Raw genomic sequence first — 56,492 nt, forward strand, 5'->3', positions numbered from 1 at the left:
GCATGACCAGATTGTCGTTCACGGTCATGCGGGTGAGGACGAGCAATCCGAACACGACGATCCAGGCCCCGATCGCCGGAAGGTAGAACATCCAGTGCGCATTGGTCGAATACAGCACCTTCTCGCCGGGTTGCAGGATTTCGTCGATGTAACGCGCCATTCCAAGCCTCTAACCTGACCCTGTAACCTGACCCTGTCACCACAAGGAACCGTCTTGCCCCCAGCCGCGGCGCTATGTATACGCGCGTTTCGGCTGGCGCGCCTCCGGTTTCGCGCTCAGCCGGTCAACTTATCCTCCTGATGGGAATGAGCGCGTCGTCATGGGTCGCCTCGTGCTGAAATTCGGCGGCACCTCCGTCGCCAACATCGACCGCATCCGCAACGTCGCGCGCCACGTCAAGCGCGAGGTCGATGCCGGTCATGAGGTCGCCGTTGTCGTCTCGGCGATGTCGGGCAAGACCAACGAACTGGTCGCCTGGTGCACCGAGGCGTCGCCGATGCACGATGCGCGCGAATACGACGCCGTCGTGGCCTCGGGCGAGCAGGTCACGTCCGGCCTGCTGGCGATCGTGCTGCAGGGCATGGGCATCCAGGCCCGCTCGTGGCAGGGCTGGCAGATCCCGATCAAGACCAGCGACGCCCATGCCTCGGCGCGAATCGTCGATATCGACGGCTCCGAGCTGATCCAGCGCTTTCGCGACCGCAAGGAGGTCGCGGTCATCGCCGGCTTCCAGGGCATCAACGCCGAAACCGGGCGAATCACCACGCTCGGCCGCGGCGGCTCGGACACCTCGGCGGTGGCGATCGCGGCCGCCATCAAGGCCGACCGCTGCGACATCTATACCGACGTCGACGGCGTCTATACCACCGATCCCCGGGTGGTGCCGAAGGCCAAGCGGCTCGACAAGATCGCCTTCGAGGACATGCTGGAGCTGGCGTCCCAGGGCGCCAAGGTGCTCCAGGTCCGCTCGGTGGAACTGGGCATGGTCCACAACATGCCGATCTTTGTCCGCTCCTCATTCGACAAGCCCGAGGATATCGACCCGCACGCCAACCAGCCGCCGGGGACGCTGATCTGCAGCGAGGAACAAATCATGGAAAATCACGTCGTGACCGGCATCGCCTTCTCCAAGGACGAGGCCCAGATCTCGGTGCGCCAGATCGAGGACAAGCCGGGTGTTGCCGCCTCGATCTTCGGACCACTGGCGGATGCCAACATCAACGTCGACATGATCGTCCAGAACGTCTCCGAAGACGGCAAGACCACCGATCTCACCTTCACGGTGCCGGCCACCGATTACAATCGCGCGCGCGAGACCATCACGGCGGCCAAGGACAAGATCGGCTATCAGCGCCTGGATACCGCGACCGACGTTGCCAAGGTCTCGGTGATCGGCTCGGGCATGCGCAGCCATGCCGGCGTCGCCGCCAAGGGATTTGCCGCGCTCGCCGCCCGCAACATCAACATCCGTGCGATCACGACCTCCGAGATCAAGTTCTCGGTGCTGATCGACGCCGCCTACACCGAGCTCGCCGTCCGCACGCTGCATACGCTCTACGGACTGGACCAGGCCTAGAAAATCCTCCTCCGCGACCACACCTGTCCCGTTATGTGACAGCGGGACGGGCCGAAGATCGTTCGAAAGCCGTTGACGCCGCCCGCGGTGGCAGGCGTTTTGCTTGGCAAAACAAGCCCTAATTCGCTATACGCCATCGCAGGATGGCAGCCGCAAACTGTGCTCCAGTGATGGTTGTTCTGGTTCGGGCCGGCACTCTGAGCGTGCGATAGTGCCGAATCGAGAAAGCTGTTCGATGCCGCGAGTTTAGCGCCAGATCCGGCCGCGTGCCGGGCTGGCCCCAGGAAGGGGGATTGTGCCACATGCGAAGCGCGTCGGGAGGCCCCCGCGTCCTGCTCAGACGGCTTCGCGAGACCATGGCGGAGCAGGTCTCGGCACAGGAGCGGCTCGACAAGATCGTGGTGCTGATCGCGGCCAACATGGTCGCTGAGGTCTGCTCGGTCTATGTGCTGCGCGTCGACAACACGCTCGAGCTCTACGCTACCGAAGGTCTGAACCGCGACGCCGTGCACATGACCGTGCTGAGCGCGCATGAGGGCCTTGTCGGCCTCGTCGCCAGCGAGGCCACGCCGCTCAACCTGAACGACGCGCAGAGCCATCCCGCCTTCTCGTATCGTCCGGAGACCGGCGAGGAGATCTACCACTCCTTCCTCGGCGTGCCGATCCTGCGCGCCGGCAACACGCTCGGCGTGCTGGTGGTGCAGAACCGCGCCAAGCGCACCTATGTCGAGGAAGAGGTCGAGGCGCTGCAGACCACCGCGATGGTGCTCGCCGAGATGATCGCCTCCGGCGAGCTCGCAGCGCTCGCCCAGCCCGGCGCCGAGCCGGCGGCGCGGCACTCGATCCACAAGACCGGTACGGTGCTGTCCGATGGCATCGCGCTCGGCCATGTCGTGCTGCACGAGCCGCGCGTCGTCATCAACAACTACATCGCCGAGGACCTGCCCAAGGAGATCAAGCGGCTCGACGCCGCGCTGCTCAAGCTGCGCGCCGACCTCGACCGCATGCTGGAGCGCGGTGACGTCGCCGACGGCGGCGAGCACCGCGAGGTGCTCGAAGCCTATCGCATGTTCGCCAACGATCAGGGCTGGTCGCACAAGCTGCACGAGGCGGTGGCGACCGGCCTCACGGCCGAAGCCGCCGTCGAGCGCGTGCAGTCCGACACCCGCGCCCGCATGCTGCGCTCGACCGATCCGTATCTGCGCGAGCGCCTGCACGATCTCGAGGATCTCGGCTACCGGCTGCTGCGCCAGCTGGTGGGCCAGGACCACGCGCCGCGTCGTGAGCATCTGCCCGACAATGCCATCCTGATTGCGCGCGCGATGGGTCCGGCGGCGCTGCTCGACTACGACCGCAAGCGGCTGCGCGGCCTCGTGCTCGAGGAAGGCACCGCCAACTCGCATGTCGCGATCGTGGCCCGTGCGCTCGGCATTCCCGCCGTCGGCGAGGTGCCGAACGCGCCGGGCATCGCCGATCCCGGCGACGCCATCATCGTCGATGGCACGTCGGGCTCGATCTACGTTCGGCCGTCCTCCGAGATCGAATCCGCCTATGCCGAACGGGTGCGCTTCCGCGCCCGCCGCCAGGCGCAATATGGCGAGCTGCGCAACAAGCCCTGCGTGACCAAGGACGGCCAGCCGGTCGAGCTGATGATCAATGCCGGCCTGGTCATCGACCTGCCGCATATCGAGGACACCGGCAGCGCCGGCATCGGCCTGTTCCGCACCGAGTTGCAGTTCATGGTGTCCGCCAGCCTGCCGCGCTCCAGCGACCAGCTGGCGCTGTATCGCACGGTGCTCGACGCCGCCGGCCACAAGCCGGTCACGTTCCGCACGCTCGACATCGGCGGCGACAAGGCGCTGCCCTACATGGAGACCGTGATCGAGGAGAATCCGGCGCTCGGCTGGCGCGCGATCCGCCTCGGCCTCGACCGTCCGGGCCTGCTGCGCGGCCAGATCCGGGCGCTGCTGCGCGCCGGCGGCGGCCGCTCGCTGCGCATCATGTTCCCGATGATCTCGGAAGTCGCCGAGTTCGACACGGCCAAGGCGATCGTCGAGCGCGAGCTGACCTATCTGCGCCAGCACGGCCATACGCTGCCGGAGCGCGTCGACGTCGGCACCATGCTCGAGGTCCCGGCGCTGCTGTATCAGCTCGACGAGCTGCTTTCGAAGGTCGATTTCATCTCGGTCGGCTCGAACGACCTGTTCCAGTTCCTGTTCGCGGTCGATCGCGGCAACGCCAAGGTCTCCGAGCGCTTCGACACGCTGTCGACGCCGATCCTGCGGGCGTTGCAGCAGATCGTGCACAAGGCCAAGGCGGCGAAACGGTCGGTGTCACTGTGCGGCGAGATGGCCTCCAAGCCGATCGGCGCATTGGCGCTGATCGCGCTCGGCTACCGCTCGCTGTCGTTGTCGGCCACCGCGCACGGCCCTGTGAAGGCGATGATCCTCGAACTGGACGCCGGCAAGGCGGCGACGAAGATGGCCGAATGGCTGGCCGCGCCGGCCGGCAGCTTCTCGATGCGGCAGAAGCTGACCGAGTTCGCCGAGAGCGAAGGCCTCGCGCTGTAGCCGGCCTGTCGCGCCGGCCGCCTTCCGTCCGTATCGTTTGCTCCTAGATCAGATTGCAACATGTCGTCGCTTCCCGAAGCCAAACTCGATGTCCTACTCGCGCATCACGCCTCGCTCGAGGCGGAGCTGCTCGGCCAGGTCAATTCCGACCGCTACGTGCAGATCACCCGCGAGCTGGCCGAGCTCAATCCGCTGATCGACGCGGTGAAGGCTTATCGTGCAGGAGTCAAAGAACTCGCCGACACCGAGGCGCTGATCGCCGATCCCGCCACCGATGCCGAGATGCGGGCGATGGCCGAGGCCGAGCGCGACGAGCTGATCGCGCGCCGCGGCGAGCTCGAGCAGAAGATCCGTGTCGCGCTGCTGCCCAAGGACGCGATGGACGACCGCAACGTCGTGCTCGAAATCCGCGCCGGCACCGGCGGCGACGAGGCCTCGTTGTTCGCCGGCGATCTGTTCCGCATGTACGAACGGTTCGCCGCCCTGCAGGGCTGGAAGGTCGAGGTGATCTCGGCGTCCGAAGGCACCGTCGGCGGCTACAAGGAGATCATCGCCGAGGTGCAGGGCCGCGGCGCCTTCGCCAAGCTGAAGTTCGAATCCGGCGTGCACCGGGTGCAGCGCGTGCCGGATACCGAGACGCAGGGCCGCATCCACACCTCGGCGGCGACGGTCGCCGTGCTGCCCGAGGTCGAGGATGTCGACGTCGACATCAAGCAGGACGATTTGCGCATCGAGACCATGCGCGCGCAGGGCGCCGGCGGCCAGCACGTCAACAAGACCGAATCGGCGATCCGCATCACCCACCTTCCGACCGGCATCGTGGTGATGATGCAGGACAGCCGCTCGCAGCATAAGAACCGCGCCTCGGCGATGAACATCCTGCGCTCGCGCATCTACGACGCCGAGCGGCAGAAGGTCGACGCCGCGCGCTCCGCCGACCGCAAGGAGAAGGTCGGCTCCGGCGACCGCTCGGAGCGCATCCGCACCTACAATTTCCCGCAGGGGCGCGTCACCGACCACCGCATCAATCTGACGCTCTACAAGCTGCCGCAGGTGATCGCGGGCGAAGCGCTGGGCGAACTGATCGACGCGCTGACGACGGAGCATCAGGCGGCACAGCTTGCCGCGCAGGGCGCTGCGGCGTGAGCGGCGCCTGCGCGCTGCCAACCGAAGCGCGACCGTGTTGCGGCACATCAGCTGTCGTCCCGGCGAACGCCGGGACCCATCACCACAGGCATTCGTGGCTGGCAAAGGCTGCAACTCCGACCTTCCGCCTCGCAACGGCACGGCGTATGGATCCCCGCGTTCGCGGGGATGACCCGTGGAGAGAGCGCGGGCGATGACCGAGATCATCGCCGGCGCAAACATCGACTCGGCGCGGCGCGCGGTTGCGGCCCGCTTTGCGGCCGCCGGTCTCGATTCGCCGGAGCTCGATGCGCGGCTGCTTCTGGGCCATGCGCTTCAGCTCGACCTCACCGGTCTCGTAATGCATGGCCAACGGCAGCTATCCCACGCGGATGCGCAGCGTCTGGAAGCGCTGGTGCAACGCCGGCTGGTCGGCGAGCCGGTGGCGCGCCTCCTCGGAGCCAAGGAGTTCTGGGGCCTGCCGCTGCAGCTCTCGGCGGATACGCTGGTGCCGCGGCCGGACACCGAGACCGTGGTCGAACTGGCACTCGAGCATCTCGCCGCCGGCGGCGCCCTGACGCGCCCCTTGCGCATCGCCGATCTCGGCACCGGCTCCGGCGCGATCCTGCTGGCATTGCTGTCCGAGCTGCCACGGGCCCATGGCGTCGGCACCGACATCAGCGTCGGCGCGCTGGCCACTGCGCGGGACAATGCGCGCGCGCTCGGATTGGCCGACCGCGCCGGCTTCGTCGCCTGCTCCTATGCAGCAGCCCTGTCCGCTGGCTTCGACCTGATCGTGTCGAACCCGCCCTACATTCCGTCGTCCGAGATCAGCGAGCTCGACGTCGAGGTGCGCAGTCATGATCCGCTGCGCGCACTGGACGGAGGCAAGGACGGGCTCGACGCCTACCGCGCGCTGATCCCGCAGGCAGCGGCCCTGCTTCGGCCGGGCGGCGCTGTCATCGTGGAGGTCGGGCTTGGCCAGAGTGACGGCGTCGCTGCATTGATGGTGAGGGCTGGCCTGGCGGCCGATTCCTCCACGATCCGGGCCGATCTGGCCGGTATTCCCCGAACCGTCATGGGCCTAAAAAAGCTCCGGTAAAGGTCCGGGGATACGGAAAAAGCTCTTGGAATATCCCCCGGGAGCGACTACGTTCCATTCACAGCACCGGTGCAGGCCACGACGAGCGGTATTCACGGAACACCGCCGCGGTCAGATGCCAGAGAGCCACGCCGGGCGATAGGTTCCAGAACGCAGATCTGCTGAGCGCGAGAGCCGGATGGCTGCGCAGCCCGCGACTGCAAAGCGAACGAAAGCCTGACTTTGCACTTGAGGTCTTACGCTAAGCAAACTGGGTGGTCGTGGCGCATGTCGCCTTGGCTGGCTGAATGACGTGGTTCGCCGGTCCCAGGGGCTGGCGGGTGGGGAACGCGTTTTGAACGCGCTTTTGTCGAGAGAATCGGCTGTCGATCACATCGGCATGGATCAAACCGGCATGTCGGAACCGACATGGGTCGGATGGGACCATTTGGACCGCGCGCGAGGCGCCCGAGCCCGGCGAAGGTATTTCAATACGCTCTCGGTATTCCGATAACAATCAGTGCATAACAATCAGTGCTCAGACAATCGGTGCTCCTAACGCAGGGTTGGAATAAAGGCAGGACATGAGAAACGGTCAGAACAACAAGCGGATGCGCAACCGGAACAGCGGTAACAACAATAATAACCGGCGCGGCCAGAATCCGCTGACCAGGGTGTTCGAGTCCAACGGGCCGGACATCAAGATCCGCGGCACAGCCTCTCATGTCGCCGAGAAATATGTCCAGCTTGCCCGCGACGCCCGCTCCTCGGGTGACCCCGTTGCCGCCGAAAATTACTACCAGCATGCCGAGCACTATTTCCGCCTGATTGCCGCCGCGCAGGAGCAATTCCGCCAGAACCAGCCGCAGCAGCCGCGCAACACCGAGGACCTGACCGTCGACGACCTCGATGATGACGGCGAGAGCTTCTCGCATTTCGGCCAGGAGCCCGGCTTCGTTCCGGCCCAGCCGCAGCCTCAGCCCCAGCCCTTCATGCGCGACCGCGAAGGCGGCCAGCGCGAGCGCGGCGACAACCAGCCCTATCAGCGCGAGCAGCAGCCACGCGAGCATCGCGAAGCGCGTGAGCATCGCGAGCCGCGCGAACACCGCGAGCCGCGGGAGCACCGTGAACCGCGGGAGCATCGCGAGCGGGAGCCGCGCGAGCACCGCGAGCGTCCGCAGCCCGTCCAGTACCAGCCGCAGCCGCAACCCCAGCCCGTCATCGCCGACAGCGGCGTCGATCGGCTGCCGTCCTTCATCACCGGTCCGCAGCCGCAGATCGCCAATCCCCCGGCCGCCTTCGAGGGCGCTGCCGAGCGCTATCCGCGCCGCCGCCGGCGTCCGCATGGTCCGCGCACTGAAGCGGCCGCTGCTGCACCGGCGCCGAGCGAGGATCTCAATCCGGGCGAATAGCGATTACGCTCCATCATGACGAAACGGGTGGGCTCAGAGCCCACCCGTTTTTTTGTGCGGGAGGCGCGCAGGAGAACGGCCCGGGATCATCCCTCGCGCGACGGCGGACCGGCCTCGCGGCGACCGGAGCCACTGGATCCGGGGGCCGACGGCGACGGCGCCAGCACCGGTTCGAGCCGCGGGATCAGCCGGATGCGCTCGCGGCGCGCCGGGATCACCCGGTAGACCTGCTTGGTCGCCTCGACGATGTGGACACCGGCGAACGGCAGTGACAGCGCCGCGCCGACGCGCTCCCAGGCCATCGCCGATTTCAGGAACCAGCCGCCAACCGGGGGCATGAACAGCGCCTCGCCCCAGCCGGTCGGCGTGAACCAGGTCTGCCGCAGCAGCTGCGTGATCTGCGAGCGCGAATAAGGCCGGCCATGGCCGAACGGCGTGTTGTCGGTCCGCGTCCAGACGCCGCGCCGGTTCGGGATCACGATGATCATGCGTCCCGCCGGCGCCAGCACCCGCCACATCTCGCGCAGCAGCCCGGCCGGGTCGTCCGACATCTCCAGCGCATGCACGATCAGGATGCGGTCGACCGCCGCATCAGGCAGCGGCAGCGAGAATTCGTCCACCAGCGAGGCCAGCGTCGGCCGTGCCGTCGGCCATTTCAGCACCCCCTGGGCCGCCGGCATGAAGGCGATGCAGCGTTCGGAATCCTCGCGGAACAAGCCGAGATAGGGCGTGGGATAGCCGATGCCCAGCACCCGCTGCCCGGCCGCGCTCGGCCAGCGCGCGCGGATACCGCGGTTGATCAGGAGCCGCGCGACGATCCCGAGGCGACCCGAATAGAAATTTCGCAGATCGATCACGTCCATGACGTCAATGTATCATGCGGGCGCGCGCCGCCGCGCGCCCAATATTGCGTTGCGCCTCCAGCGTTAACGCCATATCTCTGGCCGGCACATCGGAGGCCGCCCGCAACGCCGCGCCCGGGCTCCGCCTCCACGACCTTCTGGCATCGCGAGCGCGACCATCGTGCCTCGCCCGGTCCCGCCGACGGAGACATCATGGCCGCCGACATCCGCGCCTTCACCTGCCTGTCCGACAATTTCGGCTATCTGATCCATGACCCTGCGACCGGTGCGACTGCCTCGATCGACGCCCCCGAGGCCGGACCGATCGTCCGGCAGTTGGACGCCGAAGGCTGGACGCTCACCGACATCCTGATCACGCATCATCATCACGACCACGTCGGCGGCGTCGCCGAGCTCAAGCAGAAATATGGCTGCCGGGTGGTCGCGCCGCACGACAAGACGACGGCGATCGCCAACGTCGATCTGCGAGTCGCCCATGGCGATGTCGTGAAGATCGGCGAATTGCTCGCGCGCGTGCTGGAAACGCCAGGCCATACGCTCGACCACGTCTCCTACGTGTTCGATGCCGACAAGGCGTTGTTTGCGGCCGACACGCTGTTCTCGGTCGGCTGCGGCCGCGTGTTCGAGGGCACCTATTCGATGATGTGGGACTCGCTGCTCAAGCTGCGCGCCCTGCCGGACGATTTCAGGCTGTATTGCGGCCACGAATACACCGCATCGAACGTCAAATTCGCCCTCACCGTCGACGGCGACAACGAGGCACTGAAAGCCCGCGCCGACGAGGTGGGACGGCTCCGTGCCGCCAACCGGCCGACCATCCCGTCGCTGCTCGGCGACGAAAAGAGCACCAACGTGTTCCTGCGCGCCGACGATCCGGCCGTCGCGCTGCGGCTGCGCATGAAGGGCGCGAGCGCCGAGCAGGTGTTCGGCGAGTTGCGCGAGCGCAAGAACAAGTCGTAGGGCTGAGGACGATGGCTCCGCTCTCGGCTGCCGACATCATCGCGCGTCTCGGTCTGCAGCCGCATCCGGAGGGCGGACATTTTCGCGAGACGTTTCGCGATCCGGCCGTCGACGCCTCCGGCCGCGCCGCATCGACGCTGATCTATTTCCTGCTTGCGCGCGGCGAGCGTTCGCATTGGCACAGGGTCGATGCAGTCGAGACCTGGCACTTCTATGCCGGGGCACCGCTGACCTTGCGGATCGCCGCCGAAGGCCAGGCGCCGCAAACGACGACGCTGGGCATCGACCTCGCAGCCGGCCAGCAACCGCAGGCGGTGGTGCCCGCCCATGCCTGGCAGGCCGCCGAGAGCAGCGGCGATTGGACGCTCGTCGGCTGCACGGTGGCGCCGGGCTTCATGTTCGAAGGATTCGAACTCGCGCCGCCCGGCTGGGAGCCGGAGGTCTGAGTCAGGCGCTCGCGCCGACGACCTTCGCGGCCGGCTCGGCGAAGCGCTCGCGCTCCTGGGCGAGGAAGCCGGAAACCGCATCGGCCGGCATCGGCTTGGCGAAGTAGTAGCCCTGGATGTAGTCCGCGCCCAGACGCCGCAGGCTGTCGAGCTGCTCCTTGGTCTCGACACCTTCGACGACGCACGAAATTTCCATGTCGGCGCAGAGGCCGGTCAGCGACTTGATGATCTTGTGGCTGATCGGATTGGCATTGACGTCGCTCACGAAACTGCGGTCGACCTTGAGCTTGTCGAGCGGCAGCCGGTGAACGTGGCTGAGCGACGAGTAGCCGGTGCCGAAATCGTCCAGCGAGATGCCGCAACCGATCGCCTTCAATGCCGCGATCGACTGCTCGGCACGAGCGAAATCGAAGGTGACGGCGGTTTCGGTGATCTCGAACTCGATGCGGCGCGGCGGCACACCGCTGGCATGGATGACGGCCAGCAGCGGAAGAACGCCGTCCGGAGAACAGATGTCGTGTGCGGAGAGATTGAACGACACGCGAATGTCGTCCGGCCAGGTCCGCGCCGCGGCGAGCGCCTTGACCAGGAGACAACGCGTCAGGCTGCGGATGACGCCGATCCGCTCGGCGGCCGGGATGAAGCTCGCGGGCGACACCGTGCCCAGCTTGGGACTGTGCCAGCGCGCCAGGACCTCGAAGCCGGTGGTGCGTGCGTTCGTGGAGTCCATGATCGGCTGAAACGCCAGATCCATCTCGGCGTCGAAATCGGCCGTGCGCAACAGATGCTCGATCACGCTGCGGCTGCGGATCTCCGCCTCGAGCTCGGTCGAGAAGATGATGGCCTGGCCGCGGGCGCGACGCTTGGCGTGGTAGAGCGCATAATCGGCGCATTCGTACAGCGCATCCGCAACCATGGCCGAGCGCGGATACAGCGCAAAGCCGGTCGAGCACGACAGGCCCGTATGAGTCGTGTCGAACTGATAAGGCAGCTTGATGAGGTCGGTGATCTGCCGTCCGAGGTTGAGCAGATCGTCGTCCGTTGGATTGCCGGCGACCACCAGTCCGAACTCGTCGCCGCCGAGCCGGGCGAGATGGACCTGGCCGCCATGGCCGGCACAGGCGTCGCGGATGCGGCGCGCGGCCTCCATCAGCACGCGGTCGCCGACCGTATGCCCATAGGTGTCGTTGATCGGCTTGAAGCCGTCGAGATCGATGATGCCGACGGCAAGCCGCGTGCCGTCCCGCTCGGCCTCGGCGAAGGCTTGCGTGAGCTCCGAGAAGAAGCGACGGCGATTGGGCAGATCGGTCAGCGAATCCAGATTGGCGAGCCGGAAGTTCTCATCCGACAGCGCTTGCGTCGCGGCCTGCTCCGCGAGCAGCGATTTGCGGCTGGCAACCAGCGCAGCGAAATCGCGGTAGTAGATGAACAGCACCGTGACCATGGCGCCGGACACGAGCAGCTGATTGACAGCGATCGCCCGCAGCGCGTGAACGCCCGTGGACATGAAGAAGACGACATAGGGGACGATGACCACGAGGGTCACGATCAGCGCCGCGGAGCGCAGATGCATGAGGCAGAAGATGATGCCGATGACCGTGACCGCCATGTAGAACGCGACCTGCCCCTTGGCGAACGGATCGCCATAGGGAAACAACGCGAACGACCAGACGACGAACAGCGCTCCGATCGGACCGGCAATCCGGTTGGTGACACGGAGGTTGCGCAGCACCTCGGCGTCGCTGCTGGCGGACTCGCCCTGCCGCAGCCACCACAGCATGCGAACGCCGGTAATCGTCGACAGCAGCGCCGGCACCGAAATCGTCAGCCACGCCGGCGCCACCGGCAGGAACGTGTAGGCGAGCGCCAGGCTGTTGGTGATGAGAATGAAATAGAGCAGCGGCACCTGCTTGGAGAACGCCTGGAACTGCGCACGCGTCAGCTCGGGATTATCGGCGGGAACGCGAAACAACTCCGCCGCGCGGGCCATGTAACGTCTCACGTCCGGCATTGCCGCCCCGTTGTCAGCACCATTTCGCAGGGACTATCGCTCAGGACGGGTAAAGGGCGGGTTAGGTGCAGAACGCGTCAAACTGTAATCGACGGTTGTGAGCTACCGGCCGGCGCGCTGGTTTTGCGCACGGTTAAGTGCGCATCAAGGATAACCGTCGGATTGGGCCGCCGAAGTTCGCATGCGAGGCCTGACTCCGCTCACCTCGCCCTTCACCCGAGCGCTCAGCGCTTGCGCAGAAGGAACATGTCCTTGGCCGCGACCAGACCGCCACCGGCGATCAGCAGCGCCGCCACGGCGATCGTCGCGCTCGGCCGCGCGTAGCCGGCAACGATCAGGAACGCCGTCGACAACAGCGGCGTCGCATAGGACGCCGCACCCAGCACCCGAATGTCGCCGCGCTTCATGCCGATGTCCCAGGCATAGAACGCAGCACCGACCGGACCGATGCCGAGACCGACAACAGCGAGCCACTGCATCGGACCGTCAGGCCAGACCGTTCGCTCGACCGCAACATGGACCAGAGCCGCGAGAGCGGACGTCGCCAGGCAGAAGCCGGCGACGGCATCGGTCGGCACCGCCTTCAGACGGCGCGAGAGCACCGAATAGATCGCCCACACGAACGCCGCGACGAAGGCGGCCGCAAGCCCCGGCAACTGGCTCGCAGCGAAGCTCGCACCGTTACCGAGCAACAGCAGCGCGGTGCCGACGAGACCGATCCCGGCACCGATCACGTGATGAACCGCGAGCCGCTCGCCCGGCAGAAAGGCCGAGAACAGCACGATCAGCAGCGGCCAGAGATAGTTCAGCAGCCCGGCCTCGGCCGGTGGCGCGAAGCGCAGCGCCAGAAAATAAAGCGCGTGGTAGCCAAACAGCCCGCCCACGCCCACGACCCACGCCGCCACCGGCTGCCGCAGCACCTGGAGCCCGGCCGCTCGGCGGATCAAACTGGCCAGGCCGACCGCACCGCCGATCGCGAAGGTCATTGCCGCCAGTTGGAAGGCGGGAATCGTGCCGGTCGCGACCGTCAACAAGGCGAGCAGCGACCACATCAGGATCGCGGTCAGACCGATCAGGGTCGCAGTGCGCTGGGACATCAGGCGGCAGGCTCCGTCACGGCCGGCTCATGCCGGCCACCCACGCCTGCGTCCGTGCGGGGAGCGTCCAAGACGTGAATGCCCGCGGCGAGCGCGGGCATCACGTTTTCCTTAGCCGCAGACGGCGGCCGGAGGCAACGCCGCCGGCGCAGATCACACCATGTACTGGCCGCCATTGACCGACAGCGTCGAGCCGGTGATGGCCCCTGCCTCGTCGGCCGCGAGGAACACCACAGCGCGCGCGATCTCCTCGGGCTCGCCGAGGCGCCCCACCGGAATCAGCGGCAGGATGGCTTTCTCGAGCACGTCCTTCGGCACCGCCTGCACCATCTCGGTGTTGATGTAGCCCGGGCAGATCACGTTGACGGTGATGCCGGCCTTGGCCGTCTCCAGCGCGAGCGCCTTGGTGAAGCCGATGTCGCCGGCCTTCGCCGCGGAGTAGTTGACCTGGCCGAACTGGCCCTTCTGGCCGTTGATCGAGGAGATGTTGATGATGCGGCCGAACTTGCGCGCGCGCATGCCCTCGATGACCGGGCGGGTCATGTTGAACAGCGAGCCGAGATTGGTGTTGATCACCGCGCTCCATTGCTCGAGCGTCATCTTGTGGAAGGCGGTGTCACGGGTGATGCCGGCATTGTTGATCAGGACATCGACGGGACCGAGATCGGCTTCGACCTTCTTGATGCCCTCACCGCAGGCCTCGAACGAGCTGACGTCCCATTTGTAGACGGGGATATCGGTCTCGCTCTTGAACTTCTCCGCAGCGGCATCGTTGCCGCCGTAATTCGCCGCGACCTTGTACCCAGCCGCCTTCAGCGCCTTGCTGATCGCCGCCCCGATACCGCGCGTTCCCCCCGTCACCAACGCCACACGTGCCATGTCGAATCCTTCCCTCGATGACTGATCGCACAGGACAACCTCTGGCTGCCACCGTGCCTACCGTTGTTATTGGATCATGAACCTCCGCGCGACCATCACCTTGCCGCACGACCATCCATGCTCGCTCAACTCCATTTTTTTAGTGGTCGATTATGCGACGTGTTTGACGGACATCAAGAACAAAACGCCCGGCGAGATCGCCGGGCGTTGATCTTTAGTTGAGCTGGACGCGATTGCGAAGGCTGAACGGTTCGCAGTCACTGCCGGCTTTTTAGTCGCGTGCGACGCACAGCGCGATGCCCATGCCGCCACCGATGCACAGCGTCGCGAGGCCCTTCTTGGCGTCGCGCTTCTGCATCTCATGCAGCAGTGTCACGAGCACGCGCGCGCCGGATGCGCCGATCGGATGGCCGATCGCGATCGCGCCGCCGTTGACGTTGACCTTGGCCGGATCCCAGCCGAGGTCCTTGTTCACGGCACAGGCCTGCGCGGCGAACGCCTCGTTGGCTTCGATCAGGTCGAGGTCGGCGATGTTCCAACCGGCCTTCTTCAGCGCCGTGCGCGACGCCGGGATCGGGCCGGTGCCCATGACCTTCGGATCGACGCCGGCCTGGCCCCAGGACACGATCCGCGCGAGCGGGGTCTTGCCTTCCTTGGCCGCCTGCTTGGCGGTCATCAGCACCACGGCCGCTGCGCCGTCATTGATGCCCGACGCGTTGCCGGCCGTGACCGTGCCGTCCTTCTCGAAGGCCGCGCGCAGCTTGGCCATGGCCTCGATCGTCGCGCCATGACGCGGATATTCGTCGCTGTCGACCACAGTGTCGCCCTTGCGGCTCTTCACCGTCACGGGCGCGATCTCGTCCTTGAACCTGCCGGCCTTCTGAGCCGCCTCGGCCTTGTTCTGCGATGCAACGGCGAACTCGTCCTGCTGCGCACGCGTGATCTGATATTGCTTCGCAACGTTCTCGGCGGTGTTGCCCATGTGATAGCCATTGAAAGCGTCCCACAGGCCGTCCTTGATCATCGTGTCGACCAGATCGAGCGAGCCCATCTTCACGCCGGCGCGCAGATATTGCGCATGCGCCGCCATGCTCATCGACTCCTGGCCGCCGGCGACCACGATGTCGGAGTCGCCATTGACGAGCGCCTGATAGCCGAGCGCAACGGAGCGCAGGCCGGAGCCGCACAGCTGGTTGATGCCCCAGGCCGGGCTCTCGACTGGAATGCCGGCGGCGATCGAGGCCTGGCGCGCCGGGTTCTGGCCCTGCGCCGCAGTCAGGATCTGGCCCATGATGACCTCCGAGACGCGGCCGGGCTCGACACCGGCGCGCTCCAGCGCGGCCTTGATGGCCACCGCACCCAGCTCATGGGCCGGGACACTGGCGAAGGCACCGTTGAAACTTCCAACCGCGGTGCGGGCGGCGCTGACGATGACGACATCGTCTGACATGAGCATCTCCTGGGGTTCTTGATCTTGGACGTGGAAACGAGGGCTTGAGAGATCGGGCGTATTTGAAATCAAACCGAATTTCTTCGTTCACGGTCGCGCCGGCCGTCCGCAAGCCTCGGATTGGCAGATGCGCAACCTTCGCACTTCATCCTGTTAACGTCGTTGCGACATGTCAATTGGCGGCATCAGCGATTCCTGTTGCAGCGCATTCAAATTGGCACGCTTGGCGGTTTCGTGAGCAGGAATTCTGCTGCGGGATTAACCGTTCCGCACAAAACCGTAGCCGAACTCGCCCGAAAGTGATTACGTTATTGCATTGCGTAGCTCTTCGCCCTGCGGCGACGCCGCCGGGTTCCCTGTTCTCGGTTTGCATGTGTGAGCTCATGGCGAAATCTGACCAACCCACCACGATCAAGAAATACGCGAACCGGCGGCTCTACAATACCGGGACGAGTACCTACGTGACCCTCGAAGATCTGGCCTCGATGGTTAAGAACGGGGAGGATTTCCTGGTCTACGACGCCAAGACCGGCGACGACATCACCCGGTCCGTGCTCGCCCAGATCATCTTCGAGCAGGAGAACAAGGCGGGACAGAACCTGCTGCCCACCACATTCCTGCGCCAGTTGATCCGCTTCTACGGCGACAGCATGCAGATGGTGGTACCAAAATACCTGGAGCAGTCGATCGACACACTGACCAAGGAGCAGGAGAAGTTCCGCAAGCAGATCGCCGACACCTTCAGCGGGACGCCTTTCGCGCCGCTCGAGGAGCAGGTGCGCCGCAACATGGAGCTGTTCCAGCAGACCTTCTCGATGTTCAAGCCGTTCGCGCCTGGTGCGGTCCGCGCCGAGGAGAAGGCCGCCGAGCCCGCTGCTGCCGCCGCCGACGACAACATCGACGAGCTGCGCCGCCAGATGAAGGAAATGCAGGACCGGCTCGACCGCATGTCGGAGCCGAAGAAGGACGAGCAGCAAGGCTGACGCTTGCCGCTTGATCCGCGATTGGAAGCCGGCGGCTGATCAGCTCGCCGCCGGCAATTCTGCCCTGCCGTGCTCGATCCACGGCCGATCGACCGAGGCGAGGCCGATCACCCGGCCCTGGATGTAATCGCAGCCCCAGTCGCGCAGCAGCGCGACCGACGCCTCGTCCTGCACCCATTCCGCGACCGTCTTGATCTGCAGCCGTCGCGCCAGCTCGACCAGCGTCTGGACGAAGGCGCGGTCGTCAGCCGAGCGCACGAGATTCTGCACGAAGGCGCCGTCGATCTTGACGATGTCGACGCCGAGCTTGCGCAGATTGCGGAACGAGGTGTGCCCGGCGCCGAAATCATCGATGGCGATTCGGCTGCCGAGATCCTTCAGCCGCGTCACGAAGCCGCGGAGATCGTCGACGTCCTGGATCTCGACCGTCTCGGTGATCTCGACGATCAGCCGTTCGGCGACCCCAGGATGGGCGCGCATCATGGATTCGATCGAGGCCCACCAGTCCGGATCCATGGTGGTCTCAGGCGAGATGTTGAGGCTCAGGGTGACGTCGGGCGTGCTCGCGAGCTCAGCCACCACCAGCTCCAGAATGCGGTGATCGACCAGACGGATCAATCCGAGCCGTTCGGCGACAGGGACGACGTCCGGCGCCAGCAAGGCCCGGCCGTCATCCTGGCGCATCCGCACCAGGCATTCATAGAAGGCGGGCGCAAGCGTGTTGGCATTCACCACCGGCTCGAACGCCGTAACGATGCGCCGCTCATTGAGCGCCGTCACGATCTCGTCGGTGACGCGGATGTTGACCTTGCGCTGCGCGTCGCGCTCCACGTTCGGCCGCCAGGTCGAGAACGATCCGATGCGGCGGCGCTTGGCGGCGTCGAGCGTCTCATGGGCGCGGTTGACCGCTTCCTCGACCGAGCGGGCGTGACGGGGAACGCTCACTGCGCCGATCGTCGCGGTGACGGCGACCGGACCTGACTTGGTCGGCACCACCTCGTCGCGCACGGTCGCGAGAAAGCGCTCGGCGGCGGTGGTCATGTCGTCCATCGTACAGTTCTTCAGGATCAACCCGAACTTGTTGCCCGAGAACCGCCCGAGCGTGTCGCCACCACGGAGCCGGCCCCGGATGCGCTGCGCGATCTCCAGCACGACGCCGTCGGCGACGTCGAAGCCGAAGGCGTCGTTGATGCGCGCGAGATGATCGATGCCGACCAGCATGAAGGCGCAGGAGAAGCGGAACCGCTGCGCCTCCTCGATCACCTCGGCAAGCGTCGCCAGCAGATGCGTCCGGTTCAGCTCGCCGGTCAGCGGATCGTGCCGTGACAGCTTGAGCAGTTGCTCCTCGCGGGCGTGGCGCTCGTTGTTGATCCGGACGATGCCCTGGGCGCGGGCCGGCCGCCCGTCGGAGCCTGCGAACCAGCAGCCGGTTTCCTCGACCCAGATCAGCGGCGCCCCGGCGTGGGTGCGCACGCCATATTCGATCCGGTACGGCGTGCCGCTGGCGCCGTATAGCGGTGCCGTCTGGAGCATGATCTCAGTGCGGATGCCGCGGTCCGGCTCGATCAGCTTGCTGAACTCGGCCCCATTGCAGAGCTGCGGCAACGGAACATCGGCAAACACCGCCCCGACGTGATCGCTCCAGACGATCACGTCGCTTGCCAGATCCCAGACGAAGGCGGCTTGGCCCAGGGACGCCAGGATCATCGCGGTCTGTGGCAATTCGGATGTCAAGGTCGCCTCGTTTCGGCACAGGCCGGCAGGACCGGCGCTGATTTGGGAACGGCCGACGCGTACCCGCGCGAGCGGCGGCGGCCGACTTCGCGAATCAGACTACGCATCTCTGGTTAACGGAGAGCATGCCGAGGCGACGAGCGCGTGTCCGAGACGCGTCAACCATGTTTGGAACATGCAGCGCCCAGCGACGCTTGGGACGGCATTGCTTTTGCGAGATCGAGGAGCGAAAGGTACCGGCGTCCCAGAACGTGACAATCGCGCCGGCGATGGTTGGACAATGTTAACGATTGATCAGGACGGCGGTCGCCTGGACGGGTTGGAGGAGACCTCCCGCTCGGTGACGCTGCTGCCGAGCGATGCGAGCCATGACCGTCGCGCGCGGATCATTCGCGCAGCCCGCCCCGATGCCGGCTTCGTGACCCATCTGATCGCGACCGCCGAGCAGCTGCCGCAGACCCGCACGCTCAGGCGCGCGGCCGCTGCCGACGTCCACAGTGCCTATGCGGCGAGGCTTCAGCCGGTCACGCGTGCCGGCGGCCGGACCCGAGAAATGATCTAAGCGCGCGCTCCTGCGTCTCAGGGCTTCAGCGTCTCGGGCTTGGGCGGCTCAGAAGCGGTCGGAGCAGCGGCCTCGGCCTCCTTCGGCTCCGCGACCCAGCCGGTCGTCGGCGCGGGAGCCGGCCGAGGGACCGAGCGGTCGAGCAGGACGGATTCGGCGACCGAAGCAGCCGCCGGCACCGCATCGGTCGGCTCTTGAACGACGGGTGCAGCAGCGTCCGCGTGCTGGACCTCCGGCTCCTGAATTTCCGTCTTGGTCGGTTCTTTGACCGCTTCCCGGGCAGGCTCTTCGACAGGCTCAGGTTCTGGATCCGCCACGGGCGCTTCGACGGGAGCCGGCATGGGTGCGGGGGCTGCGACGACGGCGCGGGCGGCGCGCTTGGTGCGCAGCGAGACTCCGCTGAAAAAATCGACCATCGCCAGCAGGGTCAGCAGCAGGAAGGTCGAGTTCCCGAACTTCTGCCACATCGCGAATTCGGCGGCGGCGCCGCCGAAGACCAGCAACGACAGCAGGTGGTCGGTGAGATATTTGCCGTTCGGCTTCGCCGCCTTGATGATCTCAAGCAGCAGCAGCAGCACGCCCAGGGCCAGCAGCATGTCGCCGAGCGAGATCGTCCAGAGCTCGCCGGACGGAAGCTGAAGGCGCAGCAGCGTCTCGCTGAAGGCGACCCCCGGCATCAGGAAGACGATCATGTTGTAGATCGCCAGCGGGATCAGCAGCAGCGGGAAACCGACCATGGACATCGGTTGAAGCCTTGGATGGCGCGGGCGGCGGCCCGGCGCAAAATCAATCGGTGCGAAGAAGATGACAGCGAGACGGGATCACGCGGCACAGATACGCAACGGTCCCGGCGAATCACGTCGCACGGGACCGCTTTCAACCCCATCGATGGCCGAATTCGGGCGGCTTGGAAAGCGGCCCGCGCGGACAATCAGGCGTCTTTCTTCTTCAGGACCTGGCGGCCCTTGTACATGCCGGTCTTCAGGTCCAGGTGGTGCGGACGACGCAGCTCGCCGGAATCCTTGTCCTCGACATAGGTCGGCTTCTTGATCGCGTCAGCCGAGCGGCGCATGCCGCGGCGCGACGGCGAAGTTTTTCTTCTGGGGACGGCCATATCGGTATCCTCTAGGGTATTTTTGCAAGGCATCGTCCGCAAAGGACGGCTGCAGCCATGAAGCTGGCGAGCCCGGATGCCGATCAAGGCCGCGCTTATAGAGGAAGGGGTGCGGCATGGCTAGGGCTCTCCGAGGCATTTTTGGCCAAAATTGCGCCGCTCGGACCTTACCGCCGCTCCCCCCAACAGGTCTGCAGGCCGGAGGACTGCGCCCGCATCATATAGGTTGCGGACAGCCGTCTCACGCCGGGGCCGGGCGTGCGGGCACTGCGCCGGACCGGGTTCGGCAGGATCGAGGCCATCAGCGCCGCCTCGCGCGGGCCGAGCCCCGCGGCCGAGCGGTTGAAGGCGTAATTCGCGCCGGCTTCGGCGCCGAACTGGCCGGACGGGCCGAGCTCGGCGATGTTGAGGTAGATTTCGAGGATGCGCCGCTTGCCGAGGACGAGGTCGATCCACAGCGCCAGCGGCAGTTCCAGCGCCTTGCGGACATAGCTGCGGCCCTGCCACAGGAACAGGTTCTTGGCGACCTGCTGGGTGATGGTCGAGCCGCCGCGGCTGACCTCGCCGTCCTCGGCATCGTCCATGACCTCGCGCAGCGCGCCCCAGTCGATGCCGTGATGGCTGCAGAATTTGGCATCCTCCGCCGCCACCACCGAGCGCGGCAGATACGGCGACATCGCCGAGAGGTCGATCCAGTGCCGCGTCACCGGCTGCCCCGTCACCGACCGCCACAGCATCAGGGTCGAGACCGGGTGGCCCACGGCATAGAACGGCGTCAGCGCGTAGGGCACGAGCAGCACCAGCACGGCGATCACGAGGAGGGTTCTGACGGTACGCAAGGGCAGGCGCCGCTCGGTTGGGACCGCCGTGGGGGCGGCCAGTTGGCCGGGATTATCCGACATCTCGATGTGGTTTCCTGCTTTTTTCCGCCGTTGCGGCCGAAAGCCGCCACCGCCCCGGCAATTGACGAAGTCGCCGCCATCAACGATTGTCCGGCGAATTTCGCCCCCCTGGAGCTCTTCTTAAATGACTGCGACGGCCACCGACTTCACCCAACGCCTGGACAAGACCGCGGAGGAGACCGAAGCGCTGCTCGGGGAGCTCCTGTCCGATGCGCCGATGGCCGACGAGATCATCAGGCCGAAGCGGCTGATCGAATCGATGCGCTATTCCAGCCTGAACGGCGGCAAGCGGCTGCGCCCGTTCCTGGTGGTCGAGAGCGCCGCCGTGTTCGGCGTCCCGCGCCGGGGCGCGCTGATGGCCGGCGCCGCACTCGAATGCATCCACTGCTACTCCCTCATCCATGACGACCTGCCGGCGATGGACAATTCCGATCTGCGCCGCGGCCGCCCCACGCTGCACAAGGCCTATGACGACGCCACCGCGATCCTGGCCGGAGACGCGCTGCTGACCATCGCCTTCGACATCATCACCCGCGACGAGATTCATCCCGATGCCGGCGTCCGCCTCGCTTTGACCCGGGCGCTGGCCCGCTGCGCCGGTGTCGGCGGCATGGCCGGCGGCCAGATCCTCGACCTCGCCGGCGAGGGCCGGTTCGGCGACAGCGGCCCGGTCGACGTCGCCCGCGTTCAGCAGATGAAGACCGGCGCCCTGCTCCGCTTCGGCTGCATCGCCGGCGCCCTGCTCGGTCAGGCCTCGGCGGCCGAGTACCAGGCGCTCGACGATTACGGCCGCGCGCTCGGAGAGGCCTTCCAGATCGCCGACGACCTGCTCGACGTCGAGGGCGATGCGGCGACGCTCGGCAAGCCGGCCGGCGCCGACGCCGAGCTCGGCAAGACCACCTTCGTCACCCAGCTCGGCATCGAGGGCGCCAGGCAGCGCGTCCGCGACCTGCTCGCCCGCGGCGATGCCGCGCTGTCGATCTTCGGCGCCAAGGGCGACGTGCTGCGCGCCGCCGCCCACTTCGTTGCCGAACGCAAGAGCTGAGGCGAGGCGTTGGCCGGAGTCCATCCTGACGATCCGGACCTCGCCCGCTTTGCAAGGCTGCCGGCTGCGCTGCGCGTCATCTATGCGCGGCCGCGGACCTTCATATCGCTGGGGCTCGCGATCGTCGCGTTCTTCCTGCTGCCGCCGGCGCTCCGCCTGATCACGCGGCTGCTGATCGGCTGGGACATCTTCACCGCGATCTACCTCGTGCTGGTCGCGGTGATGATGCTGCGCAGCGAGCATCATCACATCCGCCGCAAGGCGGTCATGCAGGACGACGGCCGCTTCGTGATCCTGATGGTGACGGCGCTGGGCGCCTTCGCCAGCATCGCCGCGATCGTGCTCGAGCTCGGCGCTTCCAAGCGCGATGCTCCGGCGCTGACGCTGGCGCTGCTCACCGTCTCGCTGTCCTGGGCCGCGGTGCATGCGACCTTCGCCCTGCACTACGCCCATGATTATTACCGCGGCGCCAAGCCTGGGGGCCTGCAATTCCCCAGCGGCGACAAAGACGAGCACGCCGACTACTGGGACTTCGTCTACTTCTCCTTCATCATCGGCATGACCGCCCAGGTCTCCGACGTCGGCATCACCGACAAGATCATCCGCCGCACCGCGACCGTCCACGGCATCATCTCGTTCGTCTACAACACCGCGCTGGTCGCCCTGATGGTCAACATCGCCGCCAGCGCGATCTCCTCCTGATCAGTTGCATACCTCGACGCTGGCATTGTTGGCCGGCCCGCCGCCGCCGCGATATTCGAGCCGGCAGCCGGGCCGGACGGTGCGGCACAGATAGGCGTCGCAATAGATCTGCCCGCCCGACTTCGCGGGCCGGGCCGCCTGCGTCTGCGGCCTGGTGTAGCCCGGGGCCGCCCCGATGCCGAGACCGCCACCACCTCCGATCCCCACCCCGACGCCCGTACCGGGAGCCGGCATCGGCAGGCCGGCGTCCGGTGCCGCACGGCCGCGGCGGCGCGACGGCACATCCTCGTCGCCGCTGCTGTCGCGCTTGGCGACCGGCTTCCGGTCGCGCCGCTTCTCGCATTCATTGTCGTCGTTGACGAACGAGCCTTCGGCACAGACGATGCGGGTGCAGTGGTCGCCGTCAGGCTTGGTGCCATGCTGGCAGACCAGTGGGCACACCCGCGCCTGCTTGAGCTTGATCGCCTGGAGCGCATCGGCCGATGCCGCCTGGGTGTCGAGCTTGGTGCCGGCATAGCGGTTGAACTGCGACAGCGAGCGGCGCGAGGCTGAGCCCCAGTCACCATCGGCATCCTCCGTGAGGCAGCCGACCCGGCGCAGCTCGAGCTGCACCGACTTGGTGAGATCGGCGGGCTGCGCGGCCGGGGTGAGCGCGGCCACCTGCGGCCCCTGCTGCGGCGCTGCGGCCGTCGGCGTGCCGGGCGATGTCGCCGCGCGCGGATTGTCGACCGCCGCGAGCTGCTGCTCCCCGCGCTTCTTCTCGGCTTCGGCCGCCTGCTGCTGCGCGATCTGCGTGGCCTTCTCGGCTGCGATCCGCGCCTGCTCCGCGGCCTTGGCCTCGGCCTCCGCCTTGGCGAGCGTCTCCTTGCGCGCGCCCTCGGCGGCGAGCCGCGCCCGCTCGGCCTCGGTCGCGCGGGCTTTCTCGGCGGCGACCACGCGGTTCTCCTCGGCGGTCAGCTTTTCGAGCTGCAGCTTGGCGAGGCTCGCATAGAAGCCGTCGGGGTACTGCGCCAGGAAAGCGTTCAGCGCGCCCTTGTTGCCGACCTGCATCGCGAGCTCGTAATCGCGCCGGATGTCGGCCTGAGGGTTCGGCGGCGGCGTCACCGGCATCTGCGTCACGACGCGCGGCACGCCGGGAACCAGCGGCACGTCCTCGCCGCCGAGCGAGCCGTACACGAACGGTTCCTGGCGGTTGGCGGTCGCCTTCAACACCTCGTCGCGGACGAAGCCGAACGCCTTGCGGACGTCGAGCCCGGGCGTCGCGATGTGCCGCGACAGCGCCAAGGTGAACGGTGAGTTCTTGCCGTCGCCGTCCTGCGCGGTCGAACCGGCCTTGGCGGAATAGGCGATCAGCGTGTTCGGGCTGGTCGGCTCGACCTTGGCGAGGCCGCGGCCGAGGCTGCGGGTCGCCACCGTCCGCTGCATGTTGCGGGTGAACGGGTTGTCACGGCAGGCATCGAGAATGACGAGGCGCAGCTTCTTCGCCGGCTCGACGGCAACCAGAATGCGGTCGAGCGACAGCGTCTCGTCGTAGACATCGGTGTCGCGCTCGAGCCGGGCGTCGATCGGGATCAGATAGTTCGACCCTTCGACCTCCATGCCGTGGCCGGCGTAGTAGACCACCGCGATATCGGCATCGCGGGCGGCATCGGCGAAATCGCGCAGTGCCCGGCGCGTCTCCCGCGCGGTGAGATCGCGCCGGTAATCGACGACATCGAAGCCCGCGCTCTTGAAGGTCGCCGTCATGACCGCGCCGTCATTGACCGGGTTCGTCAGTTGCGGCACGTTCTGATAGGCGGAGTTGCCGATGACGAGCGCCACCCGCTTCTCCGCCATTGCCGGGTGGCCGGCCAGCAGCAGCGCTGCCGCCATGAGAAAACCGCCCAATCGAACTGACCACGACATCGTATCTACCCCATAGCCCTGGGAAACATGCTCGGTCTGCTAGCAGATTGCGGCCGTTCGGCTTGTGACCGGGATCACGCAAGGTTCGGTCCGGGGACATCCCGCCTGGGCCACGATATTTCTGTCGACGGAGCATCATCCGCAGTTCATGGCTTGCCAAGCCCCGTTTTGCATCGAAAATGCGATCCTTGTTTGTCCGCGGTTCCCCAGGGAGTTGGCCATGAGCGCAGACCGTTCCACCGTCGAGGCCGTCGTGCAGGGCTATTTCGACGCGCTCTACGAGGGCGACGCCGACAAGCTCGGCGCCGTGTTCCACCCCACCGCGGACCTGCGCTGGGTCGACAACGGCGAGCTCAAGATCCTCACGGTGCCGGACTGGCTGGCCTGGGTGCGCAAGCGCCCCTCCGCCAAGGGCGAAGGCAAGCCGCGCGAGGACTTCATCGTCACCATCGACCGTTCGGACGACAAGACCGCCTTCATCAAGGTGCGCTGCCAGCTGCCGCCGCGCTATTTCACCGATTACCTGGTGGCGATGAAGCTGAAGGACGGCTGGCAGATCGTGTCGAAGTCCTACCGCTACGACCTCCGGGATTGAGGCCGGCGCAAGGACGCCCGGCTGTTTCAAATGGAAGCCCATTTTCAGACCTTCCTGATCCTGCTGGCCGTGCTGGCGGGAACCGCCCTTCTTGCACGGCGAGCCAACCTGGCGCCGGCGATCCTGCTGATGCTCGCCGGCATCGCGCTGGCCTTCGTGCCGGGCATGCCCGCCTTCGCGCTGCCGCCGGAGTTGGTGCTGCTGGTGGTGTTGCCGCCGCTGATCTATTCGTCGAGCGTCGCGATGAGCTGGCGCGAGTTCAAGCGCAATCTGCGGCCGATCGTGCTGCTCGCGGTCGGCTGCGTGATCTTCACCGCCTCCATGGTGGCGATCGCGACCCACTATCTTCTCGGCCTGCCCTGGAGCCTCGGCTTCCTGCTCGGCGCCATCGTGGCGCCGCCCGACGTCGTGGCGCCGCTCGCCATCGCCCGGCGGCTGCACCTGCCGCGCCGGGTGATGGTCATCCTCGAAGGCGAGGGCCTCGCCAATGACGCGACGGCGCTGATTCTCTATCGCTTCGCCGTGGCCGCCATCACCACCGGCGCGTTCTCGCTTCCGGTCGCGGCCGGCGAGTTCGCCGCGATCGTGGTCGGCGAGATCGCGTTCGGCATCGGCGTCGGCTGGCTGATGCTGCGCGCCCGCCACTACGCCAGGGATCCGCAGGTCGAGATCACGCTGTCGCTGCTGACACCCTATCTCGCCTACTGGATCCCCGAGCATGTCGGCGGCTCCGGCGTGATCGCGACGGTCGCCTGCGGCCTCTATATGAGCTGGAACGGACCGCTCTGGATCTCCTCCGCGACCCGCCTGCAGGGCGTGTTCTTCTGGGACCTCGTCGTCTACCTGATCGAGGGCATGCTGTTCCTCTTGACCGGCTTCCAGATGCGGCTGATCTACGAGAAGTCGAAGGCGTTCCCGCTCGACGAAATCATGATCGCCACCGCGCTCGTGGTCGCGATCGTCGTGATCGCGCGCTTCGCCTGGACCTTTCCGGCGACCATCCTGCCACGCGTGCTGAGCCCCTCGCTGCGCGCCAGGGATCCGCTGCCGCCGTGGCAGCAGACCTTCATCATCGGCTTCACCGGGGTCCGCGGCACGGTCTCGCTCGCCACCGCGCTGGCGCTGCCGCTCACGCTCTCGACCGGTGAAGCCTTTCCCTATCGCGACGAGATCCTGTTCATCGCCTTCGGCGTGATCTTCTTCACCTTGATCGGCCTCGGCCTGACCCTGCCGATCGTCGTGCGCCTGCTCGGCGTCTCCAACACCGGACGCGCCGAGCATGTGCGAGAGCACGAGCAGGAGATTGCGGCACGGCGCGAGGGGCTCGACCGGGCGCTGAAGTCGCTGGAGATGATGACCAGCGACCGCGAGGTGTCCGACGAGGTCATGCGGCTGCTGCGCGCTCGACACGAGGTCCGCGTCAACCAGCTGCCGGCCGCGTTCGACGCCGACGAATACGACGCCTCCGCGCTCGGCATCGAGCTGACCCGCGAGCTGATCGGCGTGGAACGCAAGACCATTCACGTCATGCTCCGCGACGGCCAGATCACCGACGAAACCCGCCGCCGCATCGAGCGCGATTTGGATCTGGAAGAGGCGAGCCTCGCCAACCGGGAATATGGGCACGTTCCGTTGTAGGGCGTGAGTTGTCGCGCATAGCTCTCTCCGTTCGTCATTGCGAGCGCAGCGAAGCAATCCAGGGTGGCGGGCGGGACTCTGGATTGCTTCGCTGCGCTCGCAATGACGTGGACGGAGCGGGGGTACAAATACGGCGACTGAGCTTGTAGACACAGCATCTCATCCTCGCGCCCGCTCTCGCGTCCGAGTGTTGATCCTCATGCCGCCCTCTCCAATCAGAGGGCGCAGGGAAGGCCGGGCCCCGACTGAGGCCCGTGGCCCGCCTGCGAAAAAAATGCAGGCGGCAGGAACCACAGGTTCAGCCGGACAAGACCCGGCCCTCCCTGCGCAATGGTTTTAACGGCTGCTTCGCACTCTCCCCGGGGACCGGGCTTTCTTGCCCCCGTCACCAGCGGATCATCACCGCCAGCTTGGCATCAGCATCGGGATGTCAGGACCATGCGACTTGACCGTCCGCGCCATGACGTTCGTCCGCAAGCACCGAGCTCACTGCGCCACGTCGCGTCCACCGCATCCCGCCTCCACGTTCGTGACGACCGCGAAGCGCCCCTCGTGAGCGAGGCGGGACGGGCGGAAACATCGATCTGATTTGCCCGACGGCACAAGGCCTGACAGCTGCGACATGGTAACGCGACGGGCAAAATTTTAGATTCGTAAGTGCTGGCGGCTTGCCGCGCGAAGAACGGCCGATATGACCGATAGCCGACCACATCCTCCGCTGTCGTCCCGGCCTTGAGCCGGGACCCATAATCACAGGGCAGGGTGATAGCGAAGAAAGCAGCGGCAGCCTGCTCGACAACTGAGGTCGGTGGTATAGGTCTCGGCTCAAGGCTGGGACGACACTGTTGGCGCGGTAAGATCTCGCCAACAAACTTGCTCTTGTCTCACGTGGTCCGATCCGCCGCCCATCGCCGGTTCTCACCGCGCTCAACGTGGCAGCCTCTCTCACCGCTCGATCATCCAGCGCGTCACCGCCTGGTGGTAGTTCATCGGGCCAGGCACGGTCTTGTAGGTCTTCAAGTAGCGGAAACCCGCCTTCTGCAGCGCGCGGTTGGGGGCGGTGTTGTAGGCGTGCGGCTCGCAGAACAACTGCTTGAGCTGCAGCTTCTCGAAATACAGGTCGACGCTGCGGCTGACGCATGCGGCGCCGAGGCCGCGGCCGCGCAGCTCCGGCTCGGTGACGTGCAGATGCATGTGGGCGCGATTGCCGTAGACGATGCGGTCGCAGCTGGAGAAGCCGATCGGCCGGCCGTCGAGCCGCCAGATCACCAGCAGCGCCGCGCGCTCGGCGAGCGGCGTCGCGTAGAGCGTCTTGAACAGGCTGCTCCAGACCGCCCTGGTCGGCATCCGGGTCGGATCGATGCCCATCAGGTCGAGCTGCTCGATGCTCGACGCATAGAAGTAGTCGATGACCAGCGAGGTCTCGGCGAGCTCCATTTCACGGATATCGAGAGTCATCGAGGCGTCCCTTTTTCAGCAGGCCTCAAGGTGCTGATCATGCGGGCAGCAGTGGGGCGTGGCCGGCGGATCGTGCCGGTCACGGCAGCGGCGCGTAGCGGCTGATCCACGGATGAAAATTCCAGACTGAGGCGCGCGGCACAAGCAGCTGACGGTTGCAGGGCTGGCCGCTCTCAAGGTTGCACTTTGAAGAGGAGGTCGCTTTGCCGGCTCTTCCTCGTGCTTTCGGCGCCCTGCGCCACGGCGAACGCGTATGCCGCGACCTGAATGATGCGCACGCTTGCTTCCCCGTCGTCATGGCCGGGCTTGTCCCGGCCATCCACCTCGTTCGGCATCCTGGGAAAGACGTGGATGCCCGGGACAAGCCCGGGCATGACGGAGAAACTAATAAGCAGATGCTCGAGCACCGATATGAAGCACAGCGCAATCATCCCAGAGGGGCAGGAGGCGCCGCCGATTCAGATCCGGGCGCCCCTACTCCGCCGCGGTCACGCTTTCCGCAGCCTTGGCGCCGCTGCCGTAGCGCTGGTCGATGTAGTCGATCACCAGCGCCTTGAAGTCGGCCGCGATGGTGGGCCCGCGCAGGGTGCGAAACTTCTTGCCGTCGACGAAGACGGGCGCGGCCGGGGCCTCGCCGGTGCCGGGCAGCGAGATGCCGATATTGGCGTGCTTGGATTCGCCGGGGCCGTTGACGATGCAACCCATGACGGCGACGTTGAGCGCTTCCACGCCCGGATATTGCGTCTTCCAGGCCGGCATCTCCTCGCGGATGAAGTCCTGGATCGAGCGCGCCAGCTCCTGGAACGTGGTCGATGTGGTGCGGCCGCAGCCCGGGCAGGCCGCGACCAGCGGCACGAAGGTGCGGAAGCCCATGGTCTGCAGCAGCTCCTGCGCGACCTGGACCTCGAGCGTGCGGTCGCCGCCGGGCTCCGGGGTCAGCGAGATGCGGATGGTGTCGCCGATGCCCTGCTGCAGCAGGATGCCGAGCGCGGCCGAGGAGGCGACGATGCCCTTCGAGCCCATGCCGGCCTCGGTGAGCCCGAGATGGATGGCGTAGTCGGAGCGCGCGGCGAGGTCCTGATACACCGCGATCAGGTCCTGCACGGCCGAGACCTTGGCCGAGAGGATGATGCGGTCCTTCGGCATGCCGAGCTCCTGCGCGCGCTCCGCCGAGTGCAGCGCCGACTGCACCATCGCCTCGCGCATCACCGCGCGCGCATCGCGCGGGTTCGCGGAGGCCGCGTTCTCGTCCATCAGCTTGGACAACAGCTCCTGGTCGAGCGACCCCCAATTGGCGCCGATGCGCACCGGCTTGCCGTATTTGTTGGCGAGCTCGATGATGGTCGAGAACTGGGTGTCGCGCTTGTCCTTGAAGCCGACATTGCCGGGATTGATGCGGTATTTCGCCAGCGCCTCGGCGCAGGCGGGATAGTCGGTCAGCAGCTTGTGGCCGATGTAGTGGAAGTCGCCGATCAGGGGCGTGGTGATGCCGCGCTTGTCGAGCTGCTCACGGATGTGCGGGACCGCGGCGGCGGCCTCGTCGCGATCAACGGTGATGCGGACCATCTCCGACCCGGCGCGCGCCAGCGCTGCGACCTGGGCCACCGTCTGCTCGACATCGGCGGTGTCGGTGTTGGTCATGGACTGGACCACGATCGGCGCCCCGCCGCCGACGGCGACGTTGCCGACCATGACTTTGGTGGTCTGATGCCGGGGAGCGGGTCCGGCGACATCGGTCTGGGTCAGTGTCTCGGGCTTGTTCATGGGCGCTCGGATATCAGGTTTTGGTGACATTCAGCAATGGATCAGTCGCGGCCAGGACCACACGGTTCGGGCGGTTTACGAGAAAAAGCCCAACGATCACAAGCACGGCGGCCAGGCCAAAGGCCAGCGTCAGGGCGTCATGCAGGATGAAATAGCTCGCCACCACCCCGAATAAAGGGGTGATGAAGGTAAATGCCGACAATTTGCTGGCCGAGTAGGCCTTGATCAGCGCGAACCAGATCGTGAACGTGGCCCCGACCACCCAGATCGACTGGTAGGCCATCAGGCCGGTCACGAACGGGCTGGGAACCTGATGGAGCCGTTCCCCGGCCAACAGGGCTGCCACCCCCAGGATCGGAATCGACATGGCAACCTGGTAGGACAGGGCCTTCTCCGGGGGGGCGAAGCGGAGCCGGGTGCCTTTTGCGACGACCGTGGTCGCGCCCCACAGCAACCCGCCCCCGACCACCATGAGGTCGCCGAGCAGCACGGTTCGATCGACATTGGCCTGGGGAACGCCGATCGCCAGCGCCACGCCCGCGAAACTGAGCGCCAAGCCCGACCATTGCATGGCGCCGAGCCGCTCGCCCAGGAAGCGGTAGGAGCCAAGCGCGACGAAGAACGGCGCGGTGTACAGGAACACGACCGCGCGAGAGGCGGACGTCAGCAGCAATCCGCCATAGATCAGCACGAACTCGACGCCGAACATCGCGCCGGCGATCAGGCCGGGGACGAGCGTGCCGTCGCGCTCGAACATCCTCACGCCGCGCACCCGGGCGATGAGCAGGAGGACGGGCAGCGCCCCGGCCGAGCGCAAGGTCGCCTGCAGCATCGGCGGAATCTCCGGTAGCGCCAGCTTGACCGCGATCTGGTTGAAGGCCCAGGAGATGCAGAGGACGAGAATGACTGCGATGGCGCCGGGGCCAAGGGGCCGGCTCGCGGCTGACGAGGTGGACGTTGCGGACACGAGGACGTGGACTCCCGAAAGCGTTTCCTTGTTGGACCGCAATTGAACCTGCGGTCAGCGTAGCCGCCAACCACCCGAGACGAGGCTGATGTGGCTGCTGCAACGGCACTGGTCACCTCGCCCCGCTGGCGGGGAGAGGGGCGCACCAGCCTCGCGGCAGGATCATCGCATACGACGGTCGGTCACATGTGTACAGCTATGCGACGTGGGCTCCGGTGGCGGAGCTCACGCCGCCTTCTGGCAATGCGCACAAAGCCCCGTGATCTCGACCACCGACAGTTTCGGCGTGAAGCCCGATGCCGCGGCGGCCAGCTTCAGGCTTTCCGCGATCGGCGCGGCCGGAACCTCGCCCACGGCGCCGCAGCTCTCGCAGATCAGGAATGCCACCAGCGCGGTCTGTTCGTGGTCGTGAGCGCAGGCGAGGAAGGCGTTACGGCTTTCGATGCGGTGCACCAGACCGTTGGCCATCAGGAACTCGAGTGCGCGGTAGACCGTGATCGGCGCCGGCCGCGCGGCCACCTTGGCGAGTTCCTCGATGATCTCGTAGGCGCCGAGCGGCCGGTGGCTCGACAGCAGCGCCTCCAGCACCTGGCGGCGCTGCGGCGTGAACTTCTGGCCACGCTGGGCGCAGATGCGCTCGGCATGGTCCAAGGCATCGGCCGCGCAGCGGCCATGATCGTGGTCCGGCGCCGGGAAGGTGGGTTTTGCGAGGGTCATTGGCGACAATCTAGCATCTCGGGCCGCTCTCGCCAAAGGCCGCGGCCGAGCCATGCATCCTGAGCGGAGCGGGTGCGCTCGGCGGGGCCATGAAATATTCATAAGCTTGCTTATTATATCCAAGGCTCATTACAGCCAAAGCTTAGTTCCCTCCGATCCCGAATCGAGACCGCCATGAGCCGCACCTCCGCGGACGCCAACTTCCTGTTTACGCTCGGCGAGCTGCAGCGCCTGATGCGCGCCTATGCCGACAAGGAGGCCGCGCGCTTCGGCATGACCCGCGCGCAATGGGCCGTGCTGGCCAAGGTCGAGCGCAACGAGGGGATGAAGCAGTCGGAGCTGGCCGAGCAGCTGGAGATGCAGCCGATCACGCTGACACGGCTGATCGACAAGCTCGCCGAAGCCGGGCTGATCGAGCGCCGCGGCGACGACACCGATCGCCGCGTCAACAGGCTCTATCTGAAGAAGGCCGCCCGCCCGCTGCTCGCCAAGCTCGGCGTGCTCAAGGCCGAGCTGACCGACACCGCCCTTCAGGGCATCAGCGCCGGTGATGCCGAGCGGCTGATGACCCATCTCGAAGCCATCAAGGAAAACGTGAGAAACGCCCTGCAGTCGCTGTGCGACGAGCAGCGAAAGGAACAGCGCTATGGCTGAGCCCGCCCTGAAACTCGCCCCTGAACAGAAGGCCAGCCCGGATGCGGCGGCGCCCGAGGCCGCGGCCGCGAAGCCGGCGCGCCCCGGATTCCTGCGCCGCTACCGCCGCACCTTGCTGCTGGTCGTGCTGCCGCTCGTCGCCGCCATCGGCGGCCTCGTGCTGTATCTCAATGGCGGCCGCTACGTGACGACCGACGACGCCTATGTCGGCGCCCAGAAGGTGCTCATCACGCCCGATATCTCCGGCAAGATCGTCAAGGTCGTCGTCAAGGAAGGCCAGCAGGTGCAGAAGGGCGACGAGCTGTTCGAGATCGACCCCGTGCCCTATCGCCTGGCGGTCGACCAGGCCAAGGCGGCGCTGGAGCAGGCGCGGACGAGCTATGAGAATCTCACCGCCAACATCAAGATCTACGGTCAGATGCTCGACCTCGCCCAGCAGGGCATCGAGCTCAAGCAGAAGGACGTCGAGCGCAAGCAGACGCTCGCCAAGAACAATTTCGGCTCGCAGCTCGACCTCGACAACGCCGCGAACGCACTGGTGACGGCGAGCGCGCAGGCGCAGTTCATCAAGCAGCAGCTGTCGAACGCCAGGACGCAACTGCTCGGCAATCCCGAGCTGCCGCTGGAGCAGTTTCCGCCGTACGTCCAGGCCAAGGCCAAGCTCGACGATGCCCAGCGCGACCTCGACCACACCACCTTGCGCGCGCCGATGCCGGGCATCGCCACCCAGGTCGACCAGATCCAGCTCGGCCGCTTCGTCACCGCGGGCACGCCGGTCTTCTCGGTGATCGACATCGCCAATCCCTGGGTCGACGCCAATCCGAAGGAGAGCGACTTCACCTATGTCGCGGTCGGCCAGCCGGTCGAGCTCGACGTCGACGCCTTCCCGAACCACCGCTTCAAGGGCACGGTCGGCTCGCTGTCGCCGGGCACCGGCGCGCAGTTCGCAATCCTGCCGCCGCAGAATGCGACCGGCAATTTCGTCAAGGTCGTGCAGCGCGTGCCCGTCAGAATCCATTTCGACAAGTCCGACAAGTTCGTCGCGAAGCTGAAGGCCGGCATGAGCGTCAACGTCTCGATCGACACCGGGCACGAGCGTTCGCTGGCCGGGCTGTTCGGATCGGCGCACGCGGCGGACAAGGACGAGTAGCGTCATGACCGCGCCGGCAGCCTCATCGGCGGTTCCGGGCCTGCGCCGGAACATGGTGACGATCTGCGCAATGACGGCGACGATCATGCAGGCGCTCGACACCACCATCGCCAACGTCGCGCTGCCCTACATGCAGGGCACCTTGTCGGCGTCGCAGGACCAGATCAACTGGGTGCTGACGTCCTACATCGTCGCCGCCGCGATCATGACCGCGCCGGTGGGATGGATCGCCAACCGCTTCGGCCGCAAGCGCACCTTCATCGTCTGCTCGGCCGGCTTCACCATCGCGTCCGTGATGTGCGGGCTGGCCCAGGACATCACGCAGATGGTGCTGTTCCGCCTGCTGCAGGGCGTGTTCGGTGCCTCGCTGGTGCCGCTGTCGCAGGCGGTGATGCTCGACTCCTACGCGCTGCATGAGCGCGCCAAGGCGATGGCCATCTGGGGCATGGGCGTGATGCTCGGCCCGATCATGGGGCCGTCGCTCGGCGCCTGGCTGACCGAGACCTATTCCTGGCACTGGGTGTTCTTCGTCAACCTGCCGTTCGGCGCCGTGACCGTGCTCGGCCTGATGGCGTTCATGGAGGAAACCAAGCCGAACGCGGAGCTGACCTTCGACTGGTTCGGCTTCGCCGCGCTCGCCATCGGCATCGGCTCGCTGCAGATCGCGCTCGACCGCGGCGAGGATCAGGGCTGGCTGGAGAGCAACGAGATCATCATCGAGTTCATCGTCGCCGGCGTCGGCTTCTATTATTTCCTGGCGCATTCGCTGACGACGAAGCGGCCGTTCATCCAGTTCGCGCTGTTCAAGGACCGCAACTTCGTCGGCGGCTGCGTGTTCATGACGGTGATGGGCTTGGTGCTGTTCTCGACCATGGCGCTGTCCTCGCCCTATCTGCAGAACGTCATCGGCTATCCCATCATCACCGCCGGCGTGCTGCTCGCGACCCGCGGCTGCGGCACCTTCGTCGCGATGATGCTGGTCGGCCGCCTGCTGCGCTACATCGAGGCGCGGACCTTGATCGTGGTCGGGCTGGCGCTGACGGCGCTGTCATTGTTCCAGATGACGGCGTGGACCGACCAGACCGGCGTGCCCGAGATCATCACCATCAGCATCATGCAGGGGTTCGGCTTCGGCCTCGTCTTTGTGCCGCTCTCGACCGTTGCGTTCCTGACGCTGCCGGGCGAGTTGCGCACGGATGGAACCTCGATGCTGACCCTGGTGCGAAATGTCGCAAGCTCGATCGGCATCTCCATCGCGATCGCGCAGCTCACCGAGGGAACGCGGCGCAACCACGCGATCCTGGTCGAGCACATCAATCCGTTCAATCACGCCCTGCAGATGCCCAATGTCGCCGGCCTGTTGAACCTGTCCACCGATGCCGGGCGCGCAATGGCCGACGCGATGGTCATGGTGCAGGCGCAGATCCTGGCCTTCTCGCACGACTACCAGCTGGTCATGACGTTCATCCTGGTGTCGATCCCGCTCGCGGTCATGATCGGCTCGACGCGCAGCGCGCTGCGCGCCCAGTCTGCCCCGGCCGACCACGCCGTGATGGAGTGACGCTTCCCCGTGACGGAAAATTCGCGTGCTGTTGAGACGCAGCGGGACCGGGATAGCAAAAAGGTGACCACGACGTGATGGATTTGTAACTTCAATCCGGCGCGTTTCCGGCTATCTTCTGTTCACCCCACTCGGTTCTCTGCGTATGAGTTGCGCGCAGAGACTGCACCTCATGAGCGCCCCACTCGTGATGTGCCGGGCGGGGGCGGTGGCTCCTCCAGCGCCGCCCCCAGCCCCGGGGCTTCCCTTTTCATGTGTCTTGCTTACGGCTTCTGCAGTGGCTCGATCTTCGGCCCGGCAGCGGTATTCGTCTCCGTGGCCGGCACGATCACACCCGCCAGCGCCTGCACCGGATCGTCGCCCGGCTTGAATCCGGACTGCACCAGGATCTCATCGATCAAGGGCTTCAGCGCATGCACGCGCAGCAGCTCGCCGGCGAGGCCCTCGCCGAAGCCGACATTGCCGCCGGCCGCGCCATTGCCGTTGCCGCCGAAGGCGCCACCGGTGTGCAGGATGCGGACGTCCTTCAGGTTGGCGATCGGCTTGACCATCTCGCCGAGCGCGGCGGGCATGGTCGCGATGCGCTGCTTGGCGAGCTCGAAATCGATCACGTTGCTGCCGAGCTTGTTCTGGGCTTCGTTCTTCATCAGGATCACGGCGGCTTCCGCCTCGCCGATCTGGCGCACGCCGACAGCCTTGATCTTGTTGGCCTCGGCCTCCGCTTCGGCCAGGGTCTTGGCGGCCTCGCCGCGATCGACCGCCGCGCGCTTCTCGGCTTCCGCAGCGACAGTGATCCCGGTCGAGCGCTGCTCGGCCTCCTTCCGCGCCGCCATGACCGCGGTCTGACGCTCGCGATCGGCGATCTCGATGGCGCGCGCCGTCGTGACCTTTTCCTCCGCGGAGACCGCGAGCGCCTCGGCCGCCTTGGCGACCGCGCGCGCCTCCGAGGTTTCCTTGCTCTTGGTCGCGATCTGGATGTCGTTGTCCTGGGTGGCGATCTGGATCTCGCGGTCGGCGTCGGTCTTGCGGCGGTTGATCGCGAGATTGCTTTCGATCGCCGCGGTCTCGCGCACCTTCAAGGCCTCGGCTTCGCGCTGGGCGATCTTCTGCTGCGCCTCGATGCGGGCATTCTCCTCGGTCTGCCACGCGGTCTGGGTGGCGCTCGCAACCTCGGCGCGGGTGCTCGCGGTCTTGTTGGCGATGTCGCGCTCCTGGCTGAGCTCGGCCTCCTTCTTGGTGCGCTCGATCGTCAGGGTGAGCTGGCGCGCCTCGAGGTCCTTCTGCGCAATCGCGACCTCGTTGTCGCGCACGATCGCGTTGCGGTCGCGGCGGCGGGTCTCGGTGACCGTTTTCAAGAGAGTGAGGCCTTCGGCGTCGAAGAAGTTCTCGGCGTTGAAGAACGAGATGTCGGTCTGGTCGAGCTTGGTCAGCGACACCGATTCCAGCTCCAGGCCGTTGGACTGCACGTCGGCCTCGACCGCGGCCTGGACGTGCTTGACGAAATCCGAGCGCTTCTCCTGCAGGTCCAACAGCTCCATCGTCGCCGCGACCGAGCGCAGTCCGTCGACGAACTTGGCCTCGACCTGGTCGCGCAGCAATTCGGCATTGTTGGTGACGGCGCCGAGCGTCTGCGCGGCCAGCGCGATCGAATCGACGTCGGGTTTCACGCGCACGTAGAATTCGGCGTCGATGTCCACGCGCATGCGGTCCTTGGTGATCAGCGAATCCTTCTTCGAGCGCTCGACGCGCAGCCGCAGCGTCTTCAGATTCACGCGCGCGATGGAGTGGAAGATCGGCAGCACCACGGCGCCGCCGTCGAGCACCACCTTCTTGCCGCCGAGGCCGGTGCGCACGAACGCCTCGTCGCGGGTGGAACGATGGTAGAGAACGGCAAAGACAGTGCCGAGAACGACCAGCAGCACAACGCCGATCGACGCAGGCAGAACCAGATCAAACATGGGATTTACTTTCGGGTTGAGGAAAGTGTCTTGGGCTAAAGTGTCTTGGAGCTCGTGAGCTCGTCGGCTGCGGCGATCGCGATGAAGCGACCGTCCTTGCGGTCGACGAGGAGAACCGACGCGCCCACCGGCAAGGCCGGTGAGTCCGGCGCGGCCGAGGCCGTCACCATGTGCCAATTGCCGTGGACGTCCTTGACGCGGACGCGGCCGGGCAGCCCGCCGTCGAGCGGGCCGACCGCGACCTTACCGGTGCGGCCGACGAGATCGGACAGGCCGACCGCATAGCTCTCATCCTGCGGGACCAGCCGCGCCGCATAGCGCGTCGAGCTGCGCAGCAGCGGCACGGTGACGACGGCGGCGAGCATGCCCGCGGCCGTTGGCGGCAGCGCCACCGCTACCAGCCGCGCGGCATCCTGGATGAGAAAACCCGTGATCGAGAAGATGCCGAGCGCGAGCAGGATGCAGATCATCAGCGGCACACCGCCGACATTGATCCAGGACAGCACGTGACCGACGCTGGTGCTGTCGCCGTCGTGACCGAGATCGACGGTCTGGCCGAGCAGCTCGCTGATCGACAGGCCGATCAGCATCGAGCCGATCTCGACGCCGCCGACCAGCACGATCATCACGGCGGCGATCGCGAACGGCCGCACCTCGGGTTGCATGAAATGGTCGACGATGGTCATGGGACGACGCGCCCCTGCCCGTTCAATTCTGCGATTTCAGCCGTGCCAGCCGCTCGGCAATGTCCTTGTCGCGCTTCAGCTTCGACAATTCGTCGATGTCGGGCGACGCCGCGATGCCTTCCGCCACGCCGGTCGCGCGGGCGATGACGCGGGAGGCGCGCGCGGCCCTGGCGAGGCCGGTATCGCCCGACTTGCGCGATGTGGCCTTCGGCTGCTCGGCGAGCGCCTCGCTGCGCTCGAGCTCGACGAGACGCGCCTGCGCGTCCTGCAGGCTCGACAGGATCGCACGCAGCGTCGTGAGCACCGCATCGACGCGCTCGGCATTCTCGTCGATCGCCTTCGACAGCACCTCGAACTGGGCTTCGAGATCCATCTGCCGGGCGATGCCGGCGCGGGCGAGATCGTCGCGGTGCTCGGCGATGGCGACGCGGATCTGCTCAGCCAGCACGGTCGTCTCGCGCTCGATCTCGGCGCGACGGGCGTTGAGCCGATATTCCTCGGCGCGCGCATGCGACAGGCTCTCGCGCGATTCGCGCTCGGCCTGCTCGATCTCGCGGATCGCCTGGCTGACCAGCGCGACCCGATTCTTGTCCTCGGCCTTTTCGATCGCTCCATAAGCGATGCCGGCGATGAGGCGCCCGGCGCGTGACAGGAGCGTGTCGGGAGCCGGCGCGTGTTCGGCGAGCATGACGTGGTCCTTTCCTGGGCTGATGGTCGGATGTGAGCTGGCGGTGACGCCGAAACGGACTTCGACGTCGCCATTATCGGTGCGGACGAGTTGCGCCGGCGTCGCGTGCGTCCAGCCCGCGGCATAGCCGGTGACCTCGAACGGGATGGTGAAGCGGCCGAGGGCGGTGCCGAGCGACAGCGTGCCGGCGTCCCGAACATTCACCAGGCGGTCGTCGAGCGGCAGTCGCGGGGTCGATGCGGCGCGATAGGCGGCGCGGTCGCGCAGGCCGAGCGTGACCAGGCGCGAGGGCAGCCGGGTGGCCTTGCGGACCGGCCCATAGGCATGGCCGTGCAGCGCGACCAGATTGGCGCCGATGCCTTTGGCGGCAGCGATCTCGTCGAGCATGTCCATCATCCGGGCATAATCGGCGAAGGTCGCCTCGATCGCCGCCCGCGCCTCGGAGTTGGGGACGAGACGGTAGCGAACAGCCTGATCGTAAATTCCGGCCATGAGGAACATCAAAGCACTATTTTCGTGCTTTCGCAAGCCACCCTCTACCCCTGGGGAGCCGCACCTTTCCGTGACCACGCCGAACGCCGTGCACATGCAGATATGTCGCGCCGCCCCCAGCCGGCGGTTTAAGGCCGATGAACAATCTCTGGTGATCGTTAAGACGGCTGATAACGGCAGCGCCAAAAGCACGGCATTGACGTGCAACATCGCGATGAACACGCCTGACGTGCAGCGACCTCAGTGGATGTCGGGACGATCAGTCCAGCAGATCGCGGCAGCCGAGGTCGTCGATGGCGAGGAAGATGCGCTCCAGATGAGCCCACCAGATCAGCGGCGGGATCTCGATCGCCCATTGCCAGACCGGCTTGGTGATGTGCCACAGCACGGCGTAACGATAGTCCCGATCGAACGCCGCGCGGTCATAGCCGGTGACACCATGCGCAACCAACGTCTCGTGATAGCAGTCGAGCAATGGCCGCTCGACGACGGAGCGGCGCTCGGGAAAGAGATGCAGCGCGATCATGTAGGCGAGATCCTGCGCCGGCACGTTGATCCGCCAATGGTCGAAGTCGAACACACGGACGTCATCGCTGCCTGCGGCCTTGGGCACGAGGAAATTCCAGACATGCGCATCGCCATGGGCGATGCTGAGATTTCGCCGCGAATGATAGCGCTCCAGAAGCTGTGGCGTGGCCGCGAGGAAACGCTCGTAGATGGCGCGACGCTCTGCGCTCAGCCGGTCACCCAGCTGATCGGCGAAGCGCGCGTAGTGGCCGGCAAACTCGCTGACATTCGCCGCCGTCTGCTCTGGTGTCGCGAAGCTACCGACGCTCACGCCGAGCCGCGGATCGTCCCACCACGCCGCATGCAGCCGCGCCAGCGCGCGCACGATTCGCTCGGCGTCCGGCACGGTCGGCGGCAGCGGCCATTGTGTCGCCATCCGATGGGTGTCGGTGAGATCCTCCAGCAGCAGGTGCCAGGTCATGGCGCCTTCGTCCCAGGCACCGCCGAAGCCGCCCGGCACGAGGCGCGGCGGCATGACCCGTGCCAGCTCCCGATAGAAGGTGACCTCGTGGCGGCCGCCCTGCCACAGCGTCTTGGCAAAGGCCGGCAGCGGGGTCTTCAGGATCAGCGTCTTCGGCGCATCCGGCGCGGCGCCATCATAGGTCAGCCCAAGACGGATGATGCGCGACACCAGCATCGGGCGGTCGCTGATCACGGTGACATCCGACACCGTGCCAGAATCGAGCACGCCCGCGTCGCGCATCGTGGCCGTCAACGCGGCAGGCTCGGCAGCGGAGGGCAAGTCGGTTGAGGCCATGCGGGCCCTATCCCTTCAGGGTTGCAGCCTGGCCCACACTAGCATGGAAGTCGTTGAGCGCTACTTGATCGGCGCCCGCGGCAGTACGGTGTCGCCGGCTTCCATCCGGTAGACGTGATCGAGCGAGTACCAGGGCGCGGTGATATCGACCTCCGTCGGGTGCGGCGCATCGTGGCGAATGAAGTTGCCGAGCAGCGCCTTGGTCACGCCGAACTGCACGTCGCTGTCGATGTGCGGGTCGTTGGGGTCGTAGACCTGCGAGATCAGGACCTTGAAGCCGGGCTTGACGATCAGCGCATGCAGATGCGCCGGGCGATAGGGATGGCGGCCCTGCGCCTTCAGGAGACGGCCGACGACGCCGTCGGTCGGGATGGGGTAGCCGACCATCATCACCGAGCGAAACCAGAAGCGGCCGTCGGCGTCGGTCACGAGCTTGCCGCGCAGGTTCATGTCGGCCTGCTCCGGATCCTGGTTCTCGTAATAGCCGACCGGCGAGGCGTGCCAGACGTCGACCTCGGCGCCGGCAATCGGCGCGCCCTTCGGATCGACCACGCGCCCGTGCACGAACAACGCCGGACCCGGCGTCGCCGAACGCACGATCGAGCCGCCGTTCTCGGTAACAGGCGAATTCAGCCGCCAGAACGGGCCAAGCAGCGACTGCGCCGTCTCTGTGTTGCCGCCATCGCCATTGTTTAGCAGGCAGACCAGCGGCGAGACGCCGAGCGAGCCGGCCATCAGCACGACTTCGTTATGCGTGTCGTTGGTGCGCTGTCCGAGCTCGGCAATGATGGCGGCGGCTTCGCGAAATTCCGCCTCGGTCAGCCTGACATCGCGGACGAAGCCGTGCAGGTGCTTGATCAGCGACACCATGATCTCGCGCAGCCGCGGATTCTCGGTGCGCTCCATCACCGCCAATACGGCCGGCGTGACGTCCTGTTCGCGGGAGATGGTCATGGCGGCGCTCTCCGCTGTTTCCCCTCATGGTGAGGAGGCGCGAAGCGCCGTCTCGAACCATGAGGCCAGTGCCGGGCCTCATCCTTCGAGACGCCCGCCAAGAGGCGGGCTCCTCAGGATGAGGGTTTGGGATCAGTTGATCATCTCGACCGCCAGCGCGACGCCCTGACCGACGCCGACGCACATCGTGGCCAGCGCACGCTTGCCGCCGCGCACCTCAAGGCCGTGCACCGCGGTCATCGCGATGCGCGCGCCGCTCATGCCGAGCGGGTGTCCCAGCGCGATGGCGCCGCCATGCGGGTTGACGAAATCGGCGTCCTCGGCGACGCCGAGCTGGCGCAGGCAGGCGATGCCCTGGGAGGCGAACGCCTCGTTGAGCTCGATCAGGTCGAAATCGCTGATCTTCAGGCCGAGCCGCTCCATCAGCTTGCGCACCGCCGGCACCGGGCCGATGCCCATGATGCGCGGCGGCACGCCGGCGGAGGCCAGGCCGAGCACGCGCGCGCGGGGCGTGAGGCCGTGCTTCTTCACCGCCGCTTCCGAGGCGAGAATCATGGCGGCGGCGCCGTCATTGACGCCCGACGCATTGCCGGCGGTGACGGTGCCGGGATTGCGCACGATCGGCTTCAGCTTGGCGAGGCCTTCGAGCGTGGTCTCGGGGCGCGGATGCTCATCCTTGTCCACCGTCACAGGGCCGGCCTTGCCGCCGGGCACCATGACCGGCGTGATCTCGGCGGCGAAATAGCCCGACGCGATCGCCTTTCCGGCGCGCTGCTGGGAGCGGATCGCGAACGCGTCCTGGTCGGCGCGCGAGACCTGGAATTCCTCGGCGACGTTCTCGCCGGTCTCCGGCATGGAGTCGACGCCATACTGCTGCTTCATCAAGGGATTGATGAAGCGCCAGCCGATCGTGGTGTCGAAGATCTCGGCCGAGCGCGAGAACGCCTCGGTCGCCTTGCCCTGCACGAACGGCGCGCGCGTCATGGATTCGACGCCGCCGGCGATCGCCAGATCGACCTCGCCGGCGCGGATCGCACGTCCCGCCGCGCCGACCGCGTCGAGACCGGAGGCGCAGAGACGGTTCAAGGTCTGGCCGGGAATGGAATCCGGCAGGCCCGCGAGCAGCAGCGCCATGCGCGCGACGTTGCGGTTGTCCTCGCCAGCCTGGTTGGCGCAGCCGAAGAACACCTCGTCGACGGCAGCCCAGTCGAGATTGGGATGCTTGGCCTTGAGCGCCTTGAGCGGGGTGGCCGCGAGATCGTCGGTGCGCACCTTGGCCAGCGCGCCGCCGAAGCGGCCGATCGGAGTCCGCACCGCATCACAAATGAACACGTCTCGCATCGCTCTCTCCCGAACTTTCGTGTTTCTGGTCAGAATTGACGGCGGTTTTAGGAGTGCCCTGGAGGCAGGTCAAATGACGGGGACGCGGGGTGCTATGCGCCGACAATGGCGTGCGCACACCGTCTCCCCGCACACGGTGCGCCCCCTCCCCCGCTTGCGGGGGAGGGTTGGGGTGGGGGCCGCCCCAAGCGCCACTCGTCGTGTGGAGAGACGTCCCCCACCCGTATCGCATCTTCGATGCGATACGACCTCCCCCGCATCCGCCTTCGCTCCTCGAGCTACGGCGGACAAGCGCGGGGGAGGCGCAACGACTTTCACTGCCCGAACCGCAAGTTTGGCGAACACCGTCGCGCCACACTCGCCGTCATTCCGGGGCGGCGCGCGCAGCGCGGCGAGCCCGGAATCCATCCGGCTGCGCGTGATGCCGCACGATGGATTCCGGGTTCGTGCTGCGCACGGCCCGGAATGACGAGAGGAGAGAGCGGCGCCCCTCACAAGCGGTCGATCAGGGCAAGAAGCGCCATCGTGGAAAACCGGGACATCGCCTGCAAAGCGGTAGGACCGTCCGGGCAAATTGGCTAGTTTCCGCGCCATGACGATCCAGCAACCCATCTCCGCCCCGGTTCCGCCTGACACCGCGCCCGCCGAGGCGCCGGCCAAGCTCACGCCGATGATGGAGCAGTATCTCGACATCAAGGCAGCGCATCCGGGGCTGATGCTGTTCTACCGGATGGGCGACTTCTACGAGCTGTTCTTCGAGGATGCGGAGGTCGCCTCGAAAGCGCTCGGCATCGTGCTGACCAAGCGCGGCAAGCACCTGGGCCAGGATATCCCGATGTGCGGCGTGCCGGTGGAGCGCTCCGAGGACTATCTGCATCGCTTGATCGCGCAAGGCATCCGCGTCGCCGTGTGCGAGCAGATGGAGGATCCGGCGGCGGCGCGGGCGCGCGGCAACAAGAGCGTGGTCAAGCGCGGCGTGGTGCGCGTGGTGACGCCGGGCACCTTGACGGAAGACAATCTGCTCGACGCGCGCGCCAACAACTATCTGCTGGCGATCGCGCGCAGCCGCGGCTCGTCCGGCGGCGACCGGCTCGGGCTCGCCTGGATCGACATCTCGACTTCGGACTTCATCGTCACCGAATGTGCCTTTGCCGAGCTCACGGCGACGCTGGCCCGTATCAACCCGAACGAGGTCATCGTCTCCGACGCGCTGTATTCGGACGCGGCGTTCGAGCCTGTGCTGCGCGAGCTCACCGCCGTGACGCCGCTGACCCGCGACGTGTTCGACGGCGCCACCGCAGAGCGGCGGCTGTGCGACTATTTCGCGGTCGCGACCATGGACGGGCTCGCGGTGCTGTCGCGGCTGGAGGCGACCGCCGCCGCTGCCTGCGTCACCTATGTCGAGCGCACGCAAGTGGGCCAGCGCCCGCCGCTGGCGCCGCCAGCGCGCGAGGCGACCGGCAGCACCATGGCGATCGATCCGGCGACCCGCGCCAATCTCGAATTGACGCGCACGCTCGCCGGCGAGCGGCGCGGCTCGCTGCTCGACGCCATCGACTGCACGGTGACCTCGGCCGGCTCGCGCCTCCTCGCGCAACGCCTCGCTGCGCCGCTGACCGAGCCCGCGCAGATCGGGCGAAGGCTCGACGCGGTCAACGTTTTCGTTGCCGACAGCGCCGCGCGCGAGGACATCCGCTCGATCCTGCGCGGCGCGCCCGACATGACCCGCGCGATGGCGCGGCTCTCGGTCGGCCGCGGCGGCCCGCGCGATCTCGCCGCTCTGCGCGATGGCATCCTTGCCGCCGACCAGGCGCTGGAGCGGCTGTCAGCGCTCGACCAGCCGCCGCAGGAGATCGCCTCGGTGATGGCCGCGCTGGCGCGGCCGGCACGCGCGCTCGCCGACGAATTCGCCCGCGCGCTCGACGAGCAGCTGCCGCTGATCAAGCGCGACGGCGGCTTCGTGCGATCAGGCTATGATGCGACCTTGGACGAGACGCGCAATCTGCGCGACGCCTCGCGGCTCGTCGTCGCCTCGATGCAGGCGCGCTACGCCGACCAGACCGGGGTGAAGGCACTCAAGATCCGGCACAACAACGTGCTCGGCTATTTCGTCGAGGTCACCGCGCAGCACGGCGACAAGCTGATGACGGCACCGTTGAACGCGACCTTCATCCACCGCCAGACGCTGGCCGGCCAGGTGCGTTTCACCACGTCGGAGCTCGGCGAGATCGAGGCCAAGATCGCCAATGCCGGCGAGCGCGCGCTCAATCTCGAGCTCGAGATCTTCGACCGGCTGTGTGCGGCCGCGCTCGCGATCGGCGACGATCTGCGCGCCGCCGCGCATGGCTTTGCGATGCTGGATGTCGCCACCGCCCTCGCCAAGCTCGCGGTCGACGACAACTACGTCAAGCCCGAGGTCGATGGCTCGCTCGGCTTTGCCATCGAAGGTGGCCGCCATCCGGTGGTCGAGCAGGCCCTGAAGCGCGAGGGTCAGCCGTTCATCGCCAATTCCTGCGACCTGTCGCCGACGCCGGGACACAAGAGCGGCCAGTTGTGGCTGCTCACCGGTCCGAACATGGCGGGTAAATCGACCTTCCTGCGTCAGAACGCGCTGATTGCCTTGCTGGCGCAGATCGGCAGCTTCGTGCCGGCGAGCCGCGCCCGCATCGGCATCGTCGACCGGCTGTTCTCGCGCGTCGGCGCCGCCGATGATCTCGCGCGCGGACGTTCGACCTTCATGGTCGAGATGGTCGAGACCGCCGCGATCCTCAACCAGGCCGGCGAGCGCGCGCTGGTGATCCTCGACGAGATCGGACGCGGCACCGCGACGTTCGACGGTCTCTCCATTGCCTGGGCGGCGATCGAGCATCTGCACGAGAGCAACCGCTGCCGCACGCTGTTCGCGACGCATTACCATGAGCTGACAGCCCTCGCCGCCAAGCTGCCGCGGCTGTTCAATGCCACGGTGCGGGTCAAGGAATGGCAGGGCGACGTGGTGTTCCTGCACGAGGTGCTGCCCGGCTCGGCCGACCGCTCTTACGGCATTCAGGTGGCGAAGCTCGCCGGTCTCCCCCCGGCGGTGATCAGCCGCGCCAAATCGGTGCTGGCGAAGCTGGAGGCTCAGGACCGCGGCCAGAGCGCGCGTGCGCTGGTCGACGACCTGCCGCTGTTCGCGGTGCCGTCGCGCGCGGCCGTGGAGCCTGCGATGTCGAAGGAAGCGGAAGAGCTGATCGCCGCGGTCAAGGCGCTGCATCCCGACGAGATGACGCCGCGCGAGGCGATGGACGCGCTGTATCGGCTGAAGGCGAAGCTGCCGCGCAACTGATTTGTTTCTCCGTCATTCCGGGGCGCGCATCAGCGCGAACCCGGAATCCATTTCTCGTCGGCACATGCGGTCCAATGGATTCCGGGTTCGCGCTACGCGCGCCCCGGAATGACAGCAGGGATGGGGAGGCAGCTCGGTCCACACTCTCCGTCATTGCGCGCTGCGCTCGCGATGACGGTGGAGAAAGCGGTCGAGGCGGCGGCGGTTTGTCGGGTGGATGGGGACAGGCCAAAGGCAGACTCGCAAGCAATGAGGAACGTCGTCTCCCCTTTCAAAATTTGCGCGAGACTGTCATTCTGGCGAGATGACCACGCGTTCTCGTACAGTGCTGTCTACCGCCTTGACTGCCAAGCTGTCGGCGCTGGCGTCCACTCGCGAGAACTGGGATGACGAGTTGCCGGCTATTCTGGCGGACCTCTCTGCCGTTCCACATCATCTGGTTGTTCTGGCTTCCCGCGAGATCGCGCTGGCGGCGCGTCTCGGCTGGGAGCCATTATTGATGGATCGCCTGATCGGTGCATTCACCGACGAGCCGATCTATGTCCGTGATCTTGCCCTGATGCGACGAGCTCCGAACTATGCTTGGATTTTCCTATTTCATCCGAGCGGCCATGTTCGCGAAGCAGCCCTCGATTCGTTGCAAAGACCGCCCGAGTCTGCGTTCTTTCTTGCCGCTGTCGCTTGGCGGTTGAATGATTGGGCCGAGCCGGTCCGACGTGCCGCCGCGCGCTATGTGCAGCGCGTCCAACGTCAGATCGTTCCGGAAGTTGCAGCAAGCAGTGCCCCCTATCTCCTCGATCGCCGACACAGTTGGGGACGCTGGAGCCGCGAAGCCGACCTGCTCGATGACGTTTTCGGCAGGCCGGACGTGCTGCCGATCATTGCCGGCTTCCTGCAACGGACGGCGAACGGCTCGCTGGCCAAGTATCTGCGTCTACTCGCGCGCAATCCTGCGATCGATCAGTATCTACCGGCCCTGGCCGCATCGGCGATCCAGCCGCAGGTGAGGGCCATTGCCTATCGCAGCCTGCTGACAGGCAACGTCACCTGGTTCGCGGGCTATGAGTGGCAATGGATCGACAAGGTCTACGGCATCAGGAAGCGCGTTCCGAAACTCGATCACCGTCCCCTGCAGGACATCGCACTGCCGCCTGATCTGTTCTGGCAGGCGGCGCGCGACGCATCGGTGATCGTGCGGCGTGCTGCAACCGATGCGCTGATCGCCAGTCGTGCGGCCGTCCCTGACGAAGACCGGCTGATCGCGCATTTCGAGCAGGACAAGAACCCATCGGTGCGATCGCGCGCCGACTTCCTGCGCCGGCGTCCACGTCTATCGTAACGGTCGGACGCCCGCCGCCTTCCGCCGCCCCAGCCACCACAGGCCGAGATTCCAGCCGACACAGGTCGCCAGCGCGCCACTCAGACCGAACGCCGCACCGAGATGCAGGCTGCCGAGATGCAGCACGACGACGGCGAGCGAGAAGCCGATCAGGCCCCAGGCACCGTTGGCCAGCACGGCCGCGGTCGCGGGTCCGCCGATGCGCGGCTGCAGGATCAGCATCATCGAGGTGAAGACGATCGGAAACAGCGCCAGGATGCCGGAGACGCTCGGGCCGGCCCAGCCGGACACCGAGGTGACGGTCGCGACGAGCGTTGCGACCAGCGAGGCGCGCAGCGGCACGTCGTACCAGCGCCGTGTGATCAGCGGCATCTTGGCATGACGGTAGCGCGCGAGCTGCGGCAGGCAGATCGCAAAGGTCACGACGTTGGCAGCGATGCCCATCGACAGTGTCCACTCGACGCTCTTGATTAGGGCGGCGAGACCAAGCCACACCGCGACGGCGGTGGCGCTCGCCACCCCCACGCTGTGGCGCTGCGCCAGCACGGCATAGGCGAGACTGAGGAAGATCGTCGCGGCATTGATCGGCAGGCTGGTCAGCGCGCCCTGCGCGATGAAGGCGGCGTCGTGGTCGAGCGCGAGGAACACGTAGGTCGGCCCCGCCGAGATCGGCAGGGTCGCGACTAGCGCGCCAATGACGGGTCCCGTGCGCTCGGCGATCATCGACGCCGAGACCACGAATGACGCGGCGATCGCCATGCGCAAGGCCAGCAGCAGCAGGAAGGAAGGATCGAGGGACATCAGCTCATGCCGCAGCGGCGGTGGGCTCCCTCTCCCGCTTGCGGGGGAGGGCCGGGGTGGGGGCGCGGCTCGGGTGGTGCACGTCGTGTGGAGAGAATTCCCCCACCCGCCTCGCATCTGCGATGCGACCTCCCCCGCGCGCGGGGGAGGCGCAGACCGAGCGCGCCTCGCCGGCTCGCGCTCACCAACGGCGGGACACAGAATGAACGAAGGGCTACGCCGCCACCCGCTTCAGACTGACCGACACCTTCGGGCCGTTCTTGATGGTCTGATAGACCACGCAATAGCGCTCGGTGAGCTTGAGCAGCAGGTCGAGCTTGTCCTGCGGGGCGTCGGTGTCGACCTCGAAGCGCAGGCGGATCTCCTGGAAGCCGACCGGGGCCTCCTTGTCGACGCCGAGCGTGCCGCGGAAATCGAGATCGCCTTCGGCCAGCACATGGCCGCTCTTGAGCGGCACCTCGACCGCGGTCGCGACCGATTTCAAGGTGACGCCGGCGCAGGCGACCAGCGCCTCCAGCAGCATGTCGCCGGAGCACAGCTCGAGCCCAGAGCCGCCGGTTCCCGGATGCAGACCAGCCACGGCAAGCGCGCGCCCGGTCTCGAGCTTGCAGGTCAGCCCCTCCTGCCCGACCTCACCCTTGGCCTTCAAGGTGATCACGGCGGCGGACGGGTCGGCCTTGTAGCGTTCCTTGATCGGCGCCTGCATGGCGCGCAGCTCGGCAGCATCCATTTGTCGTTCTCTCCCGGATTTATTTCAGACGAGATGTACCGGGACCGGCTGCCGCTGTCACCACCACAGGCCGCCGCCGGGCTCACGCCTGCCCTGCGTGTCCGGCATCGTCCGGTCGAGCGAGCGGTCCAGCGCGGTCAGCACGTGGCGCTTGAAGTGGTCGAACAAGGGCGCGTTGCGGTCCCGCGGCCGCGACAGATTGATGGTGATCTCCTCGAACAGCCGGCCGGGATGCGGCCGCATCACCAGCACGCGGTCGGCCAGCACGAGTCCAGAGATCGAGAAGATGATCCTGCAGGTCCTTGCGGGTGAGGGCGTCGAGCGCCGAGAACGGCTCGTCGCGGCAGAGCGCACGCGCGCCGCAGACCTCATTCACCGGCTCGGCCGCGCGTCAAGCGTCGCCCCCCAGTAGAACCACGGCCGCAACCGCAGCAAATCCGCGCCCCGACAATCACCCGTCGCAGCTCCCTTGGAGCCTCGGAAATCTCTCTTTTATTACAAGAGTTTATTCCGGAAGCGCGCGAGAATTGCTTTTCCTTTCGACGGCGCGGTTCAGAACGATCATCATCCCGTGACCACCGATGACAGCATGGATCGATTGTTGCATTGGAAGTTTCGTGACAGCACAGGCCTTGTTCGATATCCGGTTGCAGCCATGGACAGCGTCGCCCCCCATTCCCACCCCGACAGCGTTTCCGATTTCGACAGCGCCGGCATCGCGGCTGCGGTCGACGCGCTGGCCGCGCAGCATTCGGGACGCGAGGACATGTTCCGCGCGGCCGTGGTGCAATTCCTCAAGGCCGAGCTGGTCAAGGCGCGCGCGGCGGCCCAGGCGCAACTGCTGAAGGACAGGCATGGCCGGCGCTGCGCCGAGCAACTCTGCTTCGTGCAGGACGAGATCATTCGCATCCTCTACGCCGCGGCCACCCAGCACCTCTATCGCTCGCAGGTACCGAGCGGCGCCGAGCGCATGGCGGTGGTCGCCACCGGCGGCTATGGCCGCGGCCTGATGGCGCCGGAGTCCGACATCGATCTGCTGTTCATCCTGCCCTACAAGCAGACCGCCTGGGGCGAGCAGGTGGCCGAAGCCATCCTGTATTCGCTGTGGGACATGGGCCTGAAGGTCGGCCACGCGACCCGCTCGGTCGACGAGTCGATCCGCCAGGCGCGCGGCGACATGACGATCCGGACCGCCATCCTGGAGACGCGTTATCTTGCAGGCGACCGGCCGCTCTATGACGAGCTGGTCGCGCGTTTCGACAGCGAGGTGGTGCAGGGCACCGCCGCCGAGTTCGTCGCCGCCAAGCTCGCCGAGCGCGAGGAGCGGCATCGCCGCGGCGGCCAGTCGCGCTATCTGGTCGAGCCCAACGTCAAGGACGGCAAGGGCGGCCTGCGCGACCTGCACACGCTGTTCTGGATCGCCAAATACGTCTACCGCGTGCGCGAGACCGCCGAGCTGGTCGAGCGCGGCGTGTTCGACGCGCATGAATACCGCACCTTCCGGCGCTGCGCGGACTTCCTGTGGTCGGTGCGCTGCAACCTGCATTTCGTCAGCGGGCGTCCGGAAGAACGGCTGTCGTTCGACCTGCAGCGCGAGATCGCGGTGCGGCTGGGCTACACCAGCCATCCCGGCATGCAGGATGTCGAGCGCTTCATGAAGCACTACTTCCTGGTCGCCAAGGAGGTCGGCAATCTCACCGCGATCCTGTGCGCCAAGCTCGAGGACCAGCAGGCCAAGCCGGCGCCGGTGCTGAGCCGGATGATCTCGCGCCTGACCACCGGCTCGACCTGGCGGCGCGTGCCGGAGAGCGACGACTTCATCGTCGACAACAACCGCATCAACCTCGCCGCGCCCGACGTCTTCAAGCACGATCCGGTCAATCTGATCCGCATCTTCCGGCTGGCGCAGAAGAACAACCTCGCCTTCCATCCCGACGCGATGCGTGCGGTCACGCGCTCGTTGAACCTGATCAACACCGAGCTGCGCGACGATCCCGAGGCCAACCGGCTGTTCATGGAGATCCTGACCTCCAACGATGCCGAGGTCGTGCTGCGGCGGATGAACGAGACCGGCGTGCTCGGCCACTTCATCCGCGCCTTCGGCCGCATCGTCTCGATGATGCAGTTCAACATGTATCATCACTACACGGTCGACGAGCACCTGATCCGCTGCATCGGCTTCCTGCAGGAGATCGAGCGCGGCGGCATCGACGAGTTCACCCTGGCCTCCGACCTGATGCGCAAGATCCGGCCCGAGCACCGCGCCGTCATCTACATCACCGTGCTGCTGCACGACGTTGCCAAGGGCCGCCCCGAGGACCATTCCATCGCCGGCGCCAAGATCGCGCGCCGGCTGTGCCCGCGGCTCGGCTTCAACAATGCCGACACCGAGCTGGTCGCCTGGCTGATCGAGGAGCACCTGACGATGTCGACGGTGGCGCAGTCGCGCGACCTGTCGGACCGCAAGACGATCGAGAATTTCGCCGCCGTGGTGCAGTCGGTGGAGCAGATGAAGCTCTTGACGATCCTGACCACCGCCGACATCCGCGGCGTCGGCCCCGGCGTCTGGAACGGCTGGAAGGCGCAGCTCCTGCGCACGCTGTATTACGAGACCGAACCGGTGCTGACCGGCGGCTTCTCCGAGGTCAACCGCGCCAAGCGCATCACCGCCGCGCAGGCCGAATTCCGCAATGCCTTCACCGACTGGCCCGACGACGAGCTCAACACCTATATCGGCCGGCACTATCCGGCCTACTGGCTCAAGGTCGAGCTACCGCGCAAGATCCGCCATGCCCGCTTCGTGCGATCGAGCGAGGATGCGGGACACAAGCTCGCGATCAATGTCGGCTTCGATCCGGCCCGCGCCGTGACCGAGCTGACGATCTTCGCGATGGACCACCCCTGGCTGCTATCGATCATCGCAGGCGCCTGCGCCTCGGCCGGCGCCAACATCGTCGACGCCCAGATCTACACCACGACCGACGGGCGCGCGCTCGACACCATCGCGATCTCCCGCGAGTATGAGCGCGACGAGGACGAGGGCCGGCGCGCGACCCGGATCGGCGAGACCATCGAGCAGGTGCTGGAAGGCAAGCTGCGGCTGCCCGACGCGGTGGCGCGGCGCACCACGCGCGGCAAGCAGCACAAGGCGTTCTCGGTCGAGCCGGAAGTGACCATCAACAATCAATGGTCGGAGCTCTACACTGTCATCGAGGTCTCCGGCCTCGATCGGCCCGGCCTGCTCTACGAGCTGACCACGGCGATCTCGAAGCTGAACCTCAACATCGCCTCCGCCCATGTCGCCACCTTCGGCGAGCGCGCCCGCGACGTGTTCTACGTCACCGACCTCCTGGGCGCGCAGATCAACGCGCCGACCCGGCAGGCCGCGATCAAGAGCGCGCTGCTGCATCTGCTGGCGAACGACGACGCGGCCGCTCAACCGGCGGCATGAGGGACCATCGCGCGGCCCTGAGCCGCTCGGAGCCGATTTGAAGAAGGGGACCGGCACCAGCGCCGGCCCACGCAGGCTTGGGGGAGCCGAACCATGGCATTGATTGCAGACATCGTCGTCGGGCTGATCGGCCTGCTGCACGTCTACATTCTCGTGCTGGAGATGTTTCTCTGGACCAAGCCGGCCGGCTTGAGGGCGTTCAACAACACGCCGGAGCGCGCGGAGCAGACCAAGGTGCTCGGCGCCAATCAGGGCCTCTACAACGGCTTCCTCGCCGCCGGCCTGTTCTGGGGCCTGGCCCACCCGACGCCGGCCTTCGCGTTCCAGATCAAGATCTTCTTCCTGCTCTGCGTGCTGGTCGCCGGGCTTTACGGCGCGGCCACCGCGAGCCGCAAGATCCTGTTCATCCAGAGCGTGCCGGCCGCGATCGGCCTCGTGCTGGTCTGGCTCGCGGGCTGACCATCGAGTTTGCGGCCGTCCTTCGAGACGCCGGCCTCCGGCGGGCTCCTCAGGACGAGGGCGGAATTCGCGGCGCAATCTCCACCCTCATGGTGAGGAGCGCCGCCTTTGCGGCGCGCCTCGAAACATGAGGCCAATGCTCTCGCCGAAAGGCGACGAAATCCAGCACACGCCCCCGCCCCGCGGAACCGCCCCACCCGCGCTCCCCTCGCCTTGCGTCCGCCAAGCCGTTCCTCCACACTGCCTTCCAGCGATGGCGCCCATTGGGCAGACCAGCCGCACAACAAATCAGGAGGAACGATAGACCCCATGCGACAGGGATATTTCCGTCTTGCAGGGGCGGCCGCTCTGGCCGTCACCCTCTCCGTCACGTCAGCCTCGGCCCAGAAGAAGTACGATCCCGGCGCTTCGGATACCGAGATCAAGATCGGCCAGACCGTGCCGTTCTCGGGTCCCGCCTCGGCCTATGCCTCGATCGGCAAGACCCAGGCCGCCTATTTCAACATGATCAACGAGCAGGGCGGCATCAACGGCCGCAAGATCAAGCTGATCCAGTATGACGACGCCTACTCGCCGCCGAAGGCCGTGGAGCAGGTGCGCAAGCTGGTCGAGGACGACGAGGTGCTGCTGACGTTCCAGATCATCGGCACGCCGTCCAACGCCGCGGTCCAGAAATACCTGAACGCCAAGAAGGTGCCGCAGCTGTTCGCGGCCACCGGCGCCACCAAGTTCACCGATCCGAAGAACTTCCCCTGGACCATGGGATACAATCCCAACTACTTCACCGAGGGCCGCATCTACGGCCAGTACATTTTGAAGGAGCACCCCAATGCCAAGGTCGGCGTGCTCTATCAGAACGACGATCTCGGCAAGGACTACCTCAACGGCATCAAGGCCGGCCTCGGCGACAAGGCGGCGACGATGATCGTGTCCGAGGCCTCCTACGAGGTCTCCGATCCCACCATCGACTCCCAGCTCCTCAAGCTCAAGGCGGCCGGCGCCGACCTGCTGTTCTCGGCCGCGACGCCGAAGCAGGCGGCGCAGGCGATCAAGAAACTGCACGAGCTCGACTGGCACCCGGTGCACATCGTCGACATCAATGCGACGTCGGTCGGCGCGGTGCTTCAGCCGGCGGGTCTCGAGGCGTCCAAGGGCGTGATCTCGGTCAATTACGGCAAGGACCCGCTTGATCCGCAGTGGAAGGACGACCCGGGCATGAAGCGCTATTTCGAGTTCATGGCCAAGTATTATCCTGAAGGCGACAAGAACTCGAACTTCAACACCTATGGCTACGGCAACGCCGAGCTGCTGGTGACCATCCTGCGCATGTGCGGCGACAATCTCACCCGCGAGAACGTCATGAAGCAGGCGACGTCGCTGAAGGATGTCGTCGGCGACCTGTCGCTGCCGGGCATGAAGATCAACACCTCGCCGACCGACTACCGCGTCAACAAGCAGTTGCAGATGATGAAGTTCAACGGTGAGCGCTGGGAGCTGTTCGGCCCGATCCTGGAGGACAAGGGCGCGGCAGGTTAGCGCCACCCCTCGTCATTCCGGGGCAGCCCGATAGGGCTGAACCCGGGATCCATCTCACAACCGAATATCACGCCAAATGGATTCCGGGCTCGCGCTGCGCGCGACCGGAATGACGACATCACCGGTAAAGGGCTGCGCAACGGCGCAGCCCTTTTGCGTTGCGGCACGGATTGCGCCCCTTCGTCGCTCCTGCTGCCGCAGACACCACTGTCATGCCCCGCGCCGGCGGGGCATCCGGCACGTCGTGCACTCTCGGTCGAACGTGCCGTCCACGCTACTCGCCCATCGCCCTCTGCTTCGCGACCCGGTCGATCAAGCCCCATTGCTGCGCCTCATCCGCCGTCATGAAGTGGTCGCGATCGAGGGTGCGCTCGACGTCCTCATAGCTGCGCCCGCAATGCTCGGCATATAGCCTGATCACGCGGCGCTTGGTCTGCTCCATCTCCCGGGCGTGGATCAGGATATCGGAAGCCTGGCCCTGATAGCCGCCGAGCGGCTGATGGACGTGAAGGCTCGCATTGGGCAGCGCGGTGCGCTCGCCAGGCTCCCCCGCCATCAGCAGGAACGACCCCATCGAGCGCGCCGTTCCCATGCACAGCGTATGCACCGGCGCCTTGACGAATTGCATCGTGTCGTACATCGCGAGCCCGCTGGTGATCACGCCGCCGGGCGAATTGATGTAGAGGTGGATCGGCCGCTTCGGGTTCTCCGCCTCGAGAAACAGCAGTTGCGCGCAGACCAGGGCGGAGACGGTGTCGTTGACCTCGCCGTTGAGGAAGACGATCCGCTCGCGCAGCAGCCGCGAATAGATGTCGAAGGATCGCTCTCCCCGGCTCGACTGCTCGATGACCATGGGGACGAGTTGCATCGTGTCGCGCATGCGCGAGCTCCCGTTCAGTGAGTTGCTGATGAGTTGAAGCGTCAGGCCGCGCGCATCAGACTGCGCATGTTGCAGTTCGCCGCTGGCGGCGTCCGCCGCATCAGCGGCGCCGCGGCCAGTCCGTGGATGATCCTGAGCCGCGTGCCGCCATCGGCGTTGGGGATGACCTGGAACGTCACGATGCTTTCGAGGTAGGGCGGCTCGTCGTCGCGCATGCGGTAGCGCACTTCCTCGCCCGGCGTCGACGAGATCGGCGCGGCATCGGCGAGGTCGCCGGGCGGCAGCCAGGTGTCGCGCAGCGCCGGACTGCTGATGGCCCGCCAGACTTTCTCCGGCGGCGCATCGAGCTCGTAGTCGAGCACCAGTTCATCGCCCTGCGCGTCAGCCTCGAGATCGGTCATTGGTCCATGTCCTTCAGCAGGGTTTTCAACGCATCGACCCGTGACGGCCAGTAGGCCCGGTACTTCGTCAGCCAGCGCGCGATCAGCGCCAGTCCAGTCGGATCGACCTCGTAGTTGACGAAACGACCCTGCCGTTCTTCGCGCACCAGTCCCGCGTTTCTGAGAACCGCGAGGTGCTGGGACATCGCCGGCTGACTGATCGTCAAACCTTCTCGAAGGGCGCTGGCATTCATGCCGCCGGCCGCGAGCTTCTCGAAGATCGCGTAGCGCGTCGGATCGGCCAGCGCCTTGAAGATGTCACTCTCGATCATGACGACACATAAGCATAAACTTATGCGTTGTGCAAGCCCGCAGCCCAAGCATTGGCGAGCCTATCGAGCGATCCCACGCTCGCGGACTGCATTCCACTGTAGAAAACACTCTCGCAAAGTCCCCCGCTGCGCTCCCTCCCCCCTTGTGGGGGAGGGTTGGGGAGGGGGGCCTCCGGGCGACCGTCCTCGTAGCTCCCCCCCTCCCTAACCCTCCCCCACAAGGGGGGAGGGAACCTACCGCCGATGGGGCGTCGACTTCGACCAACACTGCTGAGAAAAAACTACGCCGGCACCTCGCCAAAGTTCTTCCCCACCGGCAGTACCGCATGCCGGATGAGCCGCGAGTCTTCCACCGCCGCCTGCCTGTGCTTCACCGCTTCGCGGTAGACGGGATCCCGGATCATCTCGACGAACGCCTGCGCGGACGGATATTCCGCGATGAAGCAGTGATCCCAGCGCTCCTCCTGCGGGCCGATCAGCATCAGCTCGAAGCGGCCCTGCCAGATGATGCGGCCGCCGAGGCGCTCGAACACCGGGCCGCTCTCGCGGCCATAGGCGGCATAGGCTTCCGCGCCGCTGACCTTGCGTCCGTCGGGATAGGCCGCCTCCTTGCGCAGTCGCACCAGGTTCAGCATGTGGATCGGACCCGGGCGGTCGTTCTCCCGGAACTGCGCGAACACCTCCTTGGTGGGATCGATATGGCCCATGAACTCCCTCGTCTGTTGTTGTTTACCTTGGCTTAACCATAACGCGGCGTTACGAGCGCGAAACTCCTAATCGCGCGTTAAGCTCTTCCTAACTGCCCCTTAAACTCCGGACATTACCGTGGTCGGACGGCGGGATCGCGGGCTCGGGTTGCGTATGGCGCGGGGACGGAAACAGGGCGGCGGACGC

The 56,492-nt window shown here is 66.4% G+C and carries 50 protein-coding genes and 1 pseudogene (2 of these 51 only partly in view); 22 read left to right on the forward strand and 29 right to left on the reverse strand.

The features are described from left to right. Positions 1 to 160, reverse strand: partial view of a PH domain-containing protein gene (locus ACQR1H_RS25995; RefSeq protein ID WP_434874082.1) — the 5' end (the start) only. Its footprint begins 308 nt before the window's first position; only the first 160 of its 468 coding nucleotides appear in the window; it begins with the start codon at positions 158 to 160; its stop codon lies off the left edge, out of view. A gap of 160 nt (positions 161 to 320) precedes the next feature. Here ACQR1H_RS25995 and ACQR1H_RS26000 point away from each other — a divergent pair, with 160 nt between their 5' ends. The 5 genes from ACQR1H_RS26000 to ACQR1H_RS26020 all read left to right on the forward strand — a co-directional run bounded on the left by ACQR1H_RS26000 (position 321) and on the right by ACQR1H_RS26020 (position 7,765). Next, the gene (locus ACQR1H_RS26000; RefSeq protein WP_315801736.1) at positions 321 to 1,577 is read left to right on the forward strand and encodes an aspartate kinase; all 1,257 of its coding nucleotides are present in this window, start codon (positions 321 to 323) and stop codon (positions 1,575 to 1,577) included. 302 nt (positions 1,578 to 1,879) lie between these two features. After that, complete coding sequence (gene ptsP / locus ACQR1H_RS26005) at positions 1,880 to 4,147, forward strand: phosphoenolpyruvate--protein phosphotransferase (protein ID WP_315715187.1); 2,268 nt, start codon at positions 1,880 to 1,882, stop codon at positions 4,145 to 4,147. Between the two features lie 60 nt (positions 4,148 to 4,207). Continuing rightward, positions 4,208 to 5,293 (forward strand): peptide chain release factor 1, encoded by a 1,086-nt coding sequence (prfA, locus tag ACQR1H_RS26010; protein WP_316179225.1) that lies wholly within the window; start codon positions 4,208 to 4,210, stop codon positions 5,291 to 5,293. A gap of 193 nt (positions 5,294 to 5,486) precedes the next feature. Beyond that, positions 5,487 to 6,374, forward strand: a complete 888-nt coding sequence (prmC, locus tag ACQR1H_RS26015; RefSeq protein WP_434881362.1) for a peptide chain release factor N(5)-glutamine methyltransferase — start codon at positions 5,487 to 5,489, stop codon at positions 6,372 to 6,374. Between the two features lie 563 nt (positions 6,375 to 6,937). Next, complete coding sequence (locus ACQR1H_RS26020) at positions 6,938 to 7,765, forward strand: DUF4167 domain-containing protein (RefSeq protein WP_315801739.1); 828 nt, start codon at positions 6,938 to 6,940, stop codon at positions 7,763 to 7,765. An 86-nt stretch (positions 7,766 to 7,851) separates the two neighbouring features. Here the strand turns inward: ACQR1H_RS26020 and ACQR1H_RS26025 are convergent, their stop codons facing one another. After that, positions 7,852 to 8,628 carry a class I SAM-dependent methyltransferase gene (locus ACQR1H_RS26025; RefSeq protein WP_315801740.1) on the reverse strand — a complete coding sequence of 259 codons (777 nt, stop codon included), beginning with the start codon at positions 8,626 to 8,628 and terminating at the stop codon, positions 7,852 to 7,854. Between the two features lie 192 nt (positions 8,629 to 8,820). Here ACQR1H_RS26025 and gloB point away from each other — a divergent pair, with 192 nt between their 5' ends. Both gloB and ACQR1H_RS26035 read left to right on the forward strand, forming a co-directional pair. Further along, the gene (gloB, locus tag ACQR1H_RS26030; protein WP_434896150.1) at positions 8,821 to 9,588 is read left to right on the forward strand and encodes a hydroxyacylglutathione hydrolase; all 768 of its coding nucleotides are present in this window, start codon (positions 8,821 to 8,823) and stop codon (positions 9,586 to 9,588) included. 11 nt (positions 9,589 to 9,599) lie between these two features. Then, on the forward strand, positions 9,600 to 10,034 hold the full coding sequence (locus ACQR1H_RS26035; protein WP_434887833.1) for a cupin domain-containing protein: 435 nt from the start codon (positions 9,600 to 9,602) through the stop codon (positions 10,032 to 10,034). Between the two features lies 1 nt (position 10,035). Here the strand turns inward: ACQR1H_RS26035 and ACQR1H_RS26040 are convergent, their stop codons facing one another. From ACQR1H_RS26040 to ACQR1H_RS26055, 4 genes are all read right to left on the reverse strand, one after another. Continuing rightward, positions 10,036 to 12,045 carry a putative bifunctional diguanylate cyclase/phosphodiesterase gene (locus tag ACQR1H_RS26040; RefSeq protein ID WP_434908401.1) on the reverse strand — a complete coding sequence of 670 codons (2,010 nt, stop codon included), beginning with the start codon at positions 12,043 to 12,045 and terminating at the stop codon, positions 10,036 to 10,038. A gap of 224 nt (positions 12,046 to 12,269) precedes the next feature. After that, positions 12,270 to 13,142, reverse strand: coding sequence for an aromatic amino acid exporter YddG (gene yddG / locus ACQR1H_RS26045; RefSeq protein WP_434908402.1), 873 nt, complete (start codon positions 13,140 to 13,142; stop codon positions 12,270 to 12,272). Between the two features lie 153 nt (positions 13,143 to 13,295). After that, complete coding sequence (locus tag ACQR1H_RS26050) at positions 13,296 to 14,021, reverse strand: beta-ketoacyl-ACP reductase (RefSeq protein ID WP_315801745.1); 726 nt, start codon at positions 14,019 to 14,021, stop codon at positions 13,296 to 13,298. A 271-nt stretch (positions 14,022 to 14,292) separates the two neighbouring features. Continuing rightward, positions 14,293 to 15,471 carry an acetyl-CoA C-acetyltransferase gene (locus ACQR1H_RS26055; RefSeq protein WP_434908403.1) on the reverse strand — a complete coding sequence of 393 codons (1,179 nt, stop codon included), beginning with the start codon at positions 15,469 to 15,471 and terminating at the stop codon, positions 14,293 to 14,295. 383 nt (positions 15,472 to 15,854) lie between these two features. On the opposite strand from ACQR1H_RS26055, the gene phaR reads away from it, so the two are divergent. Beyond that, the gene (gene phaR, locus ACQR1H_RS26060; protein ID WP_257167926.1) at positions 15,855 to 16,454 is read left to right on the forward strand and encodes a polyhydroxyalkanoate synthesis repressor PhaR; all 600 of its coding nucleotides are present in this window, start codon (positions 15,855 to 15,857) and stop codon (positions 16,452 to 16,454) included. A 39-nt stretch (positions 16,455 to 16,493) separates the two neighbouring features. Here the strand turns inward: phaR and ACQR1H_RS26065 are convergent, their stop codons facing one another. Next, on the reverse strand, positions 16,494 to 18,161 hold the full coding sequence (locus tag ACQR1H_RS26065) for a bifunctional diguanylate cyclase/phosphodiesterase (protein WP_316179424.1): 1,668 nt from the start codon (positions 18,159 to 18,161) through the stop codon (positions 16,494 to 16,496). 367 nt (positions 18,162 to 18,528) lie between these two features. Here ACQR1H_RS26065 and ACQR1H_RS26070 point away from each other — a divergent pair, with 367 nt between their 5' ends. Continuing rightward, positions 18,529 to 18,750: a hypothetical protein gene (locus tag ACQR1H_RS26070; RefSeq protein WP_315801747.1), complete on the forward strand. Its 222-nt coding sequence runs from the start codon at positions 18,529 to 18,531 to the stop codon at positions 18,748 to 18,750. A 17-nt stretch (positions 18,751 to 18,767) separates the two neighbouring features. Here ACQR1H_RS26070 and ACQR1H_RS26075 read toward each other — a convergent pair whose 3' ends face one another. From ACQR1H_RS26075 to mtgA, 3 genes are all read right to left on the reverse strand, one after another. Continuing rightward, positions 18,768 to 19,493 carry a hypothetical protein gene (locus tag ACQR1H_RS26075; RefSeq protein ID WP_316179210.1) on the reverse strand — a complete coding sequence of 242 codons (726 nt, stop codon included), beginning with the start codon at positions 19,491 to 19,493 and terminating at the stop codon, positions 18,768 to 18,770. Positions 19,494 to 19,681: 188 nt separating this feature from the next. Next, entirely contained in the window at positions 19,682 to 19,864 is a 183-nt protein-coding gene (gene rpmF / locus ACQR1H_RS26080; RefSeq protein WP_006610266.1) for a 50S ribosomal protein L32, read from the reverse strand. A 167-nt stretch (positions 19,865 to 20,031) separates the two neighbouring features. Continuing rightward, positions 20,032 to 20,703 carry a monofunctional biosynthetic peptidoglycan transglycosylase gene (gene mtgA / locus ACQR1H_RS26085; protein WP_316179423.1) on the reverse strand — a complete coding sequence of 224 codons (672 nt, stop codon included), beginning with the start codon at positions 20,701 to 20,703 and terminating at the stop codon, positions 20,032 to 20,034. Between the two features lie 187 nt (positions 20,704 to 20,890). Between mtgA and ACQR1H_RS26090 the strand changes: the two genes are divergently transcribed. Both ACQR1H_RS26090 and ACQR1H_RS26095 read left to right on the forward strand, forming a co-directional pair. Further along, positions 20,891 to 21,811: a polyprenyl synthetase family protein gene (locus tag ACQR1H_RS26090; RefSeq protein ID WP_315801749.1), complete on the forward strand. Its 921-nt coding sequence runs from the start codon at positions 20,891 to 20,893 to the stop codon at positions 21,809 to 21,811. 9 nt (positions 21,812 to 21,820) lie between these two features. Further along, positions 21,821 to 22,513 carry a DUF1345 domain-containing protein gene (locus ACQR1H_RS26095; protein WP_315801750.1) on the forward strand — a complete coding sequence of 231 codons (693 nt, stop codon included), beginning with the start codon at positions 21,821 to 21,823 and terminating at the stop codon, positions 22,511 to 22,513. Here the strand turns inward: ACQR1H_RS26095 and ACQR1H_RS26100 are convergent, their stop codons facing one another. After that, the gene (locus tag ACQR1H_RS26100; protein ID WP_434908404.1) at positions 22,514 to 24,418 is read right to left on the reverse strand and encodes a caspase family protein; all 1,905 of its coding nucleotides are present in this window, start codon (positions 24,416 to 24,418) and stop codon (positions 22,514 to 22,516) included. It lies immediately after the preceding gene. Positions 24,419 to 24,638: 220 nt separating this feature from the next. On the opposite strand from ACQR1H_RS26100, the gene ACQR1H_RS26105 reads away from it, so the two are divergent. Next, on the forward strand, positions 24,639 to 25,013 hold the full coding sequence (locus ACQR1H_RS26105) for a nuclear transport factor 2 family protein (protein WP_315801752.1): 375 nt from the start codon (positions 24,639 to 24,641) through the stop codon (positions 25,011 to 25,013). A gap of 30 nt (positions 25,014 to 25,043) precedes the next feature. Then, positions 25,044 to 26,651, forward strand: coding sequence for a Na+/H+ antiporter (locus tag ACQR1H_RS26110; protein WP_434847374.1), 1,608 nt, complete (start codon positions 25,044 to 25,046; stop codon positions 26,649 to 26,651). Between the two features lie 945 nt (positions 26,652 to 27,596). Here ACQR1H_RS26110 and ACQR1H_RS26115 read toward each other — a convergent pair. The 5 genes from ACQR1H_RS26115 to ACQR1H_RS26135 form a co-directional block, all read right to left on the reverse strand. Further along, positions 27,597 to 28,109, reverse strand: a complete 513-nt coding sequence (locus ACQR1H_RS26115) for a GNAT family N-acetyltransferase (protein ID WP_315803806.1) — start codon at positions 28,107 to 28,109, stop codon at positions 27,597 to 27,599. A 173-nt stretch (positions 28,110 to 28,282) separates the two neighbouring features. Next, positions 28,283 to 28,516, reverse strand: a complete 234-nt coding sequence (locus ACQR1H_RS26120; RefSeq protein ID WP_434908405.1) for a hypothetical protein — start codon at positions 28,514 to 28,516, stop codon at positions 28,283 to 28,285. Positions 28,517 to 28,583: 67 nt separating this feature from the next. Then, on the reverse strand, positions 28,584 to 29,873 hold the full coding sequence (gene ispG / locus ACQR1H_RS26125; protein ID WP_315803808.1) for a flavodoxin-dependent (E)-4-hydroxy-3-methylbut-2-enyl-diphosphate synthase: 1,290 nt from the start codon (positions 29,871 to 29,873) through the stop codon (positions 28,584 to 28,586). Positions 29,874 to 29,886: 13 nt separating this feature from the next. After that, positions 29,887 to 30,840 carry a DMT family transporter gene (locus ACQR1H_RS26130; protein WP_434908406.1) on the reverse strand — a complete coding sequence of 318 codons (954 nt, stop codon included), beginning with the start codon at positions 30,838 to 30,840 and terminating at the stop codon, positions 29,887 to 29,889. Between the two features lie 225 nt (positions 30,841 to 31,065). Continuing rightward, a complete protein-coding gene (locus tag ACQR1H_RS26135; RefSeq protein WP_315751916.1) occupies positions 31,066 to 31,557 on the reverse strand; it encodes a Fur family transcriptional regulator in 492 nt (163 codons plus the stop codon). Positions 31,558 to 31,731: 174 nt separating this feature from the next. Between ACQR1H_RS26135 and ACQR1H_RS26140 the strand changes: the two genes are divergently transcribed. The 3 genes from ACQR1H_RS26140 to ACQR1H_RS26150 are packed head-to-tail and all read left to right on the forward strand — an operon-like array spanning position 31,732 to position 34,922. Then, a complete protein-coding gene (locus ACQR1H_RS26140; RefSeq protein ID WP_315803810.1) occupies positions 31,732 to 32,211 on the forward strand; it encodes a MarR family winged helix-turn-helix transcriptional regulator in 480 nt (159 codons plus the stop codon). Next, entirely contained in the window at positions 32,204 to 33,361 is a 1,158-nt protein-coding gene (locus tag ACQR1H_RS26145) for an HlyD family secretion protein (RefSeq protein WP_434908407.1), read from the forward strand. The genes ACQR1H_RS26140 and ACQR1H_RS26145 overlap by 8 nt, the downstream gene beginning before the upstream one ends. Positions 33,362 to 33,365: 4 nt before the next feature. Further along, the gene (locus ACQR1H_RS26150) at positions 33,366 to 34,922 is read left to right on the forward strand and encodes a DHA2 family efflux MFS transporter permease subunit (RefSeq protein WP_315803812.1); all 1,557 of its coding nucleotides are present in this window, start codon (positions 33,366 to 33,368) and stop codon (positions 34,920 to 34,922) included. Positions 34,923 to 35,185: 263 nt separating this feature from the next. Here ACQR1H_RS26150 and ACQR1H_RS26155 read toward each other — a convergent pair whose 3' ends face one another. From ACQR1H_RS26155 to pcaF, 6 genes are all read right to left on the reverse strand, one after another. Next, entirely contained in the window at positions 35,186 to 36,880 is a 1,695-nt protein-coding gene (locus ACQR1H_RS26155) for a flotillin family protein (protein WP_434839905.1), read from the reverse strand. A gap of 35 nt (positions 36,881 to 36,915) precedes the next feature. Next, the gene (locus tag ACQR1H_RS26160; RefSeq protein ID WP_434908408.1) at positions 36,916 to 37,566 is read right to left on the reverse strand and encodes an OB-fold-containig protein; all 651 of its coding nucleotides are present in this window, start codon (positions 37,564 to 37,566) and stop codon (positions 36,916 to 36,918) included. Positions 37,567 to 37,588: 22 nt separating this feature from the next. Further along, positions 37,589 to 38,755, reverse strand: coding sequence for a PspA/IM30 family protein (locus ACQR1H_RS26165; RefSeq protein ID WP_434908409.1), 1,167 nt, complete (start codon positions 38,753 to 38,755; stop codon positions 37,589 to 37,591). Between the two features lie 250 nt (positions 38,756 to 39,005). Further along, complete coding sequence (locus ACQR1H_RS26170) at positions 39,006 to 40,070, reverse strand: phosphotransferase (protein ID WP_434874601.1); 1,065 nt, start codon at positions 40,068 to 40,070, stop codon at positions 39,006 to 39,008. A 60-nt stretch (positions 40,071 to 40,130) separates the two neighbouring features. After that, entirely contained in the window at positions 40,131 to 41,024 is an 894-nt protein-coding gene (locus ACQR1H_RS26175) for a dioxygenase (protein ID WP_434847477.1), read from the reverse strand. A gap of 132 nt (positions 41,025 to 41,156) precedes the next feature. Next, the gene (gene pcaF, locus ACQR1H_RS26180) at positions 41,157 to 42,365 is read right to left on the reverse strand and encodes a 3-oxoadipyl-CoA thiolase (protein WP_315803817.1); all 1,209 of its coding nucleotides are present in this window, start codon (positions 42,363 to 42,365) and stop codon (positions 41,157 to 41,159) included. Positions 42,366 to 42,957: 592 nt separating this feature from the next. Between pcaF and mutS the strand changes: the two genes are divergently transcribed. Continuing rightward, on the forward strand, positions 42,958 to 45,690 hold the full coding sequence (gene mutS, locus ACQR1H_RS26185; RefSeq protein ID WP_434908410.1) for a DNA mismatch repair protein MutS: 2,733 nt from the start codon (positions 42,958 to 42,960) through the stop codon (positions 45,688 to 45,690). 340 nt (positions 45,691 to 46,030) lie between these two features. Next, on the forward strand, positions 46,031 to 47,029 hold the full coding sequence (locus ACQR1H_RS26190; RefSeq protein ID WP_316238018.1) for a hypothetical protein: 999 nt from the start codon (positions 46,031 to 46,033) through the stop codon (positions 47,027 to 47,029). On the opposite strand, the gene ACQR1H_RS26195 is transcribed toward ACQR1H_RS26190, so the two are convergent. The 3 genes and pseudogenes from ACQR1H_RS26195 to ACQR1H_RS26205 all read right to left on the reverse strand — a co-directional run. Then, positions 47,021 to 47,830 (reverse strand): hypothetical protein, encoded by an 810-nt coding sequence (locus ACQR1H_RS26195; RefSeq protein ID WP_316238017.1) that lies wholly within the window; start codon positions 47,828 to 47,830, stop codon positions 47,021 to 47,023. The two genes, ACQR1H_RS26190 and ACQR1H_RS26195, sit on opposite strands and share 9 nt — an antisense overlap. Before the next feature lie 214 nt (positions 47,831 to 48,044). Further along, a complete protein-coding gene (locus tag ACQR1H_RS26200; protein WP_315803820.1) occupies positions 48,045 to 48,560 on the reverse strand; it encodes an OsmC family protein in 516 nt (171 codons plus the stop codon). A 57-nt stretch (positions 48,561 to 48,617) separates the two neighbouring features. Beyond that, a pseudogene (locus tag ACQR1H_RS26205) lies at positions 48,618 to 48,927 on the reverse strand (ABC transporter ATP-binding protein); the annotation flags it as partial. Positions 48,928 to 49,215: 288 nt separating this feature from the next. Between ACQR1H_RS26205 and ACQR1H_RS26210 the strand changes: the two are divergent. The 3 genes from ACQR1H_RS26210 to ACQR1H_RS26220 all read left to right on the forward strand — a co-directional run bounded on the left by ACQR1H_RS26210 (position 49,216) and on the right by ACQR1H_RS26220 (position 54,006). Further along, on the forward strand, positions 49,216 to 52,011 hold the full coding sequence (locus ACQR1H_RS26210; RefSeq protein ID WP_434908411.1) for a [protein-PII] uridylyltransferase: 2,796 nt from the start codon (positions 49,216 to 49,218) through the stop codon (positions 52,009 to 52,011). A 93-nt stretch (positions 52,012 to 52,104) separates the two neighbouring features. Then, positions 52,105 to 52,470: a DUF1304 domain-containing protein gene (locus tag ACQR1H_RS26215; RefSeq protein ID WP_316215302.1), complete on the forward strand. Its 366-nt coding sequence runs from the start codon at positions 52,105 to 52,107 to the stop codon at positions 52,468 to 52,470. A 309-nt stretch (positions 52,471 to 52,779) separates the two neighbouring features. Continuing rightward, positions 52,780 to 54,006, forward strand: a complete 1,227-nt coding sequence (locus tag ACQR1H_RS26220) for an ABC transporter substrate-binding protein (protein ID WP_315803823.1) — start codon at positions 52,780 to 52,782, stop codon at positions 54,004 to 54,006. A 274-nt stretch (positions 54,007 to 54,280) separates the two neighbouring features. Here ACQR1H_RS26220 and ACQR1H_RS26225 read toward each other — a convergent pair whose 3' ends face one another. The 4 genes from ACQR1H_RS26225 to ACQR1H_RS26240 all read right to left on the reverse strand — a co-directional run bounded on the left by ACQR1H_RS26225 (position 54,281) and on the right by ACQR1H_RS26240 (position 56,305). Further along, complete coding sequence (locus ACQR1H_RS26225; protein WP_434898899.1) at positions 54,281 to 54,886, reverse strand: ATP-dependent Clp protease proteolytic subunit; 606 nt, start codon at positions 54,884 to 54,886, stop codon at positions 54,281 to 54,283. 41 nt (positions 54,887 to 54,927) lie between these two features. After that, positions 54,928 to 55,287, reverse strand: a complete 360-nt coding sequence (locus ACQR1H_RS26230) for an SRPBCC family protein (protein ID WP_434908412.1) — start codon at positions 55,285 to 55,287, stop codon at positions 54,928 to 54,930. Next, positions 55,284 to 55,598, reverse strand: a complete 315-nt coding sequence (locus ACQR1H_RS26235) for an ArsR/SmtB family transcription factor (protein ID WP_434908413.1) — start codon at positions 55,596 to 55,598, stop codon at positions 55,284 to 55,286. The genes ACQR1H_RS26230 and ACQR1H_RS26235 overlap by 4 nt, the downstream gene beginning before the upstream one ends. Before the next feature lie 281 nt (positions 55,599 to 55,879). Continuing rightward, complete coding sequence (locus ACQR1H_RS26240) at positions 55,880 to 56,305, reverse strand: DUF1330 domain-containing protein (protein ID WP_434874606.1); 426 nt, start codon at positions 56,303 to 56,305, stop codon at positions 55,880 to 55,882. Positions 56,306 to 56,459: 154 nt separating this feature from the next. Between ACQR1H_RS26240 and ACQR1H_RS26245 the strand changes: the two genes are divergently transcribed. Then, positions 56,460 to 56,492: the 5' end (the start) of a transglycosylase domain-containing protein gene (locus ACQR1H_RS26245; RefSeq protein WP_316179421.1), read on the forward strand. 2,172 nt of this gene lie beyond the right edge of the window; the window shows 33 of its 2,205 coding nt (coding positions 1–33); its start codon is at positions 56,460 to 56,462; its stop codon lies beyond the right edge, outside the window.

Source organism: Bradyrhizobium sp. HKCCYLRH2015 (assembly GCF_051168215.1).
In the GTDB taxonomy this organism is placed as follows: Bacteria; Pseudomonadota; Alphaproteobacteria; order Rhizobiales; family Xanthobacteraceae; genus Bradyrhizobium.

Excerpts from the sequence above, each read along its gene's own strand:
- ACQR1H_RS26100 (WP_434908404.1), bottom strand. The coding sequence starts at position 24,418 with ATGTCGTGGTCAGTTCGATTGGGCGGTTTTCTCATGGCGGCAGCGCTG.
- ptsP (WP_315715187.1), top strand. The coding sequence starts at position 1,880 with ATGCGAAGCGCGTCGGGAGGCCCCCGCGTCCTGCTCAGACGGCTTCGC.
- gloB (WP_434896150.1), top strand. The coding sequence starts at position 8,821 with ATGGCCGCCGACATCCGCGCCTTCACCTGCCTGTCCGACAATTTCGGC.
- ACQR1H_RS26175 (WP_434847477.1), bottom strand. The coding sequence starts at position 41,024 with ATGACCATCTCCCGCGAACAGGACGTCACGCCGGCCGTATTGGCGGTG.
- rpmF (WP_006610266.1), bottom strand. The coding sequence starts at position 19,864 with ATGGCCGTCCCCAGAAGAAAAACTTCGCCGTCGCGCCGCGGCATGCGC.
- ACQR1H_RS26155 (WP_434839905.1), bottom strand. The coding sequence starts at position 36,880 with ATGTTTGATCTGGTTCTGCCTGCGTCGATCGGCGTTGTGCTGCTGGTC.
- ACQR1H_RS26035 (WP_434887833.1), top strand. The coding sequence starts at position 9,600 with ATGGCTCCGCTCTCGGCTGCCGACATCATCGCGCGTCTCGGTCTGCAG.
- ACQR1H_RS26065 (WP_316179424.1), bottom strand. The coding sequence starts at position 18,161 with ATGATCCTGGCGTCCCTGGGCCAAGCCGCCTTCGTCTGGGATCTGGCA.
- ACQR1H_RS26115 (WP_315803806.1), bottom strand. The coding sequence starts at position 28,109 with ATGACTCTCGATATCCGTGAAATGGAGCTCGCCGAGACCTCGCTGGTC.
- ACQR1H_RS26215 (WP_316215302.1), top strand. The coding sequence starts at position 52,105 with ATGGCATTGATTGCAGACATCGTCGTCGGGCTGATCGGCCTGCTGCAC.
- ACQR1H_RS26170 (WP_434874601.1), bottom strand. The coding sequence starts at position 40,070 with ATGGCCTCAACCGACTTGCCCTCCGCTGCCGAGCCTGCCGCGTTGACG.
- ACQR1H_RS26135 (WP_315751916.1), bottom strand. The coding sequence starts at position 31,557 with ATGACCCTCGCAAAACCCACCTTCCCGGCGCCGGACCACGATCATGGC.
- ispG (WP_315803808.1), bottom strand. The coding sequence starts at position 29,873 with ATGAACAAGCCCGAGACACTGACCCAGACCGATGTCGCCGGACCCGCT.
- ACQR1H_RS26110 (WP_434847374.1), top strand. The coding sequence starts at position 25,044 with ATGGAAGCCCATTTTCAGACCTTCCTGATCCTGCTGGCCGTGCTGGCG.
- ACQR1H_RS26145 (WP_434908407.1), top strand. The coding sequence starts at position 32,204 with ATGGCTGAGCCCGCCCTGAAACTCGCCCCTGAACAGAAGGCCAGCCCG.
- ACQR1H_RS26055 (WP_434908403.1), bottom strand. The coding sequence starts at position 15,471 with ATGTCAGACGATGTCGTCATCGTCAGCGCCGCCCGCACCGCGGTTGGA.
- ACQR1H_RS26235 (WP_434908413.1), bottom strand. The coding sequence starts at position 55,598 with ATGATCGAGAGTGACATCTTCAAGGCGCTGGCCGATCCGACGCGCTAC.
- ACQR1H_RS26090 (WP_315801749.1), top strand. The coding sequence starts at position 20,891 with ATGACTGCGACGGCCACCGACTTCACCCAACGCCTGGACAAGACCGCG.
- ACQR1H_RS26195 (WP_316238017.1), bottom strand. The coding sequence starts at position 47,830 with ATGTCCCTCGATCCTTCCTTCCTGCTGCTGCTGGCCTTGCGCATGGCG.
- ACQR1H_RS26040 (WP_434908401.1), bottom strand. The coding sequence starts at position 12,045 with ATGCCGGACGTGAGACGTTACATGGCCCGCGCGGCGGAGTTGTTTCGC.
- ACQR1H_RS26240 (WP_434874606.1), bottom strand. The coding sequence starts at position 56,305 with ATGGGCCATATCGATCCCACCAAGGAGGTGTTCGCGCAGTTCCGGGAG.
- ACQR1H_RS26050 (WP_315801745.1), bottom strand. The coding sequence starts at position 14,021 with ATGGCACGTGTGGCGTTGGTGACGGGGGGAACGCGCGGTATCGGGGCG.
- prmC (WP_434881362.1), top strand. The coding sequence starts at position 5,487 with ATGACCGAGATCATCGCCGGCGCAAACATCGACTCGGCGCGGCGCGCG.
- ACQR1H_RS26230 (WP_434908412.1), bottom strand. The coding sequence starts at position 55,287 with ATGACCGATCTCGAGGCTGACGCGCAGGGCGATGAACTGGTGCTCGAC.
- ACQR1H_RS26020 (WP_315801739.1), top strand. The coding sequence starts at position 6,938 with ATGAGAAACGGTCAGAACAACAAGCGGATGCGCAACCGGAACAGCGGT.
- phaR (WP_257167926.1), top strand. The coding sequence starts at position 15,855 with ATGGCGAAATCTGACCAACCCACCACGATCAAGAAATACGCGAACCGG.
- ACQR1H_RS26225 (WP_434898899.1), bottom strand. The coding sequence starts at position 54,886 with ATGCGCGACACGATGCAACTCGTCCCCATGGTCATCGAGCAGTCGAGC.
- ACQR1H_RS26075 (WP_316179210.1), bottom strand. The coding sequence starts at position 19,493 with ATGTCCATGGTCGGTTTCCCGCTGCTGCTGATCCCGCTGGCGATCTAC.
- ACQR1H_RS26200 (WP_315803820.1), bottom strand. The coding sequence starts at position 48,560 with ATGGATGCTGCCGAGCTGCGCGCCATGCAGGCGCCGATCAAGGAACGC.
- yddG (WP_434908402.1), bottom strand. The coding sequence starts at position 13,142 with ATGTCCCAGCGCACTGCGACCCTGATCGGTCTGACCGCGATCCTGATG.
- prfA (WP_316179225.1), top strand. The coding sequence starts at position 4,208 with ATGTCGTCGCTTCCCGAAGCCAAACTCGATGTCCTACTCGCGCATCAC.
- ACQR1H_RS26160 (WP_434908408.1), bottom strand. The coding sequence starts at position 37,566 with ATGACCATCGTCGACCATTTCATGCAACCCGAGGTGCGGCCGTTCGCG.
- ACQR1H_RS26210 (WP_434908411.1), top strand. The coding sequence starts at position 49,216 with ATGGACAGCGTCGCCCCCCATTCCCACCCCGACAGCGTTTCCGATTTC.
- mutS (WP_434908410.1), top strand. The coding sequence starts at position 42,958 with ATGACGATCCAGCAACCCATCTCCGCCCCGGTTCCGCCTGACACCGCG.
- ACQR1H_RS26150 (WP_315803812.1), top strand. The coding sequence starts at position 33,366 with ATGACCGCGCCGGCAGCCTCATCGGCGGTTCCGGGCCTGCGCCGGAAC.
- ACQR1H_RS26105 (WP_315801752.1), top strand. The coding sequence starts at position 24,639 with ATGAGCGCAGACCGTTCCACCGTCGAGGCCGTCGTGCAGGGCTATTTC.
- pcaF (WP_315803817.1), bottom strand. The coding sequence starts at position 42,365 with ATGCGAGACGTGTTCATTTGTGATGCGGTGCGGACTCCGATCGGCCGC.
- ACQR1H_RS26165 (WP_434908409.1), bottom strand. The coding sequence starts at position 38,755 with ATGTTCCTCATGGCCGGAATTTACGATCAGGCTGTTCGCTACCGTCTC.
- ACQR1H_RS26220 (WP_315803823.1), top strand. The coding sequence starts at position 52,780 with ATGCGACAGGGATATTTCCGTCTTGCAGGGGCGGCCGCTCTGGCCGTC.
- ACQR1H_RS26025 (WP_315801740.1), bottom strand. The coding sequence starts at position 8,628 with ATGGACGTGATCGATCTGCGAAATTTCTATTCGGGTCGCCTCGGGATC.
- ACQR1H_RS26000 (WP_315801736.1), top strand. The coding sequence starts at position 321 with ATGGGTCGCCTCGTGCTGAAATTCGGCGGCACCTCCGTCGCCAACATC.
- ACQR1H_RS26140 (WP_315803810.1), top strand. The coding sequence starts at position 31,732 with ATGAGCCGCACCTCCGCGGACGCCAACTTCCTGTTTACGCTCGGCGAG.